A 57,671-nucleotide genomic window follows, 5' to 3' on the forward strand; every position below is an offset into this window, starting at 1 on the left:
TGGCTCCTCATATCGCGAAATCTTTAGTAGGTCCAAGACATCAAATTTTCATGCCTATCGCCCTTTTAATCGGCGGATGGCTATTGCTATTTGCTGACACAATCGGAAGAAACATCGTTGAACCTAATGGCATCCCAGCAGGTATTGTCGTTGCTTTAATTGGTGCCCCTTACTTTATGTATTTGTTGCTTAAGAAGGCGTAAAGAAACCCCCTCAAGATTTTTTCTTGAGGGGGTTTTTATTTCATTCTACTGCTGTCCATACCCTTCAAACTTCTTCGCCAAATTCGCCATCTCATCTTCTGGCAATAGCTTCGGCTCTCCGACGCTTTTCGTTTGATAATAAATTTGCGCACAAAACTCAATTTCTTCTGCAACAGTAAACGCCATTTTTATGTTATTTGCACCTGCAATTAAACCGTGGTTCTCAAGTAAAACGGCACGGCGATCAATCATTCCTTCAAAAGCAGCATCTGCCAGTTGCTTCGTACCAAATGTTTCATACGGTGCACAGCGAACATTCGGGCCTGCGAAAGCAATTAAATATGATACAGCAGGAAGCTCCCACCCTAATGATGCAATCGTCTTCGCATAAGGTGAATGTGTATGCACAAGCGCATTTATATCTTCACGATTTCTATAATAAATAAGGTGCATATCGAGCTCGCTTGACGGTTTTCTCTCTCCCTCTACCACTTCACCATCTAAGTTTAATATAACTACATCTTCAGGTTTTGTTTCATAATACTCTAAACCACTTGGGCTAATCGCAACAAGACCTTGTTCACGATTAAAAATACTAATATTGCCGCCTGTCCCCTTTGTTAAACCGCTAGAAATCATTTTCTTTCCATACGCTACAATTTCTTCTCTTTCTTTTTGTAATAACATATACATCCCCCTAAGTATGAAGCTTATGATGACTGACTTTTTAAATCTATCTACTTATTGAAATAGATTTTTTAAGTTCTCCGTAAACGGTGCTTTTACAATCCCTTTTTCCGTAATAATCGCTGTTACATTTTCATGTGGTGTGACATCAAATGCCGGATTATATACTTTACTTTCTTTCGGAGCAGAATATTGTCCGAAGCGATTAATCACTTCAGAAGCATCTCTTTCCTCGATTGGAATTTCTTTTCCTGTCGGTGTTTTTAAGTCGATTGTCGGTGTTGGTGCTGCTACATAAAACGGAATGTTGTAGTATTTCGCTAGAATAGATACGCCTAATGTCCCAATTTTATTTGCTACATCACCGTTGGCTGCCACACGGTCGCACCCAACGATTACCGCATCAATCTTCCCTTGTGACATGACCATAGCTGCCATGTTATCCGTAATGACAGTAACATCAATCCCCGCTCGTTGTAGTTCTAAGGCTGTTAACGTTGAACCTTGTAATCTAGGACGTGTTTCATCCGAAAAGATTTTTAAGTCCCATCCTTTTTCTTTCGCTAAGTACATTGGAGCTGTCGCAGTCCCATACTTAGTCGTCGCTAACGCACCGGCATTACAATGTGTTAATACTCCCATTCCATCATGGAATAATGTTAATGCATGTTCTCCGATTTGACGGTTAATTTCTTCATCTTCTCTATGAATCTCTTTTGCCTCCTCTAGTAATCTATCTTTCAACTGGACGATTGATAAATGTGAGTTCTCTGTCGCGACTGTCTCCATTCTTTCAAGTGCCCAAAATAAATTTACTGCTGTTGGCCTTGATGTTGTCAAATATGCACATATCTTTTTGACTTCCTCTATAAAGTCTTCCACCGTACTTTGAGTAACTTCCTTAGCTCCTAAATACACACCATACGCTGCTGAAACACCAATCGCTGGTGCTCCTCTTACTTTCATTACTTGAATGGCATCCCACACACTTTCAGCTGTCTTGAAAGATTCATAGACAACCTCATTCGGTAGTAATGTTTGATCTAATAAAACTAAAGCATTATCTTTCCACTGAATGGGTATTAATTGTTCTTCCATCATCTTCTCCCCTTACTTCGCATAGTGCATTGACTGTTCTTTTAACGTTTCTACAAAGCTTGTGCCTGTTTTATATTGATTCGCTCGTAAAATAAACTTCTTCGCTACTTGAAGACAAATGCGTTCCGCTCTAGCACGTGCTTCCTCATTCTCAATACAAGTAATATCTTTCACTTTCGCTAGCCCAACAATACGACGAATTAACTCAAGGCCCGTCACTGCAGCCGTATCTTCTAATACAGATTGTAAATATACTTTGTTAAAGCCTTCTTCCTTCGCCATAATCTCGGTCACATGAATATTCCAAGCATCTAAAAACTTCTTCTTAAATAAATCAATTACCTCTACCATTGTCGATTGTAGCCAACCCATATACGTATCTTTCTCAGCTCCAAGCGCCATGGTCGCATCTGCATTCACCCAAGCAAACATTAAATTCGCCATTACATTCCCAACGTCATATCCCATTGGTCCATAAAAGGCAAACTCAGGATCAATAATCTTCGTGGAATCATTTTTCACAAAAACAGAACCAGTATGCAGATCACCATGAATAAGCGCCTGTGCATTCGTCATAAAAGAAAACTTAAGTTTTGCTACTTCTAAACGAAGCTCTTTATCACTATAAATATGCTCTCTAATCCATCCTTCATTTAACGGAAATAACTCGTTACGCTTATTATGATTTGTAAATGGCTCAGCGTAGACGAGGTCTTCTGTAATCTCACATAATTCAGGATTTATATAATTCTTCACAAGTTCCTTCTTCTCTTTATGATTCATTACAACATCCGATGTTAATAAGAGTGTGTTTACCAAAAAAGTCGTTACATCGTCAGCAAGCCTCGGAAATATTTGATGATTTATAAGTGCTGTACGTAATATTGTATGGTCCGATAAATCTTCCATTACGCAACAATTCATCACACTATCAAACAAATATACCTTTGGAACAAGCCCAGGTGCTAACTCCTCCTCTAACTGCAAAACATCCGATTCTATACGAATACGATTCGTCGACAACTTAAACTCGTCTGAAATGCGTGCTGTATGCCCAGCTTGCTTTACAATGACAGAAATCTTCTTCTGTTCATCCCAAACACGGAATACATAATTTAAATTACCATCGCCTATTTCTTTACACTGTAACCCCTTTGCATCCTCAAACTTACATAATTTCTCTTTCACATATACAATCACATCTTTAGCTTCCATTAAAAAATACTTCGTGAACTTAGACATGGTTTCCCCTCCACACTGATTGTAAGCGTTTTCTAAAAGCTATAAAAAATAATAGGGTGAAATTTTTTCATCCTATATTATATCTCCTTCTTTTTGAAAGGTATATCTAGGTTTTATTATATCTTGTTAACATCTTGAGTCAATGTTTCTATATTACTGCAATATGCTTCCTAATTATATATTTGAGATGACAAAAAATGTTCAAAAAGATTCTAATTCATTTTATTTTATTTATCGCACAATTCTTTGTAAAATAGAAATAAGCAATCCTTTTCAAATCCACAACTTCTAAGAAATATTCCCTTCCTAACAATTTATACTTACACCATGTCTCTAACATACGCACTACTCTTTTACATACTCGTTGAAAATCGATTACATGAAAACTACCTTTTAATTCTCTAACAACCTTAATTGAGAATAAATATTAATTAAATTGATATAAAGTTGGTTTATTCTCTTGACAAAATAACCACTTCTATATGATAATTAATATCGAATTAGAATTATTATAGTTAATTAAAAAATATATTTTATGAGCACACTATTTTTTGATGCTCAAAACCAACATTTAGGAGGAATTTTAATATGTTATTAATCGGCACAGAAGTAAAACCGTTTAAAGCTAATGCTTACCATAATGGAGAATTTATCCAAGTTACTGACGAAAGTTTAAAAGGAAAATGGAGTGTAGTTTGTTTCTACCCAGCTGACTTCACATTCGTTTGCCCAACTGAACTTGAAGACTTACAAAACCAATATGCAACTCTTAAAGACTTAGGCGTTGAAGTATACTCTGTATCTACAGACACTCACTTCACTCACAAAGCATGGCATGATAGCTCAGAAACTATCGGCAAAATCGAGTACATCATGATTGGTGACCCAACTCGCACAATCACTACAAACTTCAACGTTTTAATGGAAGAAGAAGGTCTTGCTGCTCGTGGTACATTCATCATCGATCCAGACGGCGTTATCCAATCTATGGAAATCAATGCTGACGGTATCGGCCGTGACGCAAGCATTCTTGTTAACAAAATTAAAGCAGCTCAATACGTACGTAACAACCCAGGTGAAGTTTGCCCAGCTAAATGGCAAGAGGGTTCTGCAACACTTAAACCAAGCCTTGACCTTGTAGGCAAAATCTAAGGAGTTCGATCAAAATGATACTAGATGCAGATATAAAAACACAACTATCCCAATACCTTCAGTTAATGGAGAACGATATTTTACTTAAAGTAAGCGCTGGAGACGATAACGTATCTAAAGATATGTTATCTCTAGTAGACGAATTAGCTACTATGTCATCTAAGATTACAGTAGAAAAAGTTGAATTAGAGAGAACACCAAGCTTTAGCGTAAATCGCCCTGGTGAAGACACTGGTGTCGTATTCGCTGGTATTCCATTAGGACACGAATTTACTTCATTAGTGTTAGCTTTACTACAAGTAAGTGGACGCGCTCCAAAAGTTGAACAAAAATTAATCGATCAAATTAAAAACATTCAAGGCGAATATCATTTTGAATCTTATATCAGCCTAAGTTGTCATAACTGTCCTGATGTTGTACAAGCTCTTAACGTAATGAGCGTTCTAAACTCTGGTATTACACATACTATGATTGATGGCGCTGCATTCAAAGAGGAAGTAGAAAGCAAAGACATCATGGCAGTACCAACAGTTTTCCTAAACGGCGAATCTTTCGGAAGCGGTCGTATGACACTTGAAGAAATTTTAGCTAAAATGGGTAACGGTCCAGATGCATCAGAGCTTTCTGATAAAGATCCATACGATGTTCTTGTTGTTGGTGGCGGCCCTGCTGGTGCAAGTGCAGCGATTTATGCAGCACGTAAAGGTATCCGCACTGGTATCGTTGCTGAGCGCTTCGGCGGTCAAGTAATGGATACTATGGGTATTGAGAACTTCATCAGCGTAAAACGCACTGAAGGTCCTAAGCTAGTAGCAAGTCTTGAAGAGCACGTAAAAGAATACGACATCGATGTAATGAATCTACAACGTGCGAAACGTTTAGAGAAAAAAGAACTTATTGAAGTGGAACTTGAAAACGGCGCTATTCTGAAAAGTAAGAGCGTAATCGTTTCAACAGGTGCTCGCTGGCGTAACGTTGGCGTACCAGGTGAAGCTGAGTTCAAAAATAAAGGTGTAGCATACTGCCCACACTGTGACGGTCCATTATTCATCGGAAAAGACGTAGCAGTTATCGGTGGAGGTAACTCTGGTATTGAAGCAGCTATCGACTTAGCAGGTATCGTTAAGCACGTAACTGTTCTTGAATTTATGCCAGAATTAAAAGCTGATGCTGTATTACAAGAGCGTCTTAACAGCTTACCAAACGTAACTGTTCTGAAAAACGTTCAAACGAAAGAAATCACTGGTACTGATAAAGTAAACGGTATTTCTTACATCGATCGTGAAACTGAGGAAGTTCATCACGTTGAATTACAAGGTGTATTCGTACAAATCGGTCTTGTGCCAAACACAGACTGGTTAGGCGAAACAGTTGAACGCGCTCGCGGTGAAATCGTAACAGACAAGCACGGCGCTACAAACGTACCAGGAGTGTTTGCTGCAGGTGACTGTACAAATAATCCGTACAAACAAATCATCATCTCTATGGGTTCAGGTGCAAACGCAGCTTTAGGTGCATTTGATTACTTAATCCGTAACTAATTTATAGACGTGAGTAAAGAAAAGCAGGTGCCAAGGCACCTGCTTTTTTATATTCTTAATGTATACACTAAAAATCTTTCATTCCCATTTTTCTCATAAGCACCAGGCAACCTTACTTCCCTCTTCAATTCAAACGCAGTCTGATTCTCCAAGAAGAAAATATAATCTTCAGAAGGATAGTATAAAATAATATCCACTTCTCTCTCTATTTCCTCTACCGAAAGCAAAATGTTATTGACTACGTTCATAAACACTTGTACAGAAAATGGATTAAAGAAATAAAACCGATTATCACGTGGATCAATCTCATATTCTTGCGCTAAACAACATTCAAACCCAATTTTATCTTTACTGTTTCTTACCTTTCGTGCATAACGCTCAAGATTATCCATTGCTTCTTTATAAAACTCTTCATTCATTTCAATTCCAACCGCTGAAGCATCACACTTATGATGCATGTAAAAGTTTAATCGTCCTTTTCCGCATCCGAAATCTACAACTCGGTCACTACGTTTTATCTCATATTGATTCAGTAACTCATCTAATCCGCTATATGGGGTCGGTTCATAACGGTGATAGTGCATAGACTTGTTAAACCCTTTTTGTTCACCTACTGTTTTTATATTTAAAACTGCATCATAATATTGTTCGTTCATTTTTTTCTCCTATTAAGAAATGGTACTTCTTATTATACACCATGTACTGGAGAAGGATTTTTCATCAAATTAATAGGTACGTGAAATTATATAAACGATTTTTTCAATATATCGACTTAACAACAAATTCCTACAAAAAAACAGGAGCTATCTAGCCCCTGTCCTCTAATACTTTCAATACAGTTTGTTTCAATATTTCTACTCCATCCATAATACAACTATGATCGAACTTCATATATGGATGGTGTAATCCAGGTTGTAGGTTGGCCCCTAGTCCAAGCATGACAGCTTTTAAATGTGGTCTCTTCACTGTGTAGTAATGGAAATCATCGCTTCCTGTCGTATACAGCGGTCCAGTGCACCCCTCTTCCCCGTATACTTCAAGAATGCCTTTTCGCATAAAGCGCTCAGCTTCTTCTGACACTTCAGCTCCTGGTGCAAGATCAATCCACTCATAACATACTTTAGATCCCATTGATTCCGCTGATAGAATTACTCGCTCTATTTTTTGCTTCAATTCATTTAGTAATATATTATTTTCTGCTCTTACATCTAAGCTAAAATGCCCGTTACCTGGAATGATATTTAAATTATCTCCACCAGCTTGGCACCTTGTCATCTTCACTGAATATGAACTTTGCGGTGGTAGCCATATATTTTTCAAACCGATATTGATCATAGAAATGACGTCAATTGCATTTATCCCTTGATGTGGGCGTGCCCCATGTGCATCATCTCCATGAATCGTTCCTTCTAAAAATCCTGCTGCTCCGTGACGAATAGACGGGGCAGCTTGTTTCAAAGGCAGTTCTTCAATCGGTCTTAAATGAACACCAAATAAGAAATCAGCATCATCTACAGCACCCTTCTCTACCATCTTTAAAGAACCATTTCCTTTTTCCTCTGCCGGCTGAAAAATAAATCTAACCGTTCCACTATCCCATCTCATATTTTTCAATTGTAAAATAAGCCCCATCACAATTGTCATATGAGCATCGTGACCACATGAATGATTCGCTTTAAACTCTCCGTCCACTTCTTGCCAAAGTGCATCCATATCGGCACGAATTGCAATAACTGGATTTCCGCTTCCAATTTCAGCAATCACGCCTGGGCAATCATCAAATATTTTATATGAAATTCCTTCTTCTTTTAAAAAGTTAGTAATATACGCTGTCGTTTCATACTCTTTCCAACTCACTTCAGGGTTTTCATGTAAATGCTGAAAAATTTCAGTTAACCGCTCTTGTAATTCTAATGTTTTCAAAGCTACATTCTCCTTCCCAAATTCCAAAACCATTCAGGTTAATTATACTTATGAAAAACAGATGTTTTTATGAACATATTGAATTTTAAGAAAAAAGTCAATTGTTTATTTTTAAACGTGATCGACAACTCACTTCATAACGATAGAACATTCCTTATTTTCTGTTTTTTATTGACGCTCATATCAATTTTTAGTTATTATAATTTAATAACGTCTATTTTGCGACAATTCTAAAAATACAAACATACATAATGAGGAGGCAGTTTATGAAAAAAGAAATACCTTTTGGCGTAGCAATAATCCCTATTATCATTACAGTTGCAGTTATGATGGTTACAATTGTTGTATTAAAACAAAGCCCTCACGTCCCACTTATTATCGGTACAACCGTTGCTTCTATCGTCGCTTGGCGTTACGGTTACAAATGGCACGATATTGAAGAAGCAATGTATAAAGGAATTCGCCTCGCATTACCCGCTATCGTTATCATTATTCTAGTAGGTTTAACGATCGGTGCTTGGATTGGCGGCGGAATCGTCGCAACAATGATTTATTACGGTTTAAATCTTTTAACTCCATCACTATTTTTAGTTTCAATTACAATTATTTGTTCTATTGTTGCATTAGCTATCGGTAGCTCTTGGTCTACAATGGGAACAATTGGGGTTGCAGGAATGGGAATTGGCCTAAGTATGGGAATCCCAGCTCCAATGGTTGCCGGTGCTATCATTTCCGGTTCTTATTTCGGCGATAAAATGTCACCGCTTTCAGACACGACAAACTTAGCTGCAGGATTAACAAATACAGATCTATTCACACATATTCGTCATATGTTATTTACTACAATTCCAGGTTTAATTATTACTCTTATCGTTTATGCGTTCTTAGGAAGAAGCTTCGGCGCTAACGATATTGATGCAAAAGGTATCGATCAAACGTTACAAGTATTGCAACAAAACTTTGTTATCTCGCCTTTCCTATTAATCATACCTGTAGTCGTTATGATATTGGTCGCTAAAAAAGTTCCTGCTATACCAGCCATTCTCGTAGGTATTATTTTAGGGTTTTTATCACAAGTCTTTATCCAAGGTGGTTCTGTCTCGGCATCTGTCGGTGCACTCCAAAATGGATTTGTCATAGACACTGGCAACAAGCTAGTAGACGAACTCTTTAACCGCGGTGGCTTAGATTCGATGATGAATACAGTTTCTATGACAATTGTCGCTATGACTTTTGGAGGAGTATTAGAACATACTGGCATTCTTCGCTCAATTGTAAATCAAATTTTAAAATTAGCGACATCAGCAAAAGGACTTATCGCTTCTACTATCGCATCTTGCTTTGCAACAAACCTTACTTGCTCTGAACAATATATTTCGATTGTTGTTCCTTCAAGAATGTACGCAAATGCATACACAGAAAAAGGACTACATTCTAAAAATTTATCCAGAGCATTAGAAGATGGCGGAACATTAACTTCTGTTTTCGTACCTTGGAATACATGTGGTGTATTTATACTCGCAACACTTGGAGTTGGCGCATTCGAATATGCTCCTTATGCTATATTGAATTTCATCGTACCTATTATTTCAATCATTTACGGTATAACTGGTCTCACAATTACGAAACTATCAGACATTGAAAAAGCGGAACTACTAAAAAAACAAAAGGCACAACTAGAAGCTTAAAGATACCGGTAAATTCATTTCATATATTGCGCGGGGGCGCCCTTGTTGATAGGGCATTTCCTCGCCGCAAATATGAGCATACCCATAATCAACTAGTTTCTTTAATAACCTTTCTGTCGATCGCCGAGTCACTTGTAAGTATTCAGAAAGATCCGCTGCTGTAAACTTCAATGACGGATGTGATTGACTAAATTGAATAATTTTTGATAAGTTTGCTGGACTCAGTTTCGTTTCCTTCGCTATTTTCATTAGTTCTGGGTTGTCATTCTTCAAACTTTGTACTCTCTGTTCTTTCGGGAACGGACCAAATAGTTCTTTATCACTTGTTAGTATATAAAAACAGTGGTCTATTGGATTATTCTTCGCGAAACTTTGAGCGATTTTAGCATTTTGCTCTGCTTCCTTCACAGTTTTTCCGTAACCAAATCCAATAGCTATCGTTCCTTCTATACTCGCAAATAAATGATTTATCATATTTGTTTTTATAATCGATTCAATATCACCACGCGTCGTATACAAAATGAATGTCATTTCATCAACTTTTTTAAATGAACCGCGTAGTTCTTTTGAAATGACATCTAATTGCTCAAGCAAACCTTCTCGTAATTCTAAAGAAGAAATCATACAAGCACCAACGGTAGCTGAATGGCTTTTTGCTAACTCAGCTTTTATTTTCGCATCTTTTAACCCATGTATAATGGATTGCTTCGGATCTATCATACGCTCTGAAGGAATACCTATTTTTTGAAGTTCATCATAGACAGCGTGAATACTAGTTAAAGCTAAATGAGCATCTCCAGATTGATATTTAGCTACATGAAAATCAATAACTCTATTTATTTCATCTTTACTCCACAGCATATTTTCATAATCTAACACTTGTGGACTTTCTTTTATACCGATATCATGGAACACATTTGTAATGAATGAGCGGTCTACTAAATCAATTGAAATGTTATGTGGTTGAATACGTTGATGATACATGACAGAAAGAATGGAAGATGCGACAGTTGTCTCGTCTTGCTGTAAGTACGTACTTGGAATTCGTAATTGTTCTCTTATTTCTTTTGCCATATAATAAGGTAAAGCACCTGAGAAAAAGATGAAATCACAAGGCTTTAAACGCTTCAAAAGTTCAGAAGATTCCGCCGGATGGAGGTAAATGTATGGATCAATCTCTATTTCTTCTAGTTTATGAGCAATAGGTAAAAGATTCTCCATAAACTCCTTTGAACCGACAACTGCAATTTTTATCATCATTTTCTCTAACTCCTTATCATTAATTAACGACTATTTAACGTCAACTATATCAAATGTACAAAACTATTGTAAACAGGAAGGGGTTTCTATTCAATGAAAATTACAGCTATTCATCTTTACGCAATTCGTTTACCACTTCGCAATCCGTTTGTTATTAGTTATGGTTCTTATTCTGATATGCCTTCTATTATCGTCAAAATGGAAACAGATGAAGGCATTATCGGTTACGGTGAGGGCGTTGCTGATGATCACGTTACAGGCGAATCATGGGAAAGTACTTTCCATACTTTAAAACATACACTTGCACCTGCTCTCATCGGACAAAATCCAATGAATATCGAGAAAATACACGATATGATGGACAATACAATTTACGGTGTGCCTACTGCGAAGGCCGCGATTGATATTGCTTGTTTTGATATAATGGGCAAAAAATTAAATCAGCCTGTATATCAATTAATTGGCGGGCGCTACCATGAAGACTTCCCTGTCACTCACGTCTTAAGTATTGCTAATCCAGAGGACATGGCAGAAGAAGCTGCCTCTATGATTCAGAAAGGTTACCAATCTTTCAAAATGAAAGTCGGTACAAATGTAAAAGAAGATGTAAAACGTATTGAAGCTGTACGTGAACGTGTAGGAAGTGATATCGCGATTCGTGTTGATGTAAACCAAGGGTGGCAAAATAGTGCAAACACATTAACGGCCCTTCGTTCATTAGATCATTTAAACATCGACTGGATTGAACAGCCTGTTGTCGCAGACGATATTGACGCAATGGCTCACATTCGCTCTAAAACAGACCTTCCGCTTATGATTGATGAAGGATTAAAAGGTTCTCGTGAAATGCGCCAAATCATTAAATTAGACGCGGCTGATAAAGTGAATATAAAACTAATGAAATGCGGCGGCATATATCCCGCTGTAAAACTCGCTCATCAAGCAGAAATGGCCGGCATTGAATGCCAAGTGGGATCAATGGTCGAATCATCTGTTGCCTCTTCCGCAGGGTTTCATGTCGCTTTCTCAAAGAAAATCATTACGAGCGTTGAACTTACAGGTCCATTAAAGTTCACGAAAGACATCGGAAACTTACATTACGACGTACCATTTATTCGCTTAAACGAAAAGCCAGGACTCGGCATTGAAATAAATGAAGATACATTACAAGAACTAACCGTCTTTCAAGACGTTGTACGCTAAAGGAGGACTATCATATGACGGTTCTATACGAAGGAACATTAAAACAAAATAACGAATCATTTCACGTTACATTACTATCACTTGAGCATATCGAACACATCTTATCACTACAAAACGTTGTAGTTGAGGCGCTAGAAGAGAAAAGTCGCTTACAACCACTCTCGTTAGAAGAATTTCAATACATTCTAGGAGGAAACGGCATGATGATCGGCGCTTTTATCGACAACGAACTCATCGCATTTCGTGCCCTACTCGTCCCTCCTATCGACGAAGAACATTTAGGACTTGATATTGGCATACCAGAAAGCGAACTACATCGCGTCATCTATCAAGAAATATCAAATGTTCATCCAAACTGCCGAGGAAATGGGATGCAAAAAATATTAGCAACAGTCATCATGGATGAATTACAAAAAGAAGATAGCAAATACGACTATGTTTGCTGCACCGTTGCTCCTTTTAACATTCCAAGTTTGAAGGATAAATTTGCACAAGGGATGGAGATTGCTGCGCTGAAAGAGAAGTATGGTGGTAGTCTGCGGTATGTTTTTGTGAAGGAATTGCGTGGAGGCAAGGAAGAAAATTGGACGGATGTTAAGAGTGTTCCGATGAGTGACGCTGGTGGACAGCAGGCGTTGCTTTCGGAAGGGTATCGTGGGTATGAGATGGTAAAAATAGACGATACTTTTATTGTGAAGTTTGGACGGTAATCTATAAGTAAAAAGGAAGGGGTATCCCTTCCTTTTTACTTTCTCTTCACCAAACGATTCTATGGTAACTGAAATTATATCAACGATTTTTCGAGTATATCTATCATTACTCACAATATATCAACGATTTTTCAAATATATCTATCGTAACTTACAATATATCAACGATTCGACGATAAATTTCGATTTACCGATAAAAATCGATATTCCTTACTAAACCGTCATCTTCCAACTAGATAACGCTAACCAATTCTCCATTTCCTTATAATCGGGCATTATCTTCCCGACAAGACGCCAAAAAGAGCGATCATGATTTAAATGAACCATATGGCACATTTCATGAACAACTACATAATCAATTACTTGCTGTGGTGCCATCGCTAACTTCCAATTAAATGTTAGCTGTAAATTTGAATCACAAGTTCCCCACGTACGACTACTATCTGTAATACGAATAGAACGTGGTTTTGTTTTGAAGTTACTTTGATGCACTTTAATACTCTTCTCTACTAATGACTTACACTGCTTATAGTAAAATCGTTTTAAAGCCTGCTGGACTTTCTCATCCTTAAGCTCTTTCACATAAATATGTAGCTTATTACCTTCAAACACTGCATTGTCTTGCGTAATACTTGCATCTTGAGAAATCTGTATCGGATACGTATTCCCTAAATACAGAAAACCCTCTCCTTGATCATAAGCCTTTTCCTGTGGACCACGCACTCTCTCCTGCATTTCCTTACGTGTTTTCTGAATCCAATCCCATTTCTCCTCTAGCAACTGGACTAAGTATTCAACAGGCGTCCCTTTCGGAGCTTGCACTTCCACATTTCCGTACGAATCTACAAAAAGACGCACAGACTTTTTCTTCTTATAAGTTATATGAAAATTAATTGTCTCACCTAAATATGTATGTACCATTTCATCACCTAGCATATTATTTTTACAAATAAAAAAGAGTAGGATACGAACATCCTACTCTATCTATTATATCATTTACTGCTTTAACGAACTTATTATCCTCTATACTTTACGCCTAATCCCTTAATGAAATTCCTTGCGTATCTATCGCCGCACTCTTTGTAATTTTTATGGCCTTTTTTTCTTAACAGAGCACCTAACTCTCCTTTTGTTACCGTAACGCCTACACTATCTAATATATCAAGTACATCTTCACTCGTTAATGAAAGTGCAATTTTCATTTTCTTTAAAAGAAGGTTATTGGCACTCTCCTTGCTTTGTACAGGAGCCGGTTGCCCTGGTTTCGGATCTTGCTTTCCTCTTTTTAAAGTAATAAATCCATTTAAAAATGCCTCTAACATCATCATATCGCATGTTAGGACATACTCATCTTCGATTACATCGTCATCTTCAGCTTCATGCTGAGGAGCTCTCTTTATTTTTGTAAGCATATCAACTACGTCTTCTTTCGTTACTTCCATACCACCAAGTTTAAAGATTTCTACCATATCTATATCTTTTATATCTAAAGCGTATCTTACTCTTTTTAATATATCGTTGTTGCTCATTGCCATTGTTTTGCCTCCTGAAATGTTGATTATAGTAATGCTTTTAGCATGTGTAAATTAATGTCGTTAAGTTACTACTTTAACATTTTAGGTGGAGGTTTTGTAGTCTTAGGTGGATTAATGCTTATGGGGATGATTTTCAAACAGCAACATATGTTGTTTAGGTACTTTAAATTATCCATTTTAACCCAATTAATTTATAATGTTAACAGAATTAATATGGGAGGGAATCAATATTGAATTATCTAATTGGTTATAAAGATGCTGAACGAAACTTCGGACATGAGGACCCAATGCTAAGAGAATATACATATGGAGAGTCAGGATCTAATACCGAAAAGCTCCTAAAAGTACAAAAGGGAGATTTTCTATTCTTTCATAAAACAATACATAACAAGCGCTATATAACCGCATATTATATGGTCGAAGAGGTCGCGCTTATAAAAGATATCAAACAGAATCGGCTAATAATGAATAAATATGATAATCCTCACCTAAAGAAAGAGATAAAGCAACTGACACCAAGCGAATGTATTGCGTTTGGAAATCCTATTCAATCTAAGGTCCTTCAAGTTCCTTTGGAAATTACACCTGAATTACTGAGTAAATTATCAAGGCCTGCAAATCTTAATCCTAGTCAAACCTTGTTAAGTGCAATTTCTTCTGCTCTTCGCACTTGGAAAGAATTGAATCCATCTGATATCAATTTATTGTTAGAGTTAATTGAACAAAATGAGTCTAAAGGTAGACTCACTAATAGAATTTTAACCGCTGAAGAAGTATTTCAAATTTTAGAAAGAGATATCGAAAAATTCATCATTTCTAACCCTGCAATACTTGGTGCAAACTATATAATTGAAAAATCACAGCATATCTTCTCAGATGAATCACGTTTAGATTTGTTACTAAGAGATACTTCTAATAACGAATTTATTGTAGTAGAAATTAAGAAAGGGCCTATTGATCGAAATGCTTTAAATCAAATTAAACATTATATCAAACTATGTAAAAAAGAGTTAAAATTACATACTGTAAAAGGTATTTTAGTTGGTAATGGGATAGCTCCTTCCTTTGAAGATGATATTAATAAAGCAAAAAAGGATGAGATAATCGTGCGAAATTATGGTTGGGGGTTTACGATTAATTAACACACTTGAAAATGGACTACCCTGATATAGGTTAGTCCATTTCTTGTTATGCACCTCTAATTTAGTGGGCAACTCAAACATGAATGTTACGCAAAATTCAGGTGAAATATATTGATTATGTTTACTTAGGTTTTACTTTTTATTTGTGGTACGGTTCACCGTAACTAATCTAAATAAAGTTATTGTTTATTATTTTTATAATTAAATTTAACAAAAAAGGTAGTGCCTTCCGATCCTGTTTGAATTTCAATTTTTGCATTATGACGGGCAGCAATGGCATAACATATGCCTAACCCCAATCCAGTTCCATTATCTTTGGTCGTGTAAAATGGAGTACCCAGTTTCTCTAATACTTCAGGCCTGATACCTTTTCCTTGATCCCGCACTGCAAGCACCACACAATTTTGACCTTCTTTGTAGGTGCTAATGGTTAGAGCTTTCTCTGTGCCCATCGCTTCTAAGCCATTACGATATAGGTTTATTAATAATTGCCGTATCTCATTACGATTTAAAAGTAATTCCGGAATGTCATTTGTATCGACTTGAATATATTTATTTTGATTATACGTATCAATCTTTATTAAAGGAATAATATCGCGGATAATTGAATTTAAATCTAACATCTGCAAATCTGATTTCTTTGTATTACCCATTGAGAGAAATTCAGTAATAATAGAATTGGCACGGTCAAGTTCTTCAATCATTAAATTAAAATGCTTATTATGTTTCTCATAGGTGGGCTCTTCTTTTAATAACTGCAAAAATCCTCGTACTGTTGTCATTGGATTTCTAATCTCATGGCTGATGCCTGCTGCCATTTGCCCTATTAAATCTAGGTTCGATAACCTTTTCAATTCCTGCTCATATTGCTTTTTTTCCGTTATGTTTTTAAAAATACAACAAATACCATCATCATACGGGTATGCAATAACTTCGTGCCAATATTCATCAGAGGTAGAAAAAAATTCGAAACAAACTGTAGTTCGCTCTGACATTGCACGATGAAGTTCCTTATACATAACTTCGTCAACGCTACTTGGGAAAATACCCCATATATTCTTGCCTAATACATCTTTTGCTGTTTTTCTTTGTGGAAAATATTGATGCTTATTTACGTACGTAAATGCCCATGTATTATTCAAAGTAAAAAATCCATCCGTAATACTTTCAATCACACTTGTAACTTTTTCATTAGCAACAGCCAGTTCTCTCGTTCGCTCTTCCACCATGCTTTCAAGTCGATCCATATATAACAAGTTGGAAAATGTAGGCGCTGTGGCATCAACGATAGATTTTGCCAGTTGCATTTGGGAATTATCATAATTGTGAGCTTTTCCCTCTTTGCCAACGACGATTACCCCTAATACTTCTCCCATTGAAACCAATGGAATCATCTGTAGACCCTTACAATCTATTTTTTTTGTTTGAATAACCTCTTGGATCTTGGCTTCATAGCTTTTCTCCATCCAATCCGCTTCTGTCCAATCACAGTCCTTGCTTAACTTCGTTGTTTTAATCGTGGTTTTGTCTAGCGGGTCTAAAAGGTGGGCAGCCATGTTTTTACTCTCTAAAATCTGTCCTAAGTAAAGAAAACATTTACCAAAACTCTCCTGTATCGAGGAACACATTGATAAATCACGGGTAACATTTAGTAACAGCTGCTTCTCGGCAATAAGGTTTTCCTTTTGAGTTAAATTATTTGCGTTTTGAATTGCGACCGCGGCCATATTTACATAAGCTTCAACACTTTGAATTTCTGAATTTGTTAAGTTCATTGGAACTCCATAATCAAATAAAAAAACCAGACCAAATAACTCTTGCCCAAATGAGATAGGTAGAGCTAATAAGGACTTAATTTTGAACGCAGCAACTGGTCTCGAATCCGGCCGATCATCCTTTGATGTATCAGGGATATAAATGGTTTGTTTTTTTTGTTTCAATAACTTCTTTTGCTAGTAAGTCTATTTCAGGATCGATTACCTGAGTATCGAGCGTTACGCCATTTATTGTCTCTGGTTTTCCTGCAAACCCTCTAAATGTTCCATCTTCCTGGGGTAAATAAATTCCAACAGCGTTGCACTTAACAATCTCCTCTGATATAGCCATTGTTACACGCTGCAATACTTCACGTAGTTCTAATTTTGTATTTATGATTTTTGTTATATTCGCGAGCCTAGAATATCTCGCCTGATCACTTAACATTCACATGGCCTCCAATTATAGGCATAATAAAATAAACATGATACTATCATTGAAAATCAAGACCAACCATTTTCGATTTTCTCCTGTATTCTTTTCTTACCCTTGTTCGACATAGAATACCGCCCTTACTTATAATACGGTTCACCTTAATTAAAATGAAACAGTGTAACTTTCAAAAGTTACACTGTTTCACTACCTTCTATCACATTAACACTCGCCTCAAACTTATCAAGCAACGCACGCACTTCATCAGTCGATTTCGTACTCATCAATTGATTTCTTAGTTCAGCAGCTCCAGGGAAGCCTTTTACATAAATTTTGAAGAAGCGATGTAATCCTGTAATGGAGCGTGGTAGTACTTCTGCATATTGATCTTGAAGATCAAGTTGTAGTCTTAAAAGATCAAGGTGTTCTTTACTGCTATGCTCTCTTGGCTCTTTTTCAAAAGCAAATGGATTTTTAAAGATGCCTCGTCCAATCATTACGCCATCAATACCGTATTTTTCAGCAAGTTCCAGCCCCATTTTACGATCAAGGATGTCTCCATTGATTGTTATTAGCGTATTTGGTGCAATGCGGTCACGTAATTTTTTTATTTCCGGAATTAGTTCCCAGTGCGCATCTACTTGGCTCATTTCTTCTCTTGTACGTAAGTGAATAGAAAGGTTTGCAATATCTTGTTTGAAAATGTGCGTTAACCAATCTTCCCACTCGCTTAACTCTTTAAAGCCAAGTCGTGTTTTTACGCTGACAGGTAGTCCGCCCGCTTTTGCTGCTTGGATAAGTTCTGCCGCAACGTCTGGACGTAGAATAAGGCCACTCCCTTTTCCTCTTGATGCAACGTTCGGTACAGGGCATCCCATATTAATATCGATACCTTTAAATCCTAGCTCTGCCATACCAATACTCATTTGGCGGAAGTATTCAGGGTTATCTCCCCAAATATGCGCCACGATCGGTTGTTCATCTTCTGTGAAAATTAAACGGCCACGTACACTTTTCATACCTTCTGGATGACAATAGCTATCCGAGTTTGTGAACTCTGTGAAGAATACGTCTGGGCTACCAGCTTCACTTACTACGTGACGAAAAACAACGTCTGTCACATCTTCCATTGGTGCAAGTACGAAAAATGGTCGTGGTAAATCACGCCAAAAATTATCTATCATTTCAAATTCAAATCCTCTCACTATGAATACAATTTCAAACTCTCAATTTATAATTTGTGAAAATCAGCAATATTTATTTTAACTAAAATCGCTTATAAATGGTATTTTTGTAAACCAAAAAGCAGATGGTATAGATTTTCCTATATCAACTGCTTTTCTATTATACCAACTTAAGCCAAGCTACACACTCAACATGAGTCGTATGCGGGAACATATCAACAGGTTGTACTTCCTGTGTTTTATATCCGCCTTCTTCTAGTACTTTTAAGTCACGTGCCAATGTTGCGGGATTACATGATACGTATACGACGCGTTTTGGCTTCATGTCGATGATTGTGTTTAGTAGTGCATCATCACAACCTTTACGCGGTGGATCTACGACCATTGTGTCGGCGATTATGCCTTCTTTGTACCATTTTGGAATAACTACTTCTGCTTCTCCTACGCCAAACTCAGCGTTTGTCATGTTGTTTAGTGCTGCGTTTCGGTTTGCGTCTTCGATTGCTTCTGGGACGATTTCAACGCCGTACACTTTTTTCGCTTTTTGCGCTAGGAATAAGGAAATTGATCCAATTCCGCAATAGGCATCAATTACTGTTTCGTTACCATCTAGTTTTGCATATTCTAACGTTTTATCGTATAACACTTTCGTTTGTTCTGGGTTTACTTGATAGAATGAACGTGCTGAAATTGCAAATTTAATGTCACCGATAAAGTCATAAATGTATTCTGATCCGTACAGTACTGTCGTCGTGTCTCCGAAGATTACGTTTGTACGTTTCGTGTTTACGTTTTGAACAATCGATTTTACTTCTGGGAATTTCGCTGCAATTTCTTCAATGATTGCTTTTTTGTTTGGTAATTCTGCTGTACGAGTAATGAAGACAAGCATAATTTCCCCTGTTACTTGTCCGTAACGAGCCATTACGTGGCGAAGTGTTCCTTTGTTACGCTCTTCGTTGTATGCCGAAATACCGTGTTTTTCACAAATACGTTTTACTTCCTGGATTAATGCATCGTTTTCTTCTGCCTGAATTAAACATGATTCCATATTAATAATGTCATGTGTTCCTTGGCGATAAAAACCAGCGACAAGTCCACCTTCACGTTCTCCAATTGGTACTTGTGCTTTGTTACGGTATACCCATGGGTTCTTCATACCAAGTACAGGGTGCACAGGAACATCGCTTAATCCGCCAATGCGCTGCATAACGTCACGTACTTGTTTTTCTTTCGCTTGTAATTGTCCTTCATATGTTAAGTGCTGAAGCTGACAACCGCCGCACTGATTGTACACTGGGCATTCTGCATCTTTACGATATGGGCTCTCTGTATGAAGCTTCATTAAACGACCGAATGCGAAGTTTTTCTTCACTTTAATAATTTTAATTTGTGCTTCTTCACCTGGTAATCCGTTTTTAACGAAAATAGGATAGCCCTTTACTTTCGCAACACCGGCACCATCATGTGTTAAATCTTCAAATACTACATCTATAAACTCGTTTTTTTCAACTGGTGGCGTCATTTTTATACTCATTTTCCGACCTCTCTTTTTCATAACACTGCGTTACATTTTATCATACTTATATGGTCTATTTCTATCGGAAGAAAAAAAGCTATTGACGATAGTTCTCTGTTAATGTTACGCTACTACTAATTTAATACGGACGATGTTACCTCATATATATTCGATAATATGGATCGAGAGTTTCTACCCGGCAACCTTAAATTGCTGGACTATGGGGAAAACTAATGAATATTAGCCTATGTGCAAAAAAGGACTCATATTGATTAGCTTTCTCTCATAGATGAAAGTGAATCCATATGGGTCTTTTTTTATTTTCATTTTTCTAAAAGGTCAGACATCTTACGTATGACATAAAACCTCTTTGTTTTATTTTTAGTAATATAACGAGCGTTTTATGTACAAACTTTATACGAACTTCTGAAAGGGGCAACTACATGCAATATGTAATGAGCATTATCGGTATTCTTGTCGTTTTAGGTTTATGTTTTGCTTTGTCAAACAACAAAAGTAAAATCAACTTCCGTGCAATTGCTATTATGATTGGTTTTCAAATTTTAATCGGTTGGTTTATGTTTGGCACAAAGATTGGTCAACAAGTCATTATTTTCATTGGTAAAGTTTTCAACAAACTAATTAAACTTGGTACGACAGGTGTCGATTTTCTCTTTAATGGAATTCAAAGAGATTTTGTCTTTTTCTTAAATGTATTATTAATTATCGTATTTTTCTCAGCACTACTTTCTATCTTTAGTTATTTAGGTGTTTTACCATTCATCGTTCGCGTTGTCGGCGGTGCCATTTCAAAAATTACCGGTTTACCACGCGTCGAGTCATTCCACGCAGTAAACTCTGTATTCTTCGGTTCAAGTGAAGCGTTAATCGTTATTAAAAATGATTTACAACATTTTAACAAAAACCGTATGTTTATCATTTGTTGTTCTGCAATGAGTTCCGTTTCTGCTTCTGTTACAGCATCATACGTAATGATGTTAGATGCGAAATATGTACTAGCAGCTCTTCCATTAAACTTATTCTCAAGCTTAATCGTTTGTTCGCTATTAACACCAGTTGATACGAAGAAAGAAGATGAAGTGATTCAAAAATTTGATAGAACTTTATTCGGAGACAGCTTTATCGGCGCAATGATTAACGGTGCGCTTGATGGTTTAAAAGTAGCTGGTATCGTTGCTGCATTAATGATCGCCTTCATCGGTGTGATGGAAGTTGTAAACTACGTAATTAGCGCAGCTTCAGGTGCAATGGGATATGCTGTTACGTTACAACAAATCTTCGGTTATATACTTGCTCCATTCGCATTCTTAATGGGTATTCCAACTCAAGATATTATCCCAGCTGGTGGTATTATGGGTACGAAGATTGTATTAAACGAATTTGTAGCAATTCTTGATTTAAAAGATGTTGCATCAACATTATCTCCACGTACAGTTGGAATCGTTACAGTATTCTTAATTAGCTTCGCAAGTATTAGCCAAATTGGTGCGATTGTCGGTACAATCCGTGCCCTTTCTGAAAAACAAGGAAGCATCGTTTCTAAATTCGGCTGGAAAATGTTATTTGCATCAACACTTGCTTCTATTTTATCTGCAACAATCGCTGGATTGTTTATATAATAAAAAACTCCACCTTACTTCTCCTTTTTCAAAAGGAAATTTAAGTGGAGTTTTTTTACTTTCTTCTATATGTATTTTTATGTAAACTCCACCAGAAAAATATAAAGTGTTTTTCCGAATTATTCCAAAAATGTATTCCCCTCTATATTCTATAGTGATATGATGTACAAGGGTATAATTCAAATTTTTAAAATCGAAAATTTGAGTTAGTGTCACTTATACGAATGATAATTTCAAGACATAAGTGATGATAATTAAAACACAATAGAAGGATGATAGAATGAAAAAATATACATATATCGCTTTACTTTCTTCTGCTATTCTCGTAGGTTGTAACACTAGTAGCACTAGTGATAAACAAATAAAAGAAGCAACGGCGAAACAAACAGTTGAACAAAAAAAAGCGAAAGCGGTTGAACTGCCTTTAACACAAGGGATTATTACATGGGATCCTTATGAATATAACGCACAAAACACCACGCTTTATACCAAAGATTTAAGAGATTCATTCACACAAGTACGTTACAATATTTGGCGTACTGCTGATGGTCCTGAAAGCAAACAAACTTTTACTTCACAAGAAAAAGATCGTGACTTTGCCCTCCCACTACATTTAAAATCATTTCATTTAAAACGTGGCGAATTTCAAATTGAAACAGTAGGAATCAAAGAAGATCATACTGAAACAGATCTAGTAACATCTAAAATTACATTCCAGCAACATGTACCCGTATTAATGTACCATGCGATTGAAAAATACCCTGGACCAAGTGATGGGGATTACGGCTTATACGTACCACCTGAGCAATTCGAAAAGCATATGCAATATTTGAAAGATAACGGTTATACGATGCTTACGTTTGAACGTTGGAATGATATAAATCGTGTAAATAAACCTATTTTTGTAACGATGGATGATGGTCGAAAAAATAATATGAATGCTCTTCATATTTTACAAAAATTAAAGGATGATAGATTCCAACCTACGGCTACTGAATTTCTTACTGCAAATGAGATAGACAAACCAAATCGTCTATCAACAGATGAAATAAAACAAATGATGGATTCAGGCATTTTTTCTATTCAATCGCATACTGCTAATCATACGATGATGGCTCATTCAAGTAATTATGATGAGGAATTACGTAGTTCGAAAGAAAAAATCGAAGCCCTTACTGGTAAAAAAGTCATTGCTCTCGCCTATCCAGTAGGTTCTTATAATGATCCAGCTGTTGAAGAAACAAAAAAACATTATGAATTCGCAGTAACTACTGATCATGGTAATCACATTACAAAAGGGATGCCAAACGAACAGTACTTAATTAAACGCCATTTTGTAGGACCTAATACATCTATGGAAAAATTCATATCTCTTATAAAGTAAACTTTACTAAAAGACGAAAGAATATTTCTATCGAAAGGCACTAACCTATCTCATAATTAAAAATGATATGATGAACAAGGGTATGTCCCCACCTCTCTTACAGCGGTGGGGATTTTAAATACGTATGCAACATAATACACAATAGAAGGTGATTTTATGAGAAAATACGCAGCAATTGCTTTATGTACGTCTGCCATTCTAGCAGGTTGTAATACTAGCAATGTAAGTCAAGAACCTAAAAAAGAGAAAAAGGTTCAAGAAACTAAGAAACAAGAAGATACTGTGCAAGAACAAGGTAAAATTTCTTATACTCCTATTACACACGAATCTACAAACACTACTATTCACATGACAGATATAAAAGATACTTTAACTGAGGTCCAATATAAAATTTGGCGAACTGCTGATGGAAAGGAAACTGCTAAATCTTTGTCCTCTAAAGAAAAGGAAAAGCAATTTTCACTTCCTTTTGACATAAAAGAATTTGAAGGAAAACGCGGTGAGTTCCAAATTGAAGCAATAGGAATGAAAGAAGATGGGAAAACCATTCCACTCACAAAATCTGCTATTACTTTCGAGCAAAAAGTTCCTGTTCTTATGTACCATGCAATCGATGATTATCACGGACAAGGCATTAAAGATTTATTCGTATCACCTGCTAACTTTGAAGCCCAAATGAAATATTTAAAGGACAACGGCTATACATTACTAACTTTTGAACGCTGGGGCGATATAAATAAAGTAAATAAGCCTATCTTCGTTACATTTGATGACGGTATGAAAAATAATATGAATGCATTTCATATTTTACAAAAGCTAAAAGATGATACGTTTAAACCAACAGCAACAGAATATATGATTGTTAATAATGTCGATGCTGAAGGCTCTCTTTCTACATCTGACATAAAAGAAATGGTTGATTCCGGCATTTTCTCCATGCAATCTCATACTGCAACACATGCAGACTTACCGAAGATTACAAACTATGAAGAAGAATTAAAGGAATCAAAAGAAAAGCTAGAAAAAATAACTGGTAAGCCCGTTATCGCAGTTGCTTATCCATTCGGTCATGTGGATGATAAAGTCGTTGCAGAAACGAAGAAATATTATCAATTTGCGACGACAACAAAATCTGGAAAGTTCATTACAAAAGGCGAACCCGATGAGTTTTTAAAAATGAAGCGTGTTCGCATCCACCACACGACGACCGTAGAACAATTTGCTTCTTCAATTAAATAACGATGAGAGCTCAATATATTTTGAGCTCTCTTTTTACGCTATATTTATATATATTTTTTGAATTTTCTTGTATTATATATAGTAAGAAATCTTTCAAATTAAAGGAGATTATACATATGTCATTTGAACAAACGTTAGAGAAATATGCTGCCCTTGCAGTCAATGTTGGTGTTAATATTCAACCAGGACAAACATTATCAATTAGTGCACCTCTTGAAGCTGTACAATTTGTACGCCTCGTTACAGAAAAAGCATATAAATCTGGTGCAAAACACGTATATGTGGATTGGAATGATGAGACGTTAACACGCTTAAAGTTCGATCTAGCTCCTGAAGAAGCATTCGCTGAGTTCCCATCTTGGAAAGCACATGCTCGTGAAGAATTAGCAAAAGAAGGCGCTGCCTTTATGTCTATTTATGCAGAAAACCCTGATTTATTAAAAGGTGTAGAATCAACGCGTATCGCAACAGCTCATAAAGTAGCTGGTGAAGCAATGAAAGTATACCGCGATTACGTACAAGCTGATAAAGTAAGCTGGTGTGTCATTTCTGTTCCTACGAAAGAATGGGCTGCGAAAGTATTCCCTGACGTTGCACCAGAAGAACGAGAAGCAAAACTATGGGATGCTATTTTCAAAGCTACTCGTGCTGATCTAGAAAATCCTGTAGAAGCATGGAAAGAACACGATGAAACGTTACATACAAAAGTTGATTACTTAAACGAAAAACATTATAAAGCTCTTCACTATACGGGTCCTGGAACAGATTTAACAATCGAACTTCCAGAAAAGCATGTATGGGCTGGTGCTGGTAGCTTAAATGAAAAGAACGTACCATTTATGGCGAACATTCCAACTGAAGAAGTATTTACAATGCCACTTAAAACTGGTGTAAACGGCCAAGTATCTAGTACAAAACCGTTAGCATTTGCAGGTAACATTATCGATAACTTCACATTAACATTTGAAAACGGACGTATCGTAGACTATAAAGCTGAAACTGGTGAAGAGGCTTTAAAACATTTAGTAGAAACAGATGAAGGTTCTCACTTCTTAGGAGAAGTGGCTTTAGTACCTCATGACTCACCAATTTCAAACACAAATATTTTATTCTACAATACGCTATTTGACGAAAACGCATCTTGCCACCTTGCAATCGGAAGTGCTTATGCATTCAACTTAGTTGGCGGAAAAACAATGTCTAAAGAAGAACTTGCTGAAAACGGAGCAAATACTAGTATTACACACAACGACTTCATGATCGGATCAGCTGAGCTTGATATCGATGGTATTACAGATGACGGAAGACATGAACCAATCTTCCGTAAAGGTAACTGGGCATTTTAATAAAAAACAAAAGGCTATCTCCCGCACCGGAAGATAGCCTTTTATGATGCCGATGAAACCTTAAGTCCAATTACTCCTAAAACAATAAAGAGAATACAAAATGCTTGGAATAAGCTAATGTGCTCTTTAAAAAAATACACGCTAATGATTGTAATAAGTAATGTTCCTACACCAGACCAAATGGCATAAGCGATACTTAAATGAATTTTTTTGACAACGATTGCAAATACGCTGAAACAAATTCCATAAAATACGAAAATCAGTACACTTGGAACGAGCTTTGTTAAACCGTTTGATAATTTCATCGCAATTGTTCCAGCTACTTCAAAAATAATTGTTACGAGTAATAATAGCCAATATACCATACTAGAATCTCCTTCTCTATTACCTTATAGAGATTCTAGTATACTACTTATAGTCCTAATGAAATATATTTAATTTCTAAATATTCCTCGATACCGAAATGCCCTCCTTCACGGCCAATACCACTTTCTTTAAAGCCACCAAACGGTGCTTGTGCAACTGATGGAAGTCCATCATTTAATCCGATAATACCGTACTCTAATGCCTCGCTAACTTGGAATGCTTGACTAATATCTTTTGTGAAAATATAAGCAGCTAAGCCATATGGTGTATGATTTGCACGTTCGATTACTTCTTCAACCGTTTTAAATTTCGCAACTGGTGCTACTGGTCCGAATGTTTCTTCATTCATACAAAGCATCGTATCGTTCGCCAATCCAATTACAGTTGGTTGCATAAAGTGTCCATCTAGCTCTGCAACCTTTTGGCCACCATATAAAACTGTTCCACCCTTTTGAATAGCATCTTCAATATGTTCCTGTACTTTCGAAACTGCATTCTCGTCAATAAGTGGTCCTACAGTCGTTCCGTCACCAAAGCCGTCTCCTACTTTTAACTGCCCTACTGCCTTTTGAAACTTCTCTGCAAATACTTCATACACTTCTTCCTGAACAAATACTCGGTTTGTACATATACACGTTTGTCCTGCGTTACGGAATTTCGAACCGATTACCGCCTCTACAGCTTTATCTAAGTCCGCATCATTCATAACAATAAACGGCGCGTGACCACCTAACTCAAGTGAAACCTTTTTCATCGTTTGTGCAGCACTAGCCATTAATTCTTTCCCAATCTCAGTTGATCCTGTAAAGGAAACTTTTCGAACACGTCCATCTTCCATCCACGTATCAGCAATTGTTTTCGCACTACCTGTTACAATGTTTATTACACCTTTAGGAATGTCCGCTTCATGGGCTAATTCAGCTAATTTTAACGCAGTTAACGGCGTTTGACTTGCAGGTTTTACAACCGCTGTACATCCTGCTGCAAGCGCTGGAGCTACCTTTCTCGTAATCATAGCAGCCGGGAAATTCCAAGGTGTAATAGCTGCCATAACCCCAACTGGTTGCTTCATAACTAAAATACGTTTATTTGGATGAGAAGCAGGAATCATTTCACCGTATACGCGTTTTCCTTCTTCTGCATACCATTCAACAAAGCTATTTGCATAATTCACTTCACCAAGTGCTTCTGCAAACGGCTTTCCTTGTTCCCTCGTCATGATCGCTGCAATCTCTTCTTTATTTTCATCAATAAGTGTGAACCATTTTTTTAACTTCACTGCACGGTCTGCCGCTGTTAACTTAGACCATGATTTAAAAGCTTCATGAGCAGCATCAACAGCTTGCTTTGCCTCTGTTACCCCGCCCTTTGGTACCGTCGCAAATATTTCCTTCGTTGCTGGATTATTTACTTCGATTTGTTCTTGCAATGTAATCCACTCACCATTTATATACATCGCCTTTTTCTCTACATTTACAAACGTCGCTTTTTTATCCAATGTTTTCTTCCTCCTCTATAAGTTTCTTTATCTTCCTAGTGGCAGCAGATTGACTTATTTTTAAAAACTCCGCTACTTTATAACTCGATCCATATGTTTTATATGCTTTCAAAATAATATTACGTTCTACTTCTTCTAACATTTTATAGAGACTTTGGCCAGACTGTTCAACCGTTGATTCTTGCATCGCTATTGGCAAATCTTCTATCGTAACGATATCATCAGCAGTTATAACAATTCTCTCAATCACATTTTCAATTTCTCTATTATTTCCTTCCCACGGGTAACCAACAAACATTTGTAATGTGCTAGGTGCTAATTTTACATTCCGGCCATATTTCTCGTTAAAGTGCTGTAAATAATGATAAATGAGCGGCAAAATGTCTTCGGTTCTTTCCCTGAGTGGCGGAATTAAAATTGGAATGACATTCAGACGATAATATAAATCTTTCCGGAATGTTCCTTGTTTCACCATCATACTTAAATCTCGATTTGTTGCCGCTACAATTCTAACATCCACTTTTTTTAATTCTCTTCCGCCAATAGGGCGGAACGTTTTTTCTTGCAACACTTGCAAAAGTTTCGCTTGAATTTCAAGTGGCATTTCGCCAATTTCATCTAAGAAAAGAGTTCCTTTATGAGCTGATTCTAATAATCCCTTTTTCCCTTCACGATTCGCACCTGTAAAAGATCCACCTGAGTATCCAAAAAGCTCTGATTCAATTAAATTCGTTGGCAATGCCGCACAATTAATTTCATGGAAACTTTCATTCTTCCTGTTACTCACTTCATGTAAATGACGTACTAATCGACTCTTCCCTACTCCTGTCTCACCTAAAACGAGAACTGTACTATCTACCACGGATACTTTCTTGATTGTCTCGACTATTTTTTGCATAGCGATACTTTTAAAAATAAGCCCTTCATGTTCATATGTTTCTCTTAATTCTTTTTTATATGTTTTTAACTGATTATCCATTTCCTCTACCTTTTGACGTAATTGGTAGAGCTCTGTAAGATCACGAGAATAACTAATTACTCTTCTTAAATTTCCCTCATTATCAAAAACAGGCCTTGTACGAACGTGTAAATACTCTCCTGATTTTGTCGTTTGAACGAGTTCAATCGGTCTCTTTTTTTCAATTACTTCTAACGTTGCCGATGGATAAAAGATACCATCCTTTTGTAGTTCTTTTACATGCTTACCTACTAACTCTTTAGCAGCTAGTTGATAGTGCCTTTCACATGTACTATTTACACGCACAACGATTCCCTTTTCGTCAGTCACAAAAATTTCGTCAAACGCATATTCAAATACATCTTGTAAATCCATTAACACTCGTTCCTTTTCTCCAACCATCCTAGCCACCCCTAACTTCCAATCCATCGATTCACTTCACTACCTTTATTATAAAGTGAATTTTCTGCATTTTATATAGAGTCAGCTAGAATGTTTGCGATTTATTATTTAGCTTTTAAACACGAGCAGTATTTGCTTTCTCATAACAGACTTGCAATGATTCTTCAATTATTGTTAATCCTTCTTCAAGTTGCTCATCTGTAATAACTAATGGCATTAATACACGAATAACATTTCCATATGTTCCTGCTGATAGTAGGAGTAATCCGCGTTTATTTGCCTCTGCGCACAAATTAGCTGTTAACGTTTTATCAGGTGCTTTCGTCTTCCGATCTTGAACGAGCTCAAATGCACACATCGCTCCTAAACCACGCACATCACCGATGCAATTATATTTATTTTTCATCTCTTCGAATCGGTTCATTACGACTTTTCCTAATTCTATCGCTCTATCATTTAAATTCTCTCTTTCTATTACATCAAGTACTGCTAACGCTGCCGCACATCCTAGTGGGCTTCCTGCATACGTTCCACCAAGCTCTCCTGGCGCAGATTCATTCATAATTTCCTTGCGCCCAATAACACCACTAATCGGTACACCAGCGCCTAATGATTTAGATACCGTAATTAAATCTGGAACGACATCATAATGATCAATGGCAAAGTATTTTCCTGTACGGCTAAATCCTGTTTGAATTTCATCCGCTACAAATAAGATGCCGTGTTCTGAACAAATATTGCGTACTTCTTGAACAAACTTCTTACTTGGAACGATAAATCCACCTTCCCCTTGAACAGGTTCCATTACAACAGCTGCAATTGTTTCTGGTGCTACTTCTGATATGAAGAAATTCTTAAACTCTTCAATCATAAAGTCATCGTACTGCTCTTCCGTTAATCCTTCTGGACGGCGATATTCGTACGGAAACGGCGCTTTATATACCTCTGGAGCGAATGGGCCAAATCCAAATTTATATGGCTTTACTTTACTTGTCATCGTCATTGTCATTAATGTACGCCCATGGAACCCTTTAGAAAATGCGATAATACCAGGTCTTTTTGTATATTTACGAGCGATTTTCACCGCATTTTCAACCGCTTCTGCACCACTATTTAAAAATAGTACTTGCTTATCAAAACTTCCTGGCGCTAATGCCGCAAGTTTTTCTGCTAATTCAATATATGGCTCATACATCATGACATTAAATCCAGTATGAATGTATTGATCTACTTGTTTATGGAGCGCTTCTTTAACAGCTGGATGACAATGTCCTACGTTAATTGTTCCGATTGCTCCCGCGAAATCAATGTACTGATTGCCATCAACATCTGTTACAAGAGCACCATTTGCAGATTGTACAAACGTTAGGATGCCGTTACTTACCCCTTTTGGTACTATATTTTGGCGGCGTTCTAATAAAGACGCTGCTTTCGGTCCAGGAATTTGTTCATTTACTTTAGCAAATTTTTTTGTGTTCATTACGTACCCCATCCTTTTCTTTACATTGTTTTCTCTTTTCATTGCAAAATGTATGCCAACATTCTTTTCCAGTATTCATCCTACATGCCTTCTATGTCGACATAAAAAATAAGTCTATAAAGACTCTTTAAGAGTCCTTATAGACTTATTTTCCTTACACATTAGACTTTCCTTGTTCCCAAATCAACTCACCCGAATGAGAAATAAACTCCCCAACAGATTGTACTACTAAATCCGCAAGTGGTTCTAACGTTTGACGATCTCCTGTACCAGACAGTACTCCAATTGCATAGCAATCGCCACCGTTCTTAGCTAAATACAAATCTGTTGGCGTATCCCCTACGACCGCTACTTCACATGCCTCTAAATGAAACTTTTCACAAAAGGATTCTACAATTCTTTTATCAGGTTTCTGTGCCGGAAACGTATCTGAAGCCACAACATAATCAAAAAAAGATTCTAATTGATATTGTTTTAAAAATAATTCTGTCGGCGCGAAATCATCCGCTGTAACAACACCTAAAATAAATCCTCTATCCTTTAAACCTTGTAAAATTCTCGGTAAATCTGCTGTCATTCTCATATGGGAGCGGTACTCGTACATAAGCGAAAATAATTTTTCACTTACCCACTCATGCATCTCCTCTTCCTTAGATGACGCAATATACTTACAAAGCCCCTTTGCTACATCGAGGCTTGTTCCAGCAGCTATTGCACTACGAGGATGAACAAATGCCCCATCCACACCGATCTCTTTTAATAAATCCTGCTGCATTGACTGTGGGAGTTGATATAATTTTATACATTCAGCGACAAGCTCTTCAGCTACTTTTATCCAAATTGAATGAAAATCCATTAATGTTCCATCTTTATCAAATAGTATTGCCTTTACCTTCTCCATAGCACCCTACCTCTCGTCTCTTATCTCCTCTAGTGTACCAATAAAATATGGATATAAAATAAACGAATTGTAAAAATACCATAAAAATCAAACTAACTTCCAATTTACAATTCTTCTATATAATAAAAAGGATGCCTTTACAGGGCATCCTCTTGTTGTTCAGGAACAAATAGTTCAAGACAATGATATATATTTTCGAATTCCATCGGTGCATCTCCACCGTATTCACCGTCTAAGTTAATCATTAGTTTATCTGGTGAATGCACTTTAATTCGATTTGCTTGTGTGTATAGTACTTTTGGATTGTTAATATGTTCACCACGCTGCGCTTGTGTTGCTGCTTTAATTAAGTCAGCGATAGAACCTTTTTTCAGCACTAATAAATCAAATAATCCATCATTAATTGATGCATATGGTGCTACTTTTTCAAAACCGCCCACTGAACGAGTATTCGTAATTAAAAACATCGTAATTTCTTCTTGTAGTAATTTTCCATCATACTCAATTTCAACATATGTTGGATGTAATGACGGTAACATTTCAATACCTTTTAAATAATAAGCAAGTTGTCCTAATACTGTCTTTAGCTTACTTGGTACTTCATATGTTAATTCTGTAATACGGCCGCCACCAGCGATATTAATGAAATATGTATCATTTGCTCTACCAAGATCTAACGGAACTGTTTTTCCTTCACAAATAATATCCGCAGCCTCTTCAATAGCACGAGGTACACCGATCGCACGCGCAAAATCATTTGTCGTTCCAACTGGAATAATTCCAAACTTTGGACGATGTTCATGTCCTACTAAACCGTTCACCACTTCATTTAATGTACCATCACCACCAGCTGCGATAACAACATCAAACTTACGATCCGCAGCTTGCCTAGCTGCCACAGTCGCATCTCCAGGACCCGTTGTCGCATGACAAGACGCTTCATATCCAGCTTGTTCTAATTTTTGTAATACTTCCGGTAAGCTCTTCTTAAATAGCTCGCGCCCAGAAGTAGGATTATAAATAATTCTTGCTCGTTTCATCATTTATTAGCACAGGAAATTTCTTTATATATCAAAAAGAACATACCGAACTTCTATTCAGTATTCCTATGCCTACCTCCTCTCATCTTCCTATCCTTCTTTTATCCCGCTCAAACAGGCAGTAAGAACCCGATTCGTGTAGTCCATCAAAAGTAAATATTCATTTCAATGGTTTTGTTTTATTTGACAAAAAATTTATGTCTATCTATTTCCTCACAACAATTTACATATAACGAATAATAATTATCTATTATTTCATGAGATGAAAAAAAACCTCTATGTCTAGATTTATCATTATTCCCACCTTTTTGCAACTATCATACCATAGTTGCTATACAAACATTTTTCCACTTTTGACAGTTAATCAAACGTTTGTTTAAACGATCTTCTCTCATTTAAACAAACGTTTGATTAACCTAGAAAAACACCCGTACATGGGTGTTTTTCTGCTTAATCTTTAAAAGTTACTACTATTATCGCTTATTAATCTCTTCAAGTAAGATTTTGTTAACAAGCGGCGGATTTGCTTGTCCTTTTGTAGCTTTCATAATTTGACCAACTAAGAAGCCAATTGCACGGTCTTTACCGTTTTTAAAGTCTTCGATAGATTGCTCATTATTATCAAGAATTTCTGTTACAACTTTACGAAGTGTACCCTCGTCAGAAATTTGAACAAGACCTTTCGCTTTAACGATTTCTTCTGGGTCTCCACCTTTTTCAATTAATTCGTTAAATACTTTCTTCGCGATTTTAGAAGAAATTGTACCTTTTTCAATTAATTGAACCATTTTAGATAGACCAGCAGGCGTTAATGCAACGTCTTTTAATTCTTTTTGTTGTTTGTTTAAGTATGCAAGCACTTCACCCATTAACCAGTTTGATGTTAATTTCGCATCAGCACCGTCTGCAATTGCAGCTTCAAAGAAATCAGACATTTCTTTCGTTAATGTTAATACGTGTGCATCATAAGCAGGTAAGCCAATTTCTGCAACGTAGCGAGCTTTACGTGCATCTGGAAGTTCTGGAATCGAAGCACGAATTTCTTCTTTCCACTCATCATCGATGTAAAGTTCAACTAAGTCTGGCTCCGGGAAGTAACGGTAATCGTCAGATCCTTCTTTCACACGCATTAAGATTGTTTTCTTCGTTGCTTCATCATAACGACGTGTTTCTTGTTGGATGATACCACCAGATAACAATTCTTTCTCTTGGCGCACTTGCTCGTGCTCAAGACCTTTTTGTACGTAAGTGAATGAGTTTAAGTTTTTCAGTTCCGCTTTTGTACCGAACTTCTCTTGTCCAACTGGACGAAGGGAAATGTTCGCATCACAACGCAAGGAACCTTCTTCCATCTTACAATCAGATACGCCAGTGTATTGAATGATTGATTTTAACTTCTCTAAGTATGCATATGCTTCTTCTGGCGTACGCATATCTGGCTCAGATACGATCTCGATTAAAGGCATACCTTGACGGTTGTAGTCTACTAATGAACCATCAGCTGTATGCGTTGATTTACCAGCATCTTCTTCTAAATGAAGACGTGTAATACCGATACGTTTCTTTTTACCGTCTACTTCAATTTCAATCCAACCATTTTCACCAATTGGCTTATCGAATTGAGAAATTTGGTAAGCTTTCGGATTATCTGGGTAGAAATAGTTTTTACGGTCGAACTTCGTTTCCGTTGCGATTTCACAGTTTAATGCCATTGCAGCTTTCATTGCAAAGTTAACTGCTTCTTTATTTAAAGTAGGAAGTACCCCTGGGTATCCTAAGTCAATTACACTTGTTTGTGTATTTGGCTCCGCTCCGAATTCTGTTGGACTCGCAGAGAAAATTTTCGAATTTGTTTTTAACTCAACGTGAACCTCTAAACCAATAATTGTTTCTAAATTCATCTATGCTCGCCTCCTTACAGACTTGCTTTTTTTGTATGATAGTCTGTTGCTTGCTCAAACGCATGTGCAACGCGGTAAATTGTCGCTTCATCGAAGTGTTTACCAATAATTTGTAGACCAAGTGGCATGTTGTTAGCACCGAATCCACATGGAACAGAAATCGCTGGAACACCCGCTAAATTTACTGGGATTGTTAAAATGTCATTTGCATACATTGTCATTGGATCATCAACTTTTTCGCCCACTTTAAATGCCGGAGTTGGCGTTGTTGGTCCAATAATAACATCGTAGTTAGCAAATACATTTTCAAAGTCGTTTTTAATTAATGTACGTACTTGTTGTGCTTTCTTGTAGTATGCATCATAGTAACCTGAGCTAAGTGCAAATGTACCAAGCATAATACGACGTTTTACTTCATCACCAAAACCTTCGCTACGTGTGTTTTTGTAAAGGTCTAATAAATTATTTACATTATCAGAACGAACACCGTAACGTACGCCATCAAAGCGTGAAAGGTTAGCAGATGCTTCAGAAGAAGATAATAAGTAATACGTTGCTAGAGCGTATTTAGAGTGTGGAAGAGATACTTCCTCCCAAGTTGCGCCCATACCTTCTAATACTTTTAAAGCAGCTAGTACTGACTCACGAGCTTCTTCGCCAACACCTTCTCCTAAGTATTCTTTCGGTACAGCAATGCGTAAACCTTTAACGTCGCCTGTTAAACCAGCTAAGTAGTTTCCTACTTCAACGTTAGCAGAAGTTGCATCCATACGGTCAATACCTGAAATAGCTTGTAATAAGTATGCATTATCTTCTACTGTACGTGTAATCGGTCCGATTTGGTCAAGTGAAGATGCGAATGCTACTAATCCGTAACGAGATACGCGTCCGTAAGTTGGTTTTAAACCTACAACGCCGCAATATGCAGCTGGCTGACGGATAGAACCACCCGTATCAGAACCTAGAGAGAATAATACTTCTCCTGCTGCTACAGCTGCTGCAGAACCACCACTAGATCCGCCTGGAACGTAATCTAAGTTCCATGGATTTTTCGTAGCGTAGAAACCTGAGTTTTCATTTGAAGAACCCATTGCGAACTCGTCCATATTTAACTTTCCGATTGTAACTGTGTCAGCAGCTTTTAGCTTTTGCACAACTGTTGCATCATAAATTGGATCAAAGTTTGCTAACATTTTGCTCGCACAAGTTGTACGAAGACCGTTAGTTACAATGTTATCTTTTACACCAATTGGCATACCGAATAATAAACCATTATCTTCAGCACCAATTTTCGTGTCTAATTCTTTCGCTTTCGCGCGTGCGTTTTCTTCATCTAATGTAAGAAAAGCTTTTACGTTATCTTCAACATCCGCAATACGTTTGTAAGATTCTTCTACTAAATCCGTAACGGAAATTTCTTTGTTGTTTAACTTCTTATGTAACTCTGATACGGAATGATCAAATAATGACATCGAAATTCCCCTCCTCTATTCTAATACTGCTGGAACACGGATTTGATTATCTTTGTGATCCGGTGCATTTTTTAATACTTCTTCGACTGGTAAACCTTTTTCTGGTACATCTTCACGCATAACATTTTTCATAGTTAATACATGAGTTGTTGGTTTTACATCAGTTGTATCTAATTCATTTAACTGTTCTGCAAATGTAACAATTGCATCTAGTTGTTTTTGAAATTTTTCAGCTTCTTGATCAGTAATTGCAAGACGTGCTAAATGTGCTACGTGCTTTACATTCTCAACGGAAATTCTTGACACGGCTAGGCCACCTCCATAATATATCGTTCAATCTACAATACTATTGATGATACCAAATTTTCAGTACTTCAAGCAAGTCAACACACGGCACTTACTGCATTTTTACATAAAAAAAGAAAGGCAAACGCCTTTCTTTACGATTTACTCTTTATCTAACGGTTTATTTTTCGGAAATCTCTCGTTATCTTCTTCATTATCACGAATTGTTTTTTGTAATACAAAACAAGACATCGTTAAAAATAATGTTCCAATTAAATAATATCCTTTTACACTAAGCGTTTCATCTAACGTATAAATCCCAATTAGCATACCTGAAAGTGCACAAACAAATGAAGTCCATGCTAAAAACGTGAACGCTTGCGTATTACGTCTTCTCATCGTTCTCCCCCTCGTTAGCTATACATCCATTATAGATAAGTATATTTACCATGATGGATTTTTATGTAAGTTCTAGTTTTATATTTATAAATCCATCATAAAAGAATACTATTTTAAAGTTAGTTTTCTGTCTAATCTGAAAAAATAGTTAAAATTATTGACATTTATTTCAATTCTGCATAAAATAAAAACAAATATTACGAACCTCGAAATATACGGGAGTGGAAATAATTGTTGCAATATGAACATTTTTTAGACTTACTGCTAGATAACGCCAAGAAACTTTTTTATCCTGAAGAATGGGTAAGCCTAGATTTAACACTCTCTAAAACAGAAGTATTTTGTTTACTTTGGATGGAGCGAAATACAGATATTACAATGACAAAAATTGCTGACCTTCTTGATATACCGATGAGTACAACGACAGGTGTTGTAAATCGCCTCGTAAAAAAGGGATATATTGAAAGGTACCGTGATGAAAACGACCGACGCATTGTATTAATTCGTTTAACAGAAAACGGCGTAATGCTCGTCCAAGAAGTAAAACAAAATGCAGCCCATTACTTTAACCTAGTGACAGAAGCATTATCAGAAGAAGAAAAAGCATTCTTACTACAAATCTTCCAAAAGATCATGAATCACATCGCTACGTCACAGCAAAAAACAGAAGAAAAGGTTTCTACACCTAAAATGAAAAACATTCCGATTGAATAAAACCCTAGTTGGGTTTTTATTCAATATTTTATTTCGGTACTCGTAATATTCGACACTCGAAACAAAGGGGATAGAATAATGAGAATTATTTTGTATACAGGTAAAGGCGGCGTAGGAAAAACTAGCATTTCAGCAGCAACAGCACTTCAAAGCGCAAAACAAGGATTAAAAACATTAGTAATGGGTACAGATCCTGCTCATAGTTTAGGAGATTCATTTGGTATAAAGCTATCTTCTGAGCCATTAGAAATTCGTGAAAATTTGTGGGCACAAGAAATTAATACGATTTATGAGATGGAAAAAGGATGGGGGAAATTACAGAAATATATTACGCTACTCTTCACTTCCAAAGCAGCTGATGATATTACAACAGAAGAATTAACAATGTTTCCTGGTATAGAAGATTTAATTAGCTTACTTCGCGTACTCGATTATTATAAACAAAACACATATGATGTTATCATCATTGATTGCGCTCCAACAGGAGAAACATTAGCAATGCTCAGCTTTCCAGACATGCTCGGCTGGTGGATGGAAAAACTCTTTCCTATTAAAAGAAAAATTTTAAAAGTTGTTCGCCCTGTAGCTCAACCACTTCTTGGTGTCCCCCTTCCAACCGATGATATTATGGACGAATTAACAAGTACACTTGAACAGCTCGGAGAAATGAGAGATATTTTATCAAACCGAGAAATAACAAGTATCCGCATCGTTGTAAATCCTGAAAAAATGGTCATTAAAGAAGCACAGCGCAGCTTTACGTATTTAAATTTGTACAATTATAACGTAGATGCCATTATGATCAACCGAGTCATTCCTAACACTGTCACTGATCCCTATTTTCAAGCTTGGAAAGATACGCAAAAGAAATATAAAACATTAATTCAAGATAGTTTTGATCCACTTCCTATTTACGAAGCTCCAATGTTTGAACAAGAAGTTGTTGGTTTACCTATGTTAGAGCGTGTAGGAGACACTTTATTTAAATCAGATTCTTCTCCTACTGAAGTGAAATTTAACGGTCGCACTCAATATGTCAAAAAAGATGGCAATGAGTATATTTTCGTGCTATCCATCCCCTTCTCAAACAAAAGCGAACTTTCATTAAATCAAAAAGGTGATGAACTTATTATTCGGGCTGGTTCTGTGAAACGAAATATCACATTGCCCAAAACATTAACCCACCTTTCTATCCAAGGAGCTAAGTTTGAAGATGATGTACTTAACATTCGATTTGGAGGTGTAGTGCATGCATGAAGAACTATTACGAAAAGTAATTCGTACAAAAATAAAAGTCAGTATGTATATATTAGAAGAGTTACCTGCCCCAATCCAGCAATCAGCTAAGCACATGCTAAACATTTTACAAGAGGAGCTAGCTGCTTATCCGAAAGAACAAGAGCATCATGAGGATAATTTAAAAAGTATCGTAATCGAATAACCACAAAAAAATAGACCAGGAAAACTCCTGGTCCATCACTCTACTTAACAAACATTGGATTCTACGTTATACAGAATTGGAAGGTACAGAATTAGGGTTTTGTTTGTTAAGTAGATTATATGTTGAACGAGCTAACAGCGGAGGGGGTCCTTCTGCTAGTCCGTTAAACTCAATCATTATTTTACGATTTTTTCAAGCTCATCAAGTGAAAGATCTACTGAAATGGAACCATCATTTGTTTCTTTCTTAATTGCATCTGTTACTTCTTTTGAATGATATAGTTCAATTACTTTTTTCAGTGTTGGATCATCTTTATCTTTTGTACGAGCTGCGAAAATATTAATATATGGCTTCGCATTTTCATTCTTTGGATCTTCTAAGAAAATTGGATCCTTCGCTGGATCTAATCCAGCTTGACCAGCAACACCGTTATTAATAACTGAAGCTGCAACATCTTTTAATACACGAGGTGTTTGCTGTGCGATAACCGGTGTAATTTTTAACTTCTTCGGATTTTCAGCAATGCCGCTTGGATCTCCGAATAAGCCAAAGTCTTTCTTAAGCTTTAATAATCCAGCTGCATCAAGAAGTTTTAATGCACGAGCTTGGTTCGTTGGATCATTTGGAATCGCAATTTCTGAACCATCTGGAATTTCATTTGCCTTCTTATATTTTTCAGAGTATAAGCCCATTGGTGCAATTTGCGTTGTACCAACAGCTGTAATATCTAACTTATGCTCTTTTTTAAATTGCTCTAAGAAAGCAACGTGCTGGAATGAGTTTAGTTCAATATCTCCATCAGCTAACGCTTTATTTGGCGTTGTGTAATCAGAGAACTCAACCAGTTTAATTTTAATTCCCTCTTTTTCAGCTTTTTTCTTTAAAATTTCCCAAGCGTCTCCATCTGTTCCGGTTACGCCAACGCGAACTACTTTCTCTTTTGCTCCTGCCCCCGTGTCTCCACTTGAGCAGCCGCTTAACGCTGAAATTCCTACAATCGCTGATAATGCAAATGCTAAAATTTTCTTCATTTTCTTTTCCCCTCTTCCTTTTTATGATCTGCGTAAAAAGACTTTCGCAAAGTAGTTTCCTAAATTTTGAGCTACCTGTACAAGAATAATAAGTAAAACGACCGTTACGAACATAACTGATGTATCAAAACGTTGATAACCATATGTCATCGCTAAGTCACCAAGACCGCCACCACCGACAAGCCCAGCAACTGCAGAAAATTCAATTAAACCAACTGTCATAAACGTAACACCTAAAATCAATGGCGCTAACGCTTCTGGCACAAGGATTTCAAAAACAATTCTAATTGGTGAAGCCCCCATCGCTTGAGCTGCTTCAATGACTCCCTTTGGAACTGAAACAAGATTTGTTTCAACCATTCTAGCAATACCGATTGATGCAACTAACGTCATCGGAAAGATTGCTGCTGCTGTTCCAATCGTCGTTCCGATAACACTTCTTGTTAGTGGGCTTAAAGCTACTAAGAAGATAATGAATGGAACCGGACGAATTGTGTTAATAATGATATTAAGAATAGAAAAGACCCATTTATTTTCTAAAAAGTTCCCTTTTCTCGTTACATATAACAGTAAACCTAGAGGTATACCAAGGATTGTAGCAAATATAAGGGTTACAATTACCATTAAGAGGGTATCCCCCGTCGCATCTACTATGCGGGGCCAAAATATACTCCAATCAACTCGCATGAGCTTTTACCTCCTTCAGCTGCACTTGTAGTCGTAGATGTTGTAATGCTTTTTGAATTTCTTTCTGCTCACCTTGCAGTTCTACAAGTAGATTTCCAAATAGCACATTTTGAAGTTCAATAATATTTCCGTACAGTACGTTTACATCGACGTTATAGTTTTTCGCGATATATGATAGTACCGGCTGCCCTGTCTCTTCACCAGTAAATGTTAAGCGATAAATTTGTCCACCATTTTGAATTTTCCCTAGAACACTTTCCGGTAAATGATCATTAATAATGGAGCGTACAAAGTTTTGAGTTGTCTTTGTTTTTGGTTGTGTGAAAACGTCAAATAGTTTTCCTTCTTCAATAACCTTTCCCTTCTCCATTACAGCTACACGGTGACAAATTTCTTTCACAACATGCATTTCATGTGTAATGAGTAGAATCGTTACATTGTATTCTCGATTTACTTTCTTTAATAAGTTCAGAATCTCTGTCGTTGTTTCTGGATCTAAAGCTGATGTTGCCTCATCACATATAAGAATGTCTGGCGATGTTGCAAGTGCTCTAGCAATGCCAACACGTTGTTTTTGACCACCTGATAGTTGCTCTGGATAATAGTTTGCTTTATCTTCTAATCCTACAAACTTCAGCAGTTCATTTACTCTTTCTTTTATCTCATTCTTTGGTACTTTCGCTAACCTTAATGGATAAGCAATATTCCCAAACACTGTTCTTGAATTAAATAAATTAAAACTTTGAAAAATCATCCCGATTCTTTGTCTTAGCTTCCGTAATTCTTTCGTCGATAAAGATGTAATATCTTTATCATCTATTGAAATCGTTCCTGCCGTTGGTCTCTCTAACATATTTACTAGGCGTAATAACGTACTCTTTCCAGCGCCACTAAAACCGATGATACCGAAAATTTCGCCCTTCCCAACTGATAATGTTACATCCTCCACCGCATGAACAGATTGCCCACCTGATTCATATAATTTACTTACGTTGTTAAAAGAAATCATTTTCTTCCCTCCTATATGCTGTAAAAACTTGAAGTAGAGCTTTCGAGGTAAAATAAAAAGTGCTCTCCTTCTTATCAACCATAAAGATAAGAAGGAGAGCACTTATATGTACTCGTTCACATCTTCTCATCTTCCAAGCCTTTTATAAGGCTTGCTGGAGTTAGCACGGTATTAAAAAACCCGTTGCTGAGGTATCGTAGGGCCAGTCCCTCCACCTCTCTGGATAAGAATGTATCGATTTAATTGTCGTTTAATTAATTCTCATTATAGAACTCAGAATAATAAGAGTCAATACATTTTTTAGAAAAATATTAATTATTCCTCTATTAAAATTTTCAAATAAAAAATCACATACAATAATGATTTTTAAAGTTATGTTAAATTCTCCTCCTTCATATTTTTTAAAAGGAGAATCCTTTCTATAAATTGAATACCATTATTTGAATATGAAATCGGAGGAAGATGAATATATGAAAACAGCTCTTTTACTCGTTGATATTCAAAATGATTATTTTCCACATGGAAAGATGGAATTGCGTAATCCAGTAGAAGCAAGCCAATATGCTAGTCAGCTGCTACAACTCTTTAGAACGAAAAACGAACCTATTTTTCATATCCAACATGTAGCAATAAAAGATGACGCTACTTTTTTCCTACCCAATACAGAAGGTGTACATATTCATGAAAGCGTACGTCCACTTAGAGAAGAAACCGTTATACTCAAACATTATCCAAATAGTTTTCGCGAAACTGATCTTCTAGAACAATTACAACGTTTAAACATTGAGCACGTCATCATATGCGGGATGATGACTCATATGTGTATTGATGCTACCGTAAGGGCTGCTTTTGATTTCGGCTTTCCATGTACCGTTATACATGATGCTTGTGCTACAAAAGATCTTTCTTTTAAGAATGCTACTATACCGGCCGTTTATATTCATAACACAATTTTGGCTAGTTTAAATGGAGTATATGCAACTGTAATGAGTACAGAGGAGTTTTTGGCTACAAAAAAACACTCCCTTCAGTGAGCAAAACCGAAAAGAGTGTTTCTTGTCAAACCATAGATTTTCTTTCAAATTGTATTATACAGGAAATCCTTAAAATGAATACTAAAAAATATGACTAATAAGTCAACTTTTCTCGTTGTTTTGTTTCTATTTACATGTTTATCCCGATATTAATAAGGTTTAGCTAGTTCCAAGTACCGAATGGTAATATACGGTACTTAGAACTGGTTTCTCCTATCAAAAACGTAACATATTATTTATCTGTTTATTTTTGCTTCTTTTTCAAATACTCCGCACGCAATTTTTCAATTTGCTGCTTTTTATCAAATTTGGCAGGCGTCTGTTTTTCATGAAACTTTGCCACGGCTACCTGACTTTTGTAATCCAATTGATATTTTCCCACTTTGTTCACCTACTTTTCTTGTCTTTAAAGAGAATCTATTCAACAAATATAGTATACCTTATTTACTGAAGTAAACCTTATTACTTTATTAGTTTTTCTACTCATATCTATCTTGATCCAAATATAGAAAATTTTTCAAAAAAAAAAAAAAAAGAGATCTTCGCAGACTGCGAAGACCTCTTCTACTATTTCTTATAAAGTTTCAGAAGTAGTTTTTGCTTGCATGTGAAGTGCTAAGTAGTCAGGGCCACCAGCTTTAGAGTCTGTACCAGACATGTTAAAGCCACCGAATGGTTGGTAACCTACGATTGCACCAGTACATCCACGGTTGAAGTATAAGTTACCCACGTGGAATTCTTCACGTGCTTTTTCAATATGGTCACGGTTATTAGTAACAACAGCACCTGTTAAACCGTATTCTGTATTGTTTGCAATTGCAAGTGCATGATCAAAGTCTTTTGCTTTACAGAATGCTACTACTGGTCCGAAGATTTCTTCTTTCATTAAGCGAGCATCTTCTGCAACGTCAGCAACGATTGTTGGTTGGATGAACCAGCCTTTAGAATCGTCTCCTTCGCCACCTGTTAAGATTCTACCTTCTTCTTTACCAATTGCAACATAGCTCATTACTTTATCGAATGCAGCTTGGTCATTAACAGGACCCATGTTTGTACCTAATACAGCTGGGTTAGCAACTGTTAATTCTTTCGTTAATTCAACAGCACGATTTAATACGTGATCGTATACATCTTCATGGATTACTGCACGAGAACATGCAGAACATTTTTGTCCTGAGAATCCGAATGCTGATGCAACGATAGATTTAGCTGCTAATTCAAGATCTGCTTCTTTATCAACAACGATTGTATCTTTACCACCCATTTCAGCGATAACGCGTTTTAACCAAATTTGGCCTGGGTTTACTTTCGCTGCGCGCTCATAAATACGGATACCTACATCACGAGATCCAGTGAAGCTCACGAAACGTGTACGAGGGTGATCTACTAAGTAGTCACCAACTTCAGAACCATTACCTGGAACGAAGTTTACTACGCCAGCTGGTAAGCCAGCTTCTTCTAATACTTCCATGAATTTCGCTGCTACTACAGGAGTTGTACTAGCTGGTTTTAGTAATACTGTGTTACCAGAAACTAAAGCAGCTGTTGTCATACCTGCCATAATTGCGAATGGGAAGTTCCAAGGAGAAATGATAACACCTACTCCTAATGGAATGTAAGAGAAACGATTATATTCAATTGGACGGCTTTCTACTGGAATACCGTCTTTTAATTTTAACATTTGACGACCATAATATTCCATAAAGTCGATTGCTTCTGCTGTATCAGCATCTGCCTCATTCCATGGTTTACCTGCTTCTTTTACAAGAATAGCAGAGAATTCATGTTTTCTGCGACGAACGATTGCTGCAGCACGGAATAAAATGTCTGCACGCATTTCTGGCTTTGATTTTCTCCAAGTTTGGAATGTTTCATCCGCTACTTGCATTGCTTTTTCAGCTAACTCACGGCTTGCTTTTGAAACGCGACCAACAAGTTCCTCTTTATTTGCAGGGTTTACAGAAACAATTTTGTCTTCTGTAGTGATTTTTTCTCCCCCAATAATTAATGGATAGTCTTGTCCAAGATAAGATTCTACTTTCTTTAAACCTTCTTCAAACGCTAATTTGTTAGCCTCCACTGAAAAATCTGTAAATGGCTCATGTTTGTATGCTACTACCATTCTTTTTAGCCTCCCCTTAGAAAAACGTTTACATTTTACAACATTATTCTACACGATAATTTAGATTTATTCAAATATTCCTAGACTTATATTTTAAAAATTAATTAATTTTTAAAATATAATAAAAAAATAGAGTTATACATACGTATAACTCTACAAAATATGAGTATATTCCAAAATGTTTTTTCCAATCAATAAAATAGTTACTAACAAAAATAAAGTTCTTACATATCCAACACCTTTTTGGACTGCAAACTTCGATCCAAAATAAGCGCCAAAAATCATCGACAATCCCATAATAATACCGTATTCAAAATGAATTACGTCTAAAAATAAAAAAGTAATTAAAGATACGATATTACTAACAAAGTTCAAAAGTTTTCCAGATGCTGCCGCCTGAATAAAATCCAAACCAACTAATAAAAATGCAAAAATTAAAAAGGATCCTGTCCCTGGTCCAAAAAATCCATCGTAAAACCCTATCATTAAAATAACAAAGAAAAATATTAATGTTTTTCTTTTCGTCATCTTCTTATAGGTAGATACACTTCCCCAATCCTTTTTTGCAATAATATAAATGGCAATAAACACCAACATCACAAGCACTAACGGACGTAAAATATCTGGCGGAATAAACTTTACTACTAAAGCGCCTGCGACCGCTCCTATAACAGTTAACGGGATTAACTTTCCTACAATTTTAAAATCGACCTTTCCTGATCGAATAAAATAAACTGCACTCGTAAACGTCCCCATCGTTGCAGCTAATTTATTCGTTGCAATTGCCGAAGCTGGTGGTAAACCAACAAACATAAGTGCTGGAAGCGAAATTAATCCTCCACCGCCAACAACTGAATCAATAAAAGCTGCTAAAAAGCCGAATGCAATTAATAAAATAATGACTTGAAAACTTAATTCGTCCATGTGCTTTACCCCTTACACCCCATTATTTATAACATTTTAAATTATAACAAAATTCCTCAAGAAAAAAAGCCGTTCCATAAAGGAACAGCCCTCCTATTTAATCTAAAATTTTCACAAATGGTTCATCTTGCTTTGCTTCACGTATAATAATTGCTTCTGGGCGTTCTACAGATTTAATCGTTACTTGTACTTTCATATAATTCGGGAAGTATTCCATAACAAGCCCAGCTACATATTGTGTAAAACCAATTATTTCTGCTTTCCCATTAAACTGGACAGGAATATCAAGCTTTATTTCTCTTAATTCATCATCTCTATACATACCAGTACCGATAACAGCTGTATAGTCGCCTTGGAAATAATCGCTTAGTTTTGATTTAAAGTTCGATACTCTCGCCAGATCTTCACGTTTATTATCTGTTTTCGCTTGTTCAGATGGGAACAAATAATATTTCTCATTAATTTGTTTCCAATCCTCAACCGTTTCACTGCCTTTTTCAACATTCGCATAAGAAACAAAGTTACCTGGCACGAGTGAAGCCTTTGGAGCCTGACGATAAATTGCAAATGTTATCGGAAGGTTTTTTGTTTCAGGCTGTTTTTGATGCATAAATTTCAAGACTTCTTGCGCCATTTTTTTCCCTTCAGCTACCATTTTTTCTTGCTCAATTTTAGCCTCACGCGGATAACCATGCTCTTCCTCGTAATAATGAACCGAGTTCATCGCTAAACCAATTACAATGCCTTGGCGCTCATCTGATTCGCCTTTTTTCACATAATAATCATGCTCTAAAATATTTGAAATATATATTGGATTTTTTTTATTCTTTTCCTCTAATGATTCAGATCCTCCACCTAACGCTGGGTTTAACCCAATGTTTGGAAATTTAACTGCATCTTTTTTTAATTTGTCCTCTAGTTCCTTTTGTTCAGCATCTGTACGCTTTCTTTTAACAAGCATCTGCACATTTTGAGTATCTAGAGTACTTCCACCTTTAAAGAAATGATCTTTCGTACTAAAGGATTCTTTTGCAATACGCATTAATCCTGTTTCAAATTCATCTATATCAAGACGATTACTTACTCCTTGTACAACTAAACCACGTGCAGATCCTGCTTCAAATGGAATAGTCGCCTTATAGTATTCATCCGAAATAGCGTACTTCGGAACGATTGCTTGCTCTTTTGCTTTCCCCGATTTCTCAACCACTTTTTCATCTTTATCGGCACCTGCACTACACCCACTTACGAGTAGGCCAAGGCTTAATACCGCTAATGCTATTTTTTTCATGGTAAGTTTGCACCTCTTACTTATTTAGCTCTTGTAAGAACCTCTCTTCATTCCAAACCTCAACATTATGCTTCTCTGCTTGTGCTAATTTCGAACCTGCTGCTTCACCTGCAACAACTAAATCCGTACTTTTACTAACACTTCCTGTTACTTTTCCACCTAATGCCTCAATCTTTTTCTTCGCTTCACTACGTCCCATAACTTCTAATTTCCCTGTTAAAACGACAGTTTTTCCTGCGAAGTACGACTCAACATTTTGTAAATCAGCAATTTTTATGCCTTTGTATGCCATATTCACGCCATACTCTTTAAATTGTTGTAATAGCTCTAATACGTCTTCATTATCAAAATACGTCACGACGGATTGAGCCATTTTTTCACCAATTTCATTAATTGCTTTTAGTTCTTCTTCCGTTGCTTTCACAAGCGCATCCATCGTTTCGAAATGCTCTGCAAATGTACGTGCTGCTTTCGCTCCAACATGGCGAATACCAAGACCAAATAATAATCGTTCTAATGAGTTGTCTTTAGAATTCTCAATTGCTTGTACTAAATTCGTTGCTGATTTTTCACCGAATCGTTCTAGCTGTAATAATTGCTCTTTCGTCAACGAATATAAATCAGCGAATGTACGAATATAATCAGCATCAAAGAGTTGTGTAATGACACGTTCTCCGAGTCCATCAATATTCATTGCATTTCTTGAAACGAAATGGATTAATCCTTCTCGAATTTGAGCCGGACAAGTTGGATTTATACAGCGAAGTGCTACCTCTTCTTCTAAACGAACTAGTTCACTCTCACATGCTGGGCAATGCGTTGGCATATGATATTCTTCTTCCTCACCAGTACGCTTATCAAAAATAACGTTCACAACTTCAGGAATAATATCTCCGGCCTTCTTCACAACAACATAGTCACCAATTCGAATGTCTTTTTCACGAATTAAATCTTCGTTATGTAAAGAGGCACGACGAACGATAGTACCAGCCACTCGCACTGCCTCTAGCTCTGCAGTCGGTGTTACAACCCCTGTGCGACCAACACTTAATTCAATGCCTGTTAATCTTGTTACAACTTCTTCAGCCGGGAATTTATAAGCAATCGCCCATCTTGGACTCTTTGCTGTAGTTCCTAAACTTTCTTGAAGAGCAACATCATCTACTTTTATAACGATTCCATCGATCTCATAATCAAGATACGGACGTTTTTCTTGCCATTCTTCTACATAAGCTATAACTTCTTCGATTGTTTCACATGTACGACGATTTGGATTTGTTTTGAATCCAAGTTCACCTAAGAAATCAAGCGATTCACTATGTGATGGAATTGTTTTTTCTTCTACATTCGCAAGACCGTACACAAACATAGATAAGTTACGTTTCGCTGCAATTTTGGGATCAAGTTGGCGTATTGAACCTGCTGCCGCATTACGCGGATTCGCAAATACATCTTCACCATTTTGCTCTTTTTCTTCATTTAACTTAACGAATGAACGCTTCGGCATATAAGCTTCGCCTCGTGCTTCTAACGTTACTTCTTCATTTAAACGGAGCGGGATCGCTTTAATTGTTTTTAAATTTTGGGTAATATCTTCCCCTGTTACACCATCACCACGCGTTGCCCCTTGAATGAAGCGTCCTTTTTCATAATGAAGTGAAACAGCAAGTCCGTCAATTTTTAATTCGCATATATATCTTACATTCGCATCATCAATTCCTTGGCGTACTCGTCGGTCGAAATCACGTAAATCTCCTTCGTTAAATGCATTTCCTAAACTTAACATCGGTGACTTATGTGTTACTTTTTCAAATATATCAAGAACCGTTCCCCCAACGCGAATGGAGGGGGAGTCTTCACTCATAAACTCTGGATTCTCTGCTTCTAATTTTATAAGCTCCTGCATATTACGGTCATACTCCGCATCAGAAACAGAAGGATTGTCTAATACGTGATACTGATAGTTAAATGTATTTAACAAATCACGCAGTTCTTCTATACGTTGTTTTGCTATCTCTTTTGACATACCCTCATTCCTTTCCTATTGTTTCGTCACAGGTGCAAATTTTGCTAACAAACGTTTAACACCAATCGGGCTTGGGAACGCAATATCTAATTCTTTTGCATCACCTTCACCTTTTACACTGACAACTGTACCGACTCCCCATTTTTGGTGGGAAGCTTTATCGCCTACTGCCCAGCCAATTTGCTCGCCACCTGTCGTCTTAGCTGCAGGACTCGCGAAAGCTGAACGAGAGCGTGTTGTGGTTGTAGTTGTCATTCTACTTGTACTTGTCGTTCTTCCTTTTGCACCAAACGAAGTTTCACGCTTTGGCGCTGTTTCATTTAACGATTCTACTAGCTCTGCCGGAATTTCTGTAATAAATCGAGAGGCAGCGTTCATACTTGTTCTACCAAATAAAGTACGCATTTGTGCGTTAGATAAATATAACTCTTCTTCTGCACGAGTAATACCTACATAAGCAAGGCGACGCTCTTCCTGCATTTCATCTTCTTCCATTAGAGAACGAGTATGCGGGAATATTCCTTCCTCTAAACCAACAATAAAGACAACTGGGAATTCTAATCCTTTCGCTGAGTGCATCGTCATTAAAATAACTTCCTCACCAGCAGTTGGATCTTCATCGACACGATCAATATCAGCAACAAGCGCTAAGTCTGTTAAGAATGCAACAAGACTCTTATCTTCGCTTTGAGATTCAAATGTTTGCGTAACAGATAAAAACTCATCTAAGTTCTCTAAACGACCTTCTGCTTCTAAAGTACGCTCGTTTTTCAACATATCGCGATAGCCTGTTTTTTCAATAACTTCTTCTACCAATTCTGTAACAGATAAATACTCTTGCATATTTACCCAGTTGTGTAATAAACCTGCGAATTCTTTTACTGCCTTTGTAATTTTTGCACTTACTCCAACATGCTCAATCTCATCGAATACAGCAGTCAATGAGATTCCATTTTGTACACCGTAATTAATAATTTTATCGATAGAAGTCGCACCAATTCCGCGCTTTGGCATGTTAATAATACGTGCGAAACTAATCTCATCATCTGGATTCCCAATTAAACGTAAATACGCCAAAATGTCTTTAATCTCTTTACGATCGTAGAACTTCGTACCGCCGACAATTTTGTAAGGAATATTAGATTTCAGGAAAATCTCCTCGACCATACGAGACTGGGCATTTGTACGATATAACACTGCAAAATCAGTATATTTTCGTTTTCCCATTTGAATATCGTCACGAATTTTTTTCGCAACAAAATATGCTTCGTCTTTTTCCGTCGCAGCACGGTAATATGAGATTTTGCTTCCAACTTGATTGTCTGTCCATAATTTTTTCGGTTTACGGTTTGAATTTTTTTCAATAACAGCATTCGCTGCATTTAAAATATTTTGTGACGAACGATAGTTTTGTTCTAACAGAATAACTTGCGCATTCTCATAGTCTTTTTCGAATGACAAAATGTTAGAAATGTCAGCCCCGCGCCAGCGGTAAATAGACTGATCTGAGTCACCTACAACACATAAATTTTTAAAACGTGCTGCTAAATGTTTTACAAGAAGGTACTGTGCTTTATTCGTATCTTGATACTCATCCACATGAATATATTGGAACTTACGCTGATAAAACTCTAGTACTTCTGGAACACGTTCAAATAGCTGAATCGTTGTCATAATTAAATCATCAAAGTCTAATGAGTTATTTTTCAGAAGACGTTTTTGATATTCTGTATATACATCGCTCGTTAATTTTTCATATGGATCAGCGATTGTAATTTTTTTCGCATATTTATCTGCAGATAACAATTCATTTTTCGCATTACTAATACCAGCTAAAATAGAGCGTGGCTCAAATTTCTTCGGATCAATATTGCGCTCTTTCATAATTTTTTTGACTACAGTTAACTGATCGCCTGAATCTAAGATTGTAAAGTTACGATTAATACCAATACGATCGATATCACGTCGTAAAATACGTACACACATAGAGTGGAACGTAGAAATCCAAATATCTTCTGCTTCTGGTCCGACAAGTGTATCAATACGCTCGCGCATTTCACGAGCCGCTTTATTTGTAAAGGTAATAGCTAGTACATTCCATGGCGCTACACCTTTTTCACCAAGTAAATACGCAATACGATGTGTTAACACACGTGTTTTACCACTACCTGCACCTGCCATTAATAGAAGTGGTCCGTTCGTTGTTTGTACTGCTTTTTGTTGCTGCGGATTTAAACCATTTAATAACTTATCTGTCTTACTCATATACGCCTGCACCTACTCTCCTTTTACTGCTTTAACTGTTTTTAACGCGGATTTTATATCATCATAAATAATATTTCCAACAACTACTGTATCAGCGTATTGTGCCATTTCCTTCGCTTGTTCAGCATTAGAAATACCGCCGCCATAATATAACTTCGCTTGTTTTAATTCTGCTTTTACATTTTTAACAAGTTCAACGTCTCCATACGTACCGCTATATTCTAAATAAAATATCGGTAAACGTAATAGCTTGTCTGCTAAACGCGCGTATGCAATTACATCATCTTCTGTTACATCACATTTCGCATCTGTAAGCTGAGCTACTTTCGCTTCCGGATTTAAAACACAATACCCTTCCATAAAAATTTCATCCCAGTCCATAATATCCCCAAATTCTTTCAAAGCCTCATGATGAACACCTGTTACCCATTCTACCTTTCGGCTATTTAAAACGCTTGGGATATAATAAAAATCAAATCCTGGTGTAATTGCTTCCACATCAGAAACCTCTAACACACAAGGAACTGCATATCTACGAATGCTAACTAGCATGTGTAATACATTATCAATTGTAACTCCATCACTTCCGCCTACAATAACAGCATCTGTTCCAGACTCACAAATCATTTCTAAATGTTCGTCACTTAACTCCTTATTTGGATCAAGCTTAAATACATGTTTCCACCCGGAAATATCGTACATGAAAACACCCTTTCTTTTCTCTATTTATATATATTTCTGTTCAAAATAACAGTTTATTTTCATCAGGATTTTTTTAACTTCATCTTAAATATTTGTTTAAAACGGAGAATTAAGTTTGGAATTCCCTCTTCCATAGTTTTTCAAACGAGAGGATTTAACTTTGAACTTCCTTTTGTGCATTCTTTCATTATAACAAAAAAAGCTACTTACACACACGCACATTCCAACATCTTTTTCAACGTCAAATGTTGGATTACATATCCCAAAAATCACAAGGGATACTAATAAGAGAAATAGTATTATCTATTTCAACTTTCATAAAAAGGAGTGTTTTTCTAATGAAGCAAAACATCGGTACAATAAATGCCCTAATTCGAATTACGCTCGGACTTATCCTCTTCGGCTGTAGTAGCGCTAAACTTGTACGCAAGCCGTGGTGCACTTGGTCTAACGTCTTGCTATGGATTGGTGCAATGAAAATTGCAGAGGGAATTGTTCGTTTCTGCCCTGTTGTTGAAATGTGGAAATTCGGAAAATACATGAATATGGGGGCATTTAAAATGCCTAGCATGAATATCGCTGAAAAGGGACATGCTAAAGAAGAAGTGAACCAAACTTCCAATCACGACAAACCAAAGTCAAATGGAAGTTATGACACTTCTGACAAAGAGATTGAGTCAGCGATTGAAGATATAATCCTGGCAAAACCGCTTTGAATCATTTGTCACGATGCAAGATGCTCTCAAAGGGACTTAGCTGCTGCAGTGGGCGGTTAAGTCTTCTTTATTTTACCATAAGACAGAACGTACATTCTCGTTTCAAACCTCAAAATATACATAAGAGATACTTAATCATTAATTTCAGAAAATTAGGTGTAAAGCCCTTGCATAAAATGATATAAAAGTGATATCATTTATATATCAGGAGGCGATCATATGAAAGAAAAACAAGTTTTTTATGTAAATGGTTTTCTCGGTATTATCGGGATTTTAATTTTAGCCGCTATCGGTGTATTTTTCCTTGTACAAGAAATTTTCATAGGAGCGGCATTAACTATTATTTTAGCCGCAGTTCTTGCTACAGGTATTGGTATTGTTCAACCAAACCAAGCAAAAGTCATTACGTTTTTCGGTAATTATTTAGGAACAATTCGTCAAAACGGTTTATTTTTAACAATTCCATTCGCATTCCGTCAAACTGTATCGTTACGTGTTGAAAACTTTAATAGTAAGAAGTTAAAAGTAAACGATATTGAGGGAAATCCAATTGAAATTGCAGCCGTTATCGTATATAAAGTAGTTGATTCTGCAAAAGCAATGTTCGGTGTTGAACATTACGATCGATTTGTAGAAATTCAAAGTGAAACAGCAATCCGCCACGTCGCAACAAAATATCCTTATGACAATTTCCAAGATGAAACTTGCATCACGTTACGCGGAAATACTGAAGAAATCTCTGAAGAATTAAAACGTGAGTTAGAAGCGCGCCTTGAAATCGCTGGCGTAGAAGTATTAGAAACTCGTTTAACACATTTAGCTTACGCAACAGAAATTGCCCATGCAATGCTACAACGTCAACAAGCAAAAGCAGTATTAGCTGCTAGAAAAGAGATTGTTGAAGGTGCTGTGAAGATGGCGAAAGATTCAATCCATATGTTAGATGAGGAAGGCGTGCTTGAATTAGATGACGAGCGTAAAGCAAATATGGTGAACAACTTATTAGTTGCCATCGTTTCAGATAAAGGTGCGCAACCAGTTATTAATACAGGAAGCCTATACTAAAGGGTTGTAAATCATTATGGCTAAAAAGAAAAGCTTTCCATTACGTATTGATCCTGAATTACACGCAGTCATCGAAAAATGGGCGAATGATGAGTTTCGTAGCGTCAATGCACACATCGAGTATTTACTTCGAGAAATGGCAAAGCAAAAAGGAAAATTGAAAAAAGATAAAGATGCATAAAAAATCCCGCTGAGAAATCAGCGGGATTTTTACATATTAGCTTCTCGTCATCTCATGACCAATTGCACGATATCCTATATCACTTCGGTAAAATAGACCATCACTCTCAATTTTGCCGATTTCTTTATACACCTTATCTTTCGCTGTTTGTAAACTGTCCGCCTTACAAGCGACAAATAGTACACGGCCGCCATTTGTTACAAAGTCACCATGCTTCATCGCTGTACCTGAATGGAAAACAATCACATCTTTCAGTGCATCTAATCCTTTAATAATGTCACCTTTTTTATATGCTTCCGGATATCCTTTTGAAGCAAGTACAACACCAATTACCGCTTCCTCTGACCACTGTAACGTTAATTCACTTTCATCTAATACAGCGTTACATACATCAACTAAATCATTTTCTAAGCGAGGCAATACTACTTCCGTTTCAGGATCACCAAAGCGTGCATTAAATTCAATTACCTTCGGGCCATCATTTGTTAAAATAAGTCCCGCATATAAAATTCCTGTAAACGAACGGTTTTCTGCAATCATTGCCTTGGCAGTTGGATGTAATACCATTTTTATTGCCTCTTGAACTGCTGATTCTGGAATTTGTGGTACTGGAGAATACGCACCCATTCCGCCTGTATTTGGACCTTTATCACCATCAAAAGCTCGTTTATGATCTTGCGCAATTACCATCGGATGCACAGTTGTTCCATTTACAAATGCCATTAATGAAAATTCTTGTCCATCTAAAAACTCTTCAATAACGACCTTCTTGCTCGCTTCACCAAACTTCACATCTTGTAGCATCTCTTTCACAGCTTGTAATGCCTCTTCAAGCGTCATTGCTACCGTTACACCTTTACCAGCAGCTAGGCCGTCAGCTTTAATAACGATTGGCGCACCAACTTTTTGAATATACTGTACTGCTTCTTCATAGTCTGTAAAAGTTTCATATGCTGCAGTTGGAATATCATATTTTTTCATCAATTCTTTCGTGAAAGCCTTACTACCTTCAATAACAGCAGCCGCTTTATTTGGGCCAAACACACGAAGTCCCTCTTCTTTAAAGCGATCAACAATTCCATTCATAAGCGGAATTTCTGGTCCAACGAAAGTTAATTCAACCTTATTCTCTTTAGCAAATAAAACTAATGCGTCAAAATCATTTTCATCAATATCAACTGGTGTTGCAACATCGCGCATACCTTCATTACCCGGTGCTACATATACCTTTTCCACCTTTTCAGATTGCGCAAACTTCCAAGCTAAAGCATGCTCACGCCCACCGCGGCCAATTACTAAAACATTCATATTTCATCCCCCAATACTTAAATAAGTACAAACTAGAAGCTCTGCTCCTAGTTTGTTTTCATATCAATAAAGGTTTAAAAAGGAGGATCAAGAGAACCGAGCAGGTCGAGGCACATTTGACAGGAGGACACGGAATGTAGCTTTCCTACATGAGTACCGCACTGGCAATGCAACGACGACATGCGACAGTTATCTTGACCGGACTTTTTAAACATCCATATCAATAAAGGTTTAAAAAGGAGGATCAAGAGAACCGAACAGGTCGAGGCGCATTCGACAGGAGGACACGGAATGTAGTTTTCCTACATGAGTACCGCACTGGCAATGCAACGACGACATGCGACAGTTATCTTGACCGGACTTTTTAAACATCCTCTATTAGTGCTTGAAATGACGTACGCCAGTGAACACCATCGTAATCCCATACTTATCCGCCACTTTAATAGAATCTTCGTCACGGATTGATCCGCCTGGTTGAATGATTGCTGTAATCCCTGCTCTTGCTGCTTCTTCTACTGTATCTGGCATTGGGAAGAAAGCATCAGATGCAAGTGCGCTACCTTGTGCTTTTTCACCAGCTTGTGTAATTGCGATTTTTGCAGAACCTACACGGTTCATCTGTCCCGCGCCTACACCAACTGTCATGTTATCATTCGCTAAAACAATTGCGTTTGATTTCACATGTTTTACAACTTTCCAAGCTAGTTTTAAATCTTTCCACTCTTGCTCTGATGGTTCACGTTTTGTCGGAATTGAAATTGTACTTTCATCTAATGATAACGTATCTTCCTCTTGAACGAGAAGACCACCTTGTACAGAAGTTAGTTTTTTGCTTGCACTTGTCGCTTTTTCAATATTTACAGTTAGTAGACGTAAGTTTTTCTTACTTTGCAATACTTCTAAAGCTTCTTTTGAGAAAGAAGGTGCAATAATGATTTCTAAGAAAATTTCGTGTAACTTTTCTGCTGTAGCTTTATCAATTTCACGATTTGCTGCAATAATTCCACCAAAGATTGATACTGGGTCTGCTTCATAAGCGCGTGTGTATGCTTCATGAATATCAGTACCCACTCCAACACCACATGGATTCATATGTTTTACTGCTACTACTGCTGGCTCTGTAAATTCTTTTACAATACTAAGTGCTGCATCTGCATCGTTAATATTGTTGTAAGATAATTCTTTACCGTGTAATTGTTCTGCGTATGCAACAGAAGAAGTTACAGCGAATGGTGCTTTATAGAAGGTTGCTTTTTGATGTGGATTTTCTCCATAGCGTAAATCTTGTTTTTTCTCAAATGTCACTGTTAATGTTTCTGGGCTTTCTTCACCCATTTGCTCTGTTAAGTAGTTAGAGATTAACGCATCATATGCCGCTGTATGACGGAATACTTTCGCTGCTAATTTACGTTTTGTTTCTTCTTTTACTTCACCGTTCTCATTCAGTTCTGCTAATACAACATCGTAATCTACTGGATCTACAATTACCGATACAAATTTATGATTTTTCGCAGCAGAGCGAATCATTGTTGGACCACCGATATCAATATTTTCAATTGCATCAGCAAATGTTACATTAGGCTTAGCGATTGTTTCTTTGAATGGGTATAAGTTCACAACAACAAAATCAATTGGCTGCATACCTAATTCATTCATTTGCGCTACATGCGTTTCATTATCGCGAACTGCTAATAGACCACCATGAATGTTTGGATGTAATGTTTTTACGCGGCCATCCATAATTTCTGGGAACCCAGTTACTTCAGAAATACCGATTACTTGCAAGCCGTTTTCTTCTAGTAATTTTTTCGTACCACCTGTTGAGATAACTTCGATCCCTTGTTCTAGTAAACCTTTAACAAATTCTACTACTCCTGTTTTATCTGAAACACTTACTAATGCACGCTTTTTCATTTATCCTTCACCCCTGGTTGTATGTTAGTTAACAGTTGGTTCTTTCACAGATTGAACAATTTGATTCACTGTATTTACGTATAATTTATGTTCAACTTGTTGAATTTTCTTTTGTAAGCTTTCCCTCGTATCCCCTTCAGAAACAACCACTGCTTCTTGCGCAATAATTGGCCCTGTATCCATACCTGCATCTACATAATGAATCGTTACTCCAGTTACTTTCACACCTGCTTCTAACGCTTGACCAACAGCATCTTTCCCTGGAAAACTCGGTAATAATGATGGATGAATATTAATAATCCTTCCGCCGTAAGCTTCTAGTAATGTCGGCCCAATTAAACGCATATATCCAGCTAAAATAACATAATCAATTTCATACTCTTCTAGCTTCTTTAATATTTCTTTTTCAAACGCTTCTTTTGATCCATATGCTTTCGCTGAAAAAGCGAAACATGGAATATGATGATAATGTGCCCGTCCAACAGCGCGTGCTTCTGGTTTATCACATACTAATAAACTAATATCTGCATCTAATCTTTTTTCTTCTACCGCATTGATGAGAGATTGAAAGTTAGAGCCGCTTCCAGAAGCAAAAACTGCTAATCTACTCATAGTGCTGTGCCCCCATTGAAGGTAACGCCAGTCCCTTGTACAGT

52 protein-coding genes, 1 pseudogene and 2 riboswitches (2 of these 55 cut by a window edge) are annotated in these 57,671 nt (G+C 36.8%); of the genes and pseudogenes, 18 read left to right on the forward strand and 35 right to left on the reverse strand.

The features are described from left to right. Positions 1-203, forward strand: partial view of a FecCD family ABC transporter permease gene (locus tag JDS82_RS20655; RefSeq protein ID WP_000983747.1) — the 3' portion only. Its footprint begins 805 nt before the window's first position; 203 of the gene's 1,008 nt are visible here — the last part of the coding sequence; its start codon lies beyond the left edge, outside the window; it ends in the stop codon at positions 201-203. A gap of 45 nt (positions 204-248) precedes the next feature. On the opposite strand, the gene JDS82_RS20660 is transcribed toward JDS82_RS20655, so the two are convergent. From JDS82_RS20660 to mtnK, 3 genes are read right to left on the reverse strand one after another with little or no spacing between them, the layout of a single operon-like run. Next, entirely contained in the window at positions 249-890 is a 642-nt protein-coding gene (locus tag JDS82_RS20660) for an L-fuculose-phosphate aldolase (protein WP_000926561.1), read from the reverse strand. Between the two features lie 54 nt (positions 891-944). Beyond that, positions 945-1,988, reverse strand: coding sequence for an S-methyl-5-thioribose-1-phosphate isomerase (mtnA, locus tag JDS82_RS20665; RefSeq protein WP_199713849.1), 1,044 nt, complete (start codon positions 1,986-1,988; stop codon positions 945-947). A 12-nt stretch (positions 1,989-2,000) separates the two neighbouring features. After that, a complete protein-coding gene (gene mtnK, locus JDS82_RS20670; RefSeq protein ID WP_199713850.1) occupies positions 2,001-3,230 on the reverse strand; it encodes an S-methyl-5-thioribose kinase in 1,230 nt (409 codons plus the stop codon). Positions 3,231-3,818: 588 nt separating this feature from the next. Here mtnK and ahpC point away from each other — a divergent pair. Continuing rightward, a complete protein-coding gene (gene ahpC, locus JDS82_RS20675; protein ID WP_000924420.1) occupies positions 3,819-4,382 on the forward strand; it encodes an alkyl hydroperoxide reductase subunit C in 564 nt (187 codons plus the stop codon). A gap of 14 nt (positions 4,383-4,396) precedes the next feature. Next, complete coding sequence (gene ahpF, locus JDS82_RS20680; RefSeq protein WP_000599513.1) at positions 4,397-5,923, forward strand: alkyl hydroperoxide reductase subunit F; 1,527 nt, start codon at positions 4,397-4,399, stop codon at positions 5,921-5,923. A gap of 47 nt (positions 5,924-5,970) precedes the next feature. On the opposite strand, the gene JDS82_RS20685 is transcribed toward ahpF, so the two are convergent. Together JDS82_RS20685 and JDS82_RS20690 are read right to left on the reverse strand one after the other, a co-directional pair. After that, complete coding sequence (locus tag JDS82_RS20685; protein ID WP_199713851.1) at positions 5,971-6,579, reverse strand: SAM-dependent methyltransferase; 609 nt, start codon at positions 6,577-6,579, stop codon at positions 5,971-5,973. A gap of 151 nt (positions 6,580-6,730) precedes the next feature. Next, entirely contained in the window at positions 6,731-7,846 is a 1,116-nt protein-coding gene (locus tag JDS82_RS20690) for a M20 peptidase aminoacylase family protein (protein WP_075311988.1), read from the reverse strand. A 266-nt stretch (positions 7,847-8,112) separates the two neighbouring features. On the opposite strand from JDS82_RS20690, the gene nhaC reads away from it, so the two are divergent. Further along, on the forward strand, positions 8,113-9,534 hold the full coding sequence (gene nhaC / locus JDS82_RS20695; protein ID WP_199713852.1) for a Na+/H+ antiporter NhaC: 1,422 nt from the start codon (positions 8,113-8,115) through the stop codon (positions 9,532-9,534). On the opposite strand, the gene JDS82_RS20700 is transcribed toward nhaC, so the two are convergent. Beyond that, the gene (locus tag JDS82_RS20700) at positions 9,523-10,794 is read right to left on the reverse strand and encodes a transcriptional regulator (RefSeq protein ID WP_199713853.1); all 1,272 of its coding nucleotides are present in this window, start codon (positions 10,792-10,794) and stop codon (positions 9,523-9,525) included. The two genes, nhaC and JDS82_RS20700, sit on opposite strands and share 12 nt — an antisense overlap. Before the next feature lie 93 nt (positions 10,795-10,887). On the opposite strand from JDS82_RS20700, the gene JDS82_RS20705 reads away from it, so the two are divergent. Beyond that, positions 10,888-11,997 carry a mandelate racemase/muconate lactonizing enzyme family protein gene (locus JDS82_RS20705; RefSeq protein ID WP_000704478.1) on the forward strand — a complete coding sequence of 370 codons (1,110 nt, stop codon included), beginning with the start codon at positions 10,888-10,890 and terminating at the stop codon, positions 11,995-11,997. Between the two features lie 14 nt (positions 11,998-12,011). Next, the gene (locus JDS82_RS20710; protein ID WP_199713854.1) at positions 12,012-12,707 is read left to right on the forward strand and encodes a GNAT family N-acetyltransferase; all 696 of its coding nucleotides are present in this window, start codon (positions 12,012-12,014) and stop codon (positions 12,705-12,707) included. 213 nt (positions 12,708-12,920) lie between these two features. Here JDS82_RS20710 and JDS82_RS20715 read toward each other — a convergent pair whose 3' ends face one another. Then, a complete protein-coding gene (locus JDS82_RS20715; protein WP_199713855.1) occupies positions 12,921-13,628 on the reverse strand; it encodes a M48 family metallopeptidase in 708 nt (235 codons plus the stop codon). A 95-nt stretch (positions 13,629-13,723) separates the two neighbouring features. Beyond that, a complete protein-coding gene (locus tag JDS82_RS20720) occupies positions 13,724-14,242 on the reverse strand; it encodes a YehS family protein (RefSeq protein ID WP_071743090.1) in 519 nt (172 codons plus the stop codon). Positions 14,243-14,472: 230 nt separating this feature from the next. Between JDS82_RS20720 and JDS82_RS20725 the strand changes: the two genes are divergently transcribed. After that, positions 14,473-15,384, forward strand: a complete 912-nt coding sequence (locus JDS82_RS20725) for an endonuclease NucS domain-containing protein (RefSeq protein ID WP_199713856.1) — start codon at positions 14,473-14,475, stop codon at positions 15,382-15,384. A gap of 179 nt (positions 15,385-15,563) precedes the next feature. Here JDS82_RS20725 and JDS82_RS20730 read toward each other — a convergent pair. The 3 genes and pseudogenes from JDS82_RS20730 to rlmD form a co-directional block, all read right to left on the reverse strand. Next, a pseudogene (locus JDS82_RS20730) lies at positions 15,564-17,586 on the reverse strand (GAF domain-containing sensor histidine kinase). A gap of 179 nt (positions 17,587-17,765) precedes the next feature. Beyond that, entirely contained in the window at positions 17,766-18,755 is a 990-nt protein-coding gene (locus JDS82_RS20735) for a tRNA dihydrouridine synthase (protein WP_199713857.1), read from the reverse strand. A 160-nt stretch (positions 18,756-18,915) separates the two neighbouring features. Continuing rightward, entirely contained in the window at positions 18,916-20,292 is a 1,377-nt protein-coding gene (gene rlmD, locus JDS82_RS20740) for a 23S rRNA (uracil(1939)-C(5))-methyltransferase RlmD (RefSeq protein ID WP_000023589.1), read from the reverse strand. A 121-nt stretch (positions 20,293-20,413) separates the two neighbouring features. After that, a riboswitch (purine riboswitch) is annotated at positions 20,414-20,515 on the forward strand. 202 nt (positions 20,516-20,717) lie between these two features. On the opposite strand from rlmD, the gene JDS82_RS20745 reads away from it, so the two are divergent. The 4 genes from JDS82_RS20745 to JDS82_RS20760 all read left to right on the forward strand — a co-directional run bounded on the left by JDS82_RS20745 (position 20,718) and on the right by JDS82_RS20760 (position 25,883). Beyond that, the gene (locus JDS82_RS20745) at positions 20,718-21,914 is read left to right on the forward strand and encodes a NupC/NupG family nucleoside CNT transporter (protein WP_001200508.1); all 1,197 of its coding nucleotides are present in this window, start codon (positions 20,718-20,720) and stop codon (positions 21,912-21,914) included. A gap of 280 nt (positions 21,915-22,194) precedes the next feature. Further along, positions 22,195-23,298, forward strand: a complete 1,104-nt coding sequence (locus JDS82_RS20750) for a polysaccharide deacetylase family protein (RefSeq protein WP_000760994.1) — start codon at positions 22,195-22,197, stop codon at positions 23,296-23,298. A 156-nt stretch (positions 23,299-23,454) separates the two neighbouring features. Further along, a complete protein-coding gene (locus JDS82_RS20755; protein ID WP_199713858.1) occupies positions 23,455-24,537 on the forward strand; it encodes a polysaccharide deacetylase family protein in 1,083 nt (360 codons plus the stop codon). A 116-nt stretch (positions 24,538-24,653) separates the two neighbouring features. Beyond that, positions 24,654-25,883: an aminopeptidase gene (locus JDS82_RS20760; protein ID WP_199713859.1), complete on the forward strand. Its 1,230-nt coding sequence runs from the start codon at positions 24,654-24,656 to the stop codon at positions 25,881-25,883. Positions 25,884-25,924: 41 nt separating this feature from the next. Here JDS82_RS20760 and JDS82_RS20765 read toward each other — a convergent pair whose 3' ends face one another. From JDS82_RS20765 to JDS82_RS20810, 10 genes are all read right to left on the reverse strand, one after another. Beyond that, entirely contained in the window at positions 25,925-26,248 is a 324-nt protein-coding gene (locus JDS82_RS20765; RefSeq protein WP_000263262.1) for a DMT family transporter, read from the reverse strand. Between the two features lie 47 nt (positions 26,249-26,295). After that, positions 26,296-27,747, reverse strand: coding sequence for an NADP-dependent succinate-semialdehyde dehydrogenase (gabD, locus tag JDS82_RS20770; RefSeq protein ID WP_199713860.1), 1,452 nt, complete (start codon positions 27,745-27,747; stop codon positions 26,296-26,298). Continuing rightward, positions 27,740-29,107, reverse strand: coding sequence for a sigma-54 interaction domain-containing protein (locus JDS82_RS20775; protein ID WP_000232669.1), 1,368 nt, complete (start codon positions 29,105-29,107; stop codon positions 27,740-27,742). The genes gabD and JDS82_RS20775 overlap by 8 nt, the downstream gene beginning before the upstream one ends. 115 nt (positions 29,108-29,222) lie before the next feature. Beyond that, positions 29,223-30,587, reverse strand: a complete 1,365-nt coding sequence (gabT, locus tag JDS82_RS20780; RefSeq protein WP_033660245.1) for a 4-aminobutyrate--2-oxoglutarate transaminase — start codon at positions 30,585-30,587, stop codon at positions 29,223-29,225. 154 nt (positions 30,588-30,741) lie between these two features. Further along, positions 30,742-31,488, reverse strand: coding sequence for an HAD family hydrolase (locus JDS82_RS20785; RefSeq protein WP_061672130.1), 747 nt, complete (start codon positions 31,486-31,488; stop codon positions 30,742-30,744). Positions 31,489-31,625: 137 nt separating this feature from the next. Next, complete coding sequence (locus JDS82_RS20790) at positions 31,626-32,531, reverse strand: diacylglycerol kinase (RefSeq protein WP_000977669.1); 906 nt, start codon at positions 32,529-32,531, stop codon at positions 31,626-31,628. A gap of 470 nt (positions 32,532-33,001) precedes the next feature. After that, the gene (gene gatB, locus JDS82_RS20795) at positions 33,002-34,429 is read right to left on the reverse strand and encodes an Asp-tRNA(Asn)/Glu-tRNA(Gln) amidotransferase subunit GatB (RefSeq protein WP_001047687.1); all 1,428 of its coding nucleotides are present in this window, start codon (positions 34,427-34,429) and stop codon (positions 33,002-33,004) included. Positions 34,430-34,443: 14 nt separating this feature from the next. Then, complete coding sequence (gatA, locus tag JDS82_RS20800; RefSeq protein ID WP_048542045.1) at positions 34,444-35,901, reverse strand: Asp-tRNA(Asn)/Glu-tRNA(Gln) amidotransferase subunit GatA; 1,458 nt, start codon at positions 35,899-35,901, stop codon at positions 34,444-34,446. 15 nt (positions 35,902-35,916) lie between these two features. Continuing rightward, positions 35,917-36,207, reverse strand: a complete 291-nt coding sequence (gatC, locus tag JDS82_RS20805) for an Asp-tRNA(Asn)/Glu-tRNA(Gln) amidotransferase subunit GatC (RefSeq protein WP_000086999.1) — start codon at positions 36,205-36,207, stop codon at positions 35,917-35,919. A 141-nt stretch (positions 36,208-36,348) separates the two neighbouring features. Further along, positions 36,349-36,585: a YiaA/YiaB family inner membrane protein gene (locus tag JDS82_RS20810; protein WP_001254393.1), complete on the reverse strand. Its 237-nt coding sequence runs from the start codon at positions 36,583-36,585 to the stop codon at positions 36,349-36,351. Positions 36,586-36,816: 231 nt separating this feature from the next. Here JDS82_RS20810 and JDS82_RS20815 point away from each other — a divergent pair, with 231 nt between their 5' ends. The 3 genes from JDS82_RS20815 (at position 36,817) to JDS82_RS20825 (ending at position 38,740) form a co-directional block, all read left to right on the forward strand. After that, positions 36,817-37,299, forward strand: coding sequence for a MarR family winged helix-turn-helix transcriptional regulator (locus JDS82_RS20815; protein ID WP_000942477.1), 483 nt, complete (start codon positions 36,817-36,819; stop codon positions 37,297-37,299). 75 nt (positions 37,300-37,374) lie between these two features. Further along, on the forward strand, positions 37,375-38,556 hold the full coding sequence (locus JDS82_RS20820; protein WP_199713866.1) for a TRC40/GET3/ArsA family transport-energizing ATPase: 1,182 nt from the start codon (positions 37,375-37,377) through the stop codon (positions 38,554-38,556). After that, complete coding sequence (locus JDS82_RS20825) at positions 38,549-38,740, forward strand: DUF3926 domain-containing protein (protein WP_199713861.1); 192 nt, start codon at positions 38,549-38,551, stop codon at positions 38,738-38,740. Before JDS82_RS20820 ends, JDS82_RS20825 begins: the two co-directional genes overlap by 8 nt. 176 nt (positions 38,741-38,916) lie before the next feature. Here JDS82_RS20825 and JDS82_RS20830 read toward each other — a convergent pair whose 3' ends face one another. The 3 genes from JDS82_RS20830 to JDS82_RS20840 are packed head-to-tail and all read right to left on the reverse strand — an operon-like array spanning position 38,917 to position 41,467. Continuing rightward, a complete protein-coding gene (locus tag JDS82_RS20830) occupies positions 38,917-39,771 on the reverse strand; it encodes a MetQ/NlpA family ABC transporter substrate-binding protein (RefSeq protein ID WP_000721586.1) in 855 nt (284 codons plus the stop codon). 21 nt (positions 39,772-39,792) lie between these two features. Then, positions 39,793-40,458, reverse strand: a complete 666-nt coding sequence (locus JDS82_RS20835) for a methionine ABC transporter permease (protein ID WP_001261881.1) — start codon at positions 40,456-40,458, stop codon at positions 39,793-39,795. Next, on the reverse strand, positions 40,448-41,467 hold the full coding sequence (locus JDS82_RS20840) for a methionine ABC transporter ATP-binding protein (RefSeq protein ID WP_000622963.1): 1,020 nt from the start codon (positions 41,465-41,467) through the stop codon (positions 40,448-40,450). The genes JDS82_RS20835 and JDS82_RS20840 overlap by 11 nt, the downstream gene beginning before the upstream one ends. Positions 41,468-41,590: 123 nt before the next feature. After that, positions 41,591-41,697: riboswitch (SAM riboswitch) on the reverse strand. Positions 41,698-41,937: 240 nt separating this feature from the next. Here JDS82_RS20840 and JDS82_RS20845 point away from each other — a divergent pair. After that, a complete protein-coding gene (locus JDS82_RS20845; protein WP_002108858.1) occupies positions 41,938-42,501 on the forward strand; it encodes a cysteine hydrolase family protein in 564 nt (187 codons plus the stop codon). A 244-nt stretch (positions 42,502-42,745) separates the two neighbouring features. On the opposite strand, the gene JDS82_RS20850 is transcribed toward JDS82_RS20845, so the two are convergent. The 7 genes from JDS82_RS20850 to pcrB form a co-directional block, all read right to left on the reverse strand. Then, on the reverse strand, positions 42,746-42,883 hold the full coding sequence (locus tag JDS82_RS20850) for a hypothetical protein (protein ID WP_000521651.1): 138 nt from the start codon (positions 42,881-42,883) through the stop codon (positions 42,746-42,748). A 192-nt stretch (positions 42,884-43,075) separates the two neighbouring features. Further along, positions 43,076-44,623: an L-glutamate gamma-semialdehyde dehydrogenase gene (pruA, locus tag JDS82_RS20855; protein ID WP_000259557.1), complete on the reverse strand. Its 1,548-nt coding sequence runs from the start codon at positions 44,621-44,623 to the stop codon at positions 43,076-43,078. Between the two features lie 153 nt (positions 44,624-44,776). Further along, positions 44,777-45,547: a TSUP family transporter gene (locus JDS82_RS20860; RefSeq protein ID WP_048567196.1), complete on the reverse strand. Its 771-nt coding sequence runs from the start codon at positions 45,545-45,547 to the stop codon at positions 44,777-44,779. Positions 45,548-45,644: 97 nt separating this feature from the next. Continuing rightward, entirely contained in the window at positions 45,645-46,838 is a 1,194-nt protein-coding gene (locus tag JDS82_RS20865) for a CamS family sex pheromone protein (protein ID WP_000717038.1), read from the reverse strand. 16 nt (positions 46,839-46,854) lie between these two features. Continuing rightward, positions 46,855-48,864 carry an NAD-dependent DNA ligase LigA gene (ligA, locus tag JDS82_RS20870; RefSeq protein WP_199713862.1) on the reverse strand — a complete coding sequence of 670 codons (2,010 nt, stop codon included), beginning with the start codon at positions 48,862-48,864 and terminating at the stop codon, positions 46,855-46,857. 15 nt (positions 48,865-48,879) lie between these two features. After that, entirely contained in the window at positions 48,880-51,129 is a 2,250-nt protein-coding gene (pcrA, locus tag JDS82_RS20875) for a DNA helicase PcrA (protein WP_199713863.1), read from the reverse strand. A gap of 12 nt (positions 51,130-51,141) precedes the next feature. After that, positions 51,142-51,831, reverse strand: a complete 690-nt coding sequence (pcrB, locus tag JDS82_RS20880) for a heptaprenylglyceryl phosphate synthase (protein WP_000272092.1) — start codon at positions 51,829-51,831, stop codon at positions 51,142-51,144. A gap of 338 nt (positions 51,832-52,169) precedes the next feature. On the opposite strand from pcrB, the gene JDS82_RS20885 reads away from it, so the two are divergent. The 3 genes from JDS82_RS20885 to JDS82_RS20895 all read left to right on the forward strand — a co-directional run bounded on the left by JDS82_RS20885 (position 52,170) and on the right by JDS82_RS20895 (position 53,793). Beyond that, a complete protein-coding gene (locus JDS82_RS20885) occupies positions 52,170-52,547 on the forward strand; it encodes a YgaP family membrane protein (protein WP_199713864.1) in 378 nt (125 codons plus the stop codon). Between the two features lie 219 nt (positions 52,548-52,766). Next, positions 52,767-53,612, forward strand: a complete 846-nt coding sequence (locus tag JDS82_RS20890) for an SPFH domain-containing protein (RefSeq protein WP_000660682.1) — start codon at positions 52,767-52,769, stop codon at positions 53,610-53,612. 16 nt (positions 53,613-53,628) lie between these two features. Beyond that, complete coding sequence (locus tag JDS82_RS20895; protein ID WP_001085171.1) at positions 53,629-53,793, forward strand: type II toxin-antitoxin system antitoxin; 165 nt, start codon at positions 53,629-53,631, stop codon at positions 53,791-53,793. A 36-nt stretch (positions 53,794-53,829) separates the two neighbouring features. On the opposite strand, the gene purD is transcribed toward JDS82_RS20895, so the two are convergent. From purD to purM, 4 genes are all read right to left on the reverse strand, one after another. Continuing rightward, entirely contained in the window at positions 53,830-55,101 is a 1,272-nt protein-coding gene (gene purD, locus JDS82_RS20900) for a phosphoribosylamine--glycine ligase (protein WP_048560181.1), read from the reverse strand. A gap of 378 nt (positions 55,102-55,479) precedes the next feature. Further along, positions 55,480-57,015, reverse strand: coding sequence for a bifunctional phosphoribosylaminoimidazolecarboxamide formyltransferase/IMP cyclohydrolase (gene purH, locus JDS82_RS20905; RefSeq protein WP_199713865.1), 1,536 nt, complete (start codon positions 57,013-57,015; stop codon positions 55,480-55,482). A 24-nt stretch (positions 57,016-57,039) separates the two neighbouring features. Beyond that, positions 57,040-57,627 (reverse strand): phosphoribosylglycinamide formyltransferase, encoded by a 588-nt coding sequence (gene purN, locus JDS82_RS20910; RefSeq protein WP_000088565.1) that lies wholly within the window; start codon positions 57,625-57,627, stop codon positions 57,040-57,042. Further along, positions 57,624-57,671: the 3' portion of a phosphoribosylformylglycinamidine cyclo-ligase gene (purM, locus tag JDS82_RS20915; RefSeq protein ID WP_001262447.1), read on the reverse strand. The gene runs 993 nt beyond the window's last position; the window shows 48 of its 1,041 coding nt (coding positions 994-1,041); the start codon falls outside the window, past its right edge — the gene reads right to left on this strand; its stop codon occupies positions 57,624-57,626. The genes purN and purM overlap by 4 nt, the downstream gene beginning before the upstream one ends.

The sequence above is a fragment of the Bacillus cereus group sp. N14 genome, from assembly GCF_016483555.1.
GTDB lineage: Bacteria > Bacillota > Bacilli > Bacillales > Bacillaceae_G > Bacillus_A > Bacillus_A wiedmannii.

Bases quoted from the DNA above. Each gene is read 5' to 3' on its own strand.
- JDS82_RS20660 (WP_000926561.1), bottom strand. From the start codon at position 890: ATGTTATTACAAAAAGAAAGAGAAGAAATTGTAGCGTATGGAAAGAAA.
- mtnA (WP_199713849.1), bottom strand. From the start codon at position 1,988: ATGGAAGAACAATTAATACCCATTCAGTGGAAAGATAATGCTTTAGTT.
- mtnK (WP_199713850.1), bottom strand. From the start codon at position 3,230: ATGTCTAAGTTCACGAAGTATTTTTTAATGGAAGCTAAAGATGTGATT.
- ahpC (WP_000924420.1), top strand. From the start codon at position 3,819: ATGTTATTAATCGGCACAGAAGTAAAACCGTTTAAAGCTAATGCTTAC.
- ahpF (WP_000599513.1), top strand. From the start codon at position 4,397: ATGATACTAGATGCAGATATAAAAACACAACTATCCCAATACCTTCAG.
- JDS82_RS20685 (WP_199713851.1), bottom strand. From the start codon at position 6,579: ATGAACGAACAATATTATGATGCAGTTTTAAATATAAAAACAGTAGGT.
- nhaC (WP_199713852.1), top strand. From the start codon at position 8,113: ATGAAAAAAGAAATACCTTTTGGCGTAGCAATAATCCCTATTATCATT.
- JDS82_RS20700 (WP_199713853.1), bottom strand. From the start codon at position 10,794: ATGATGATAAAAATTGCAGTTGTCGGTTCAAAGGAGTTTATGGAGAAT.
- JDS82_RS20705 (WP_000704478.1), top strand. From the start codon at position 10,888: ATGAAAATTACAGCTATTCATCTTTACGCAATTCGTTTACCACTTCGC.
- JDS82_RS20710 (WP_199713854.1), top strand. From the start codon at position 12,012: ATGACGGTTCTATACGAAGGAACATTAAAACAAAATAACGAATCATTT.
- JDS82_RS20715 (WP_199713855.1), bottom strand. From the start codon at position 13,628: ATGGTACATACATATTTAGGTGAGACAATTAATTTTCATATAACTTAT.
- JDS82_RS20720 (WP_071743090.1), bottom strand. From the start codon at position 14,242: ATGGCAATGAGCAACAACGATATATTAAAAAGAGTAAGATACGCTTTA.
- JDS82_RS20735 (WP_199713857.1), bottom strand. From the start codon at position 18,755: ATGATAGATAATTTTTGGCGTGATTTACCACGACCATTTTTCGTACTT.
- rlmD (WP_000023589.1), bottom strand. From the start codon at position 20,292: ATGAGTATAAAAATGACGCCACCAGTTGAAAAAAACGAGTTTATAGAT.
- JDS82_RS20745 (WP_001200508.1), top strand. From the start codon at position 20,718: ATGCAATATGTAATGAGCATTATCGGTATTCTTGTCGTTTTAGGTTTA.
- JDS82_RS20750 (WP_000760994.1), top strand. From the start codon at position 22,195: ATGAAAAAATATACATATATCGCTTTACTTTCTTCTGCTATTCTCGTA.
- JDS82_RS20755 (WP_199713858.1), top strand. From the start codon at position 23,455: ATGAGAAAATACGCAGCAATTGCTTTATGTACGTCTGCCATTCTAGCA.
- JDS82_RS20760 (WP_199713859.1), top strand. From the start codon at position 24,654: ATGTCATTTGAACAAACGTTAGAGAAATATGCTGCCCTTGCAGTCAAT.
- JDS82_RS20765 (WP_000263262.1), bottom strand. From the start codon at position 26,248: ATGGTATATTGGCTATTATTACTCGTAACAATTATTTTTGAAGTAGCT.
- JDS82_RS20775 (WP_000232669.1), bottom strand. From the start codon at position 29,107: ATGGTTGGAGAAAAGGAACGAGTGTTAATGGATTTACAAGATGTATTT.
- gabT (WP_033660245.1), bottom strand. From the start codon at position 30,587: ATGAACACAAAAAAATTTGCTAAAGTAAATGAACAAATTCCTGGACCG.
- JDS82_RS20785 (WP_061672130.1), bottom strand. From the start codon at position 31,488: ATGGAGAAGGTAAAGGCAATACTATTTGATAAAGATGGAACATTAATG.
- JDS82_RS20790 (WP_000977669.1), bottom strand. From the start codon at position 32,531: ATGATGAAACGAGCAAGAATTATTTATAATCCTACTTCTGGGCGCGAG.
- gatB (WP_001047687.1), bottom strand. From the start codon at position 34,429: ATGAATTTAGAAACAATTATTGGTTTAGAGGTTCACGTTGAGTTAAAA.
- gatA (WP_048542045.1), bottom strand. From the start codon at position 35,901: ATGTCATTATTTGATCATTCCGTATCAGAGTTACATAAGAAGTTAAAC.
- JDS82_RS20810 (WP_001254393.1), bottom strand. From the start codon at position 36,585: ATGAGAAGACGTAATACGCAAGCGTTCACGTTTTTAGCATGGACTTCA.
- JDS82_RS20825 (WP_199713861.1), top strand. From the start codon at position 38,549: ATGCATGAAGAACTATTACGAAAAGTAATTCGTACAAAAATAAAAGTC.
- JDS82_RS20830 (WP_000721586.1), bottom strand. From the start codon at position 39,771: ATGAAGAAAATTTTAGCATTTGCATTATCAGCGATTGTAGGAATTTCA.
- JDS82_RS20835 (WP_001261881.1), bottom strand. From the start codon at position 40,458: ATGCGAGTTGATTGGAGTATATTTTGGCCCCGCATAGTAGATGCGACG.
- JDS82_RS20840 (WP_000622963.1), bottom strand. From the start codon at position 41,467: ATGATTTCTTTTAACAACGTAAGTAAATTATATGAATCAGGTGGGCAA.
- JDS82_RS20845 (WP_002108858.1), top strand. From the start codon at position 41,938: ATGAAAACAGCTCTTTTACTCGTTGATATTCAAAATGATTATTTTCCA.
- pruA (WP_000259557.1), bottom strand. From the start codon at position 44,623: ATGGTAGTAGCATACAAACATGAGCCATTTACAGATTTTTCAGTGGAG.
- JDS82_RS20860 (WP_048567196.1), bottom strand. From the start codon at position 45,547: ATGGACGAATTAAGTTTTCAAGTCATTATTTTATTAATTGCATTCGGC.
- JDS82_RS20865 (WP_000717038.1), bottom strand. From the start codon at position 46,838: ATGAAAAAAATAGCATTAGCGGTATTAAGCCTTGGCCTACTCGTAAGT.
- ligA (WP_199713862.1), bottom strand. From the start codon at position 48,864: ATGTCAAAAGAGATAGCAAAACAACGTATAGAAGAACTGCGTGATTTG.
- pcrA (WP_199713863.1), bottom strand. From the start codon at position 51,129: ATGAGTAAGACAGATAAGTTATTAAATGGTTTAAATCCGCAGCAACAA.
- pcrB (WP_000272092.1), bottom strand. From the start codon at position 51,831: ATGTACGATATTTCCGGGTGGAAACATGTATTTAAGCTTGATCCAAAT.
- JDS82_RS20885 (WP_199713864.1), top strand. From the start codon at position 52,170: ATGAAGCAAAACATCGGTACAATAAATGCCCTAATTCGAATTACGCTC.
- JDS82_RS20890 (WP_000660682.1), top strand. From the start codon at position 52,767: ATGAAAGAAAAACAAGTTTTTTATGTAAATGGTTTTCTCGGTATTATC.
- JDS82_RS20895 (WP_001085171.1), top strand. From the start codon at position 53,629: ATGGCTAAAAAGAAAAGCTTTCCATTACGTATTGATCCTGAATTACAC.
- purD (WP_048560181.1), bottom strand. From the start codon at position 55,101: ATGAATGTTTTAGTAATTGGCCGCGGTGGGCGTGAGCATGCTTTAGCT.
- purH (WP_199713865.1), bottom strand. From the start codon at position 57,015: ATGAAAAAGCGTGCATTAGTAAGTGTTTCAGATAAAACAGGAGTAGTA.
- purN (WP_000088565.1), bottom strand. From the start codon at position 57,627: ATGAGTAGATTAGCAGTTTTTGCTTCTGGAAGCGGCTCTAACTTTCAA.